43 protein-coding genes and 1 pseudogene are annotated in these 54,933 nt (G+C 63.5%); 19 read left to right on the top strand and 25 right to left on the bottom strand.

Translation table 11 applies throughout. From position 1 onward, the window contains the following. Positions 1 to 270: transposase (locus J6525_RS13775; protein WP_225645042.1), on the top strand; the 270-nt coding region annotated here is incomplete at its 5' end. A 146-nt stretch (positions 271 to 416) separates the two neighbouring features. Here J6525_RS13775 and J6525_RS13770 read toward each other — a convergent pair. After that, positions 417 to 1,643, bottom strand: a complete 1,227-nt coding sequence (locus tag J6525_RS13770; RefSeq protein WP_225645040.1) for a CaiB/BaiF CoA transferase family protein — start codon at positions 1,641 to 1,643, stop codon at positions 417 to 419. Positions 1,644 to 1,915: 272 nt separating this feature from the next. Here J6525_RS13770 and J6525_RS13765 point away from each other — a divergent pair, with 272 nt between their 5' ends. Then, on the top strand, positions 1,916 to 2,167 hold the full coding sequence (locus tag J6525_RS13765; RefSeq protein WP_225645038.1) for a hypothetical protein: 252 nt from the start codon (positions 1,916 to 1,918) through the stop codon (positions 2,165 to 2,167). Here J6525_RS13765 and J6525_RS13760 read toward each other — a convergent pair. From J6525_RS13760 to nirB, 4 genes are all read right to left on the bottom strand, one after another. Beyond that, on the bottom strand, positions 2,164 to 3,189 hold the full coding sequence (locus J6525_RS13760) for an amidohydrolase family protein (protein ID WP_225645037.1): 1,026 nt from the start codon (positions 3,187 to 3,189) through the stop codon (positions 2,164 to 2,166). The genes J6525_RS13765 and J6525_RS13760 overlap by 4 nt on opposite strands. A 138-nt stretch (positions 3,190 to 3,327) precedes the next feature. Then, the gene (locus tag J6525_RS13755; protein WP_225645035.1) at positions 3,328 to 5,991 is read right to left on the bottom strand and encodes a nitrate reductase; all 2,664 of its coding nucleotides are present in this window, start codon (positions 5,989 to 5,991) and stop codon (positions 3,328 to 3,330) included. Between the two features lie 11 nt (positions 5,992 to 6,002). Further along, positions 6,003 to 6,332, bottom strand: coding sequence for a nitrite reductase small subunit NirD (gene nirD / locus J6525_RS13750; protein WP_028335429.1), 330 nt, complete (start codon positions 6,330 to 6,332; stop codon positions 6,003 to 6,005). After that, on the bottom strand, positions 6,329 to 8,788 hold the full coding sequence (gene nirB / locus J6525_RS13745; RefSeq protein WP_076831429.1) for a nitrite reductase large subunit NirB: 2,460 nt from the start codon (positions 8,786 to 8,788) through the stop codon (positions 6,329 to 6,331). Before nirB ends, nirD begins: the two co-directional genes overlap by 4 nt. A gap of 114 nt (positions 8,789 to 8,902) precedes the next feature. On the opposite strand from nirB, the gene J6525_RS13740 reads away from it, so the two are divergent. From J6525_RS13740 to J6525_RS13730, 3 genes are all read left to right on the top strand, one after another. Continuing rightward, positions 8,903 to 9,115, top strand: a complete 213-nt coding sequence (locus J6525_RS13740; protein WP_225645033.1) for a hypothetical protein — start codon at positions 8,903 to 8,905, stop codon at positions 9,113 to 9,115. 309 nt (positions 9,116 to 9,424) lie between these two features. Continuing rightward, on the top strand, positions 9,425 to 10,684 hold the full coding sequence (locus tag J6525_RS13735; protein ID WP_225645031.1) for an MFS transporter: 1,260 nt from the start codon (positions 9,425 to 9,427) through the stop codon (positions 10,682 to 10,684). 63 nt (positions 10,685 to 10,747) lie between these two features. After that, complete coding sequence (locus J6525_RS13730; protein ID WP_225645029.1) at positions 10,748 to 12,421, top strand: bifunctional protein-serine/threonine kinase/phosphatase; 1,674 nt, start codon at positions 10,748 to 10,750, stop codon at positions 12,419 to 12,421. 162 nt (positions 12,422 to 12,583) lie between these two features. Here the strand turns inward: J6525_RS13730 and J6525_RS13725 are convergent, their stop codons facing one another. The 4 genes from J6525_RS13725 to J6525_RS13710 all read right to left on the bottom strand — a co-directional run bounded on the left by J6525_RS13725 (position 12,584) and on the right by J6525_RS13710 (position 16,201). Then, positions 12,584 to 13,210 carry a hypothetical protein gene (locus J6525_RS13725; RefSeq protein WP_225645027.1) on the bottom strand — a complete coding sequence of 209 codons (627 nt, stop codon included), beginning with the start codon at positions 13,208 to 13,210 and terminating at the stop codon, positions 12,584 to 12,586. Next, positions 13,207 to 13,701, bottom strand: a complete 495-nt coding sequence (locus J6525_RS13720; protein WP_376708504.1) for a c-type cytochrome — start codon at positions 13,699 to 13,701, stop codon at positions 13,207 to 13,209. The genes J6525_RS13725 and J6525_RS13720 overlap by 4 nt, the downstream gene beginning before the upstream one ends. Positions 13,702 to 13,822: 121 nt before the next feature. Then, positions 13,823 to 15,595: a PQQ-dependent dehydrogenase, methanol/ethanol family gene (locus J6525_RS13715; RefSeq protein ID WP_129965109.1), complete on the bottom strand. Its 1,773-nt coding sequence runs from the start codon at positions 15,593 to 15,595 to the stop codon at positions 13,823 to 13,825. Positions 15,596 to 15,730: 135 nt separating this feature from the next. Next, positions 15,731 to 16,201: a copper chaperone PCu(A)C gene (locus tag J6525_RS13710; protein WP_312009793.1), complete on the bottom strand. Its 471-nt coding sequence runs from the start codon at positions 16,199 to 16,201 to the stop codon at positions 15,731 to 15,733. 128 nt (positions 16,202 to 16,329) lie between these two features. Between J6525_RS13710 and J6525_RS13705 the strand changes: the two genes are divergently transcribed. Then, on the top strand, positions 16,330 to 17,325 hold the full coding sequence (locus tag J6525_RS13705; protein WP_225645023.1) for a phosphotransferase: 996 nt from the start codon (positions 16,330 to 16,332) through the stop codon (positions 17,323 to 17,325). A gap of 48 nt (positions 17,326 to 17,373) precedes the next feature. On the opposite strand, the gene J6525_RS13700 is transcribed toward J6525_RS13705, so the two are convergent. From J6525_RS13700 to J6525_RS13690, 3 genes and pseudogenes are all read right to left on the bottom strand, one after another. Next, positions 17,374 to 17,556, bottom strand: a complete 183-nt coding sequence (locus J6525_RS13700; protein WP_168857061.1) for a hypothetical protein — start codon at positions 17,554 to 17,556, stop codon at positions 17,374 to 17,376. 89 nt (positions 17,557 to 17,645) lie between these two features. Beyond that, a pseudogene (locus J6525_RS13695) lies at positions 17,646 to 18,100 on the bottom strand (cupin domain-containing protein). An 88-nt stretch (positions 18,101 to 18,188) separates the two neighbouring features. Next, on the bottom strand, positions 18,189 to 18,746 hold the full coding sequence (locus J6525_RS13690; protein WP_225645021.1) for a zinc metalloprotease: 558 nt from the start codon (positions 18,744 to 18,746) through the stop codon (positions 18,189 to 18,191). Between the two features lie 620 nt (positions 18,747 to 19,366). On the opposite strand from J6525_RS13690, the gene J6525_RS13685 reads away from it, so the two are divergent. Continuing rightward, a complete protein-coding gene (locus J6525_RS13685) occupies positions 19,367 to 21,205 on the top strand; it encodes a caspase family protein (protein ID WP_225645019.1) in 1,839 nt (612 codons plus the stop codon). 201 nt (positions 21,206 to 21,406) lie between these two features. On the opposite strand, the gene J6525_RS13680 is transcribed toward J6525_RS13685, so the two are convergent. The 3 genes from J6525_RS13680 to J6525_RS13670 all read right to left on the bottom strand — a co-directional run bounded on the left by J6525_RS13680 (position 21,407) and on the right by J6525_RS13670 (position 25,718). Continuing rightward, positions 21,407 to 22,054, bottom strand: a complete 648-nt coding sequence (locus J6525_RS13680; protein WP_225645017.1) for a DUF4384 domain-containing protein — start codon at positions 22,052 to 22,054, stop codon at positions 21,407 to 21,409. A 20-nt stretch (positions 22,055 to 22,074) separates the two neighbouring features. Next, entirely contained in the window at positions 22,075 to 23,853 is a 1,779-nt protein-coding gene (locus tag J6525_RS13675; protein ID WP_225645015.1) for a caspase family protein, read from the bottom strand. A 140-nt stretch (positions 23,854 to 23,993) separates the two neighbouring features. Then, positions 23,994 to 25,718 carry an NHL repeat-containing protein gene (locus tag J6525_RS13670; protein WP_225645013.1) on the bottom strand — a complete coding sequence of 575 codons (1,725 nt, stop codon included), beginning with the start codon at positions 25,716 to 25,718 and terminating at the stop codon, positions 23,994 to 23,996. Positions 25,719 to 25,889: 171 nt separating this feature from the next. Between J6525_RS13670 and J6525_RS13665 the strand changes: the two genes are divergently transcribed. After that, positions 25,890 to 26,171 (top strand): hypothetical protein, encoded by a 282-nt coding sequence (locus J6525_RS13665; RefSeq protein ID WP_225160370.1) that lies wholly within the window; start codon positions 25,890 to 25,892, stop codon positions 26,169 to 26,171. An 89-nt stretch (positions 26,172 to 26,260) separates the two neighbouring features. Beyond that, positions 26,261 to 27,241, top strand: a complete 981-nt coding sequence (locus J6525_RS13660) for a DUF4424 domain-containing protein (RefSeq protein ID WP_312009794.1) — start codon at positions 26,261 to 26,263, stop codon at positions 27,239 to 27,241. Positions 27,242 to 27,249: 8 nt separating this feature from the next. Here J6525_RS13660 and J6525_RS13655 read toward each other — a convergent pair whose 3' ends face one another. The 9 genes from J6525_RS13655 to J6525_RS13615 form a co-directional block, all read right to left on the bottom strand. Continuing rightward, on the bottom strand, positions 27,250 to 29,055 hold the full coding sequence (locus J6525_RS13655) for a serine/threonine-protein kinase (RefSeq protein ID WP_225645009.1): 1,806 nt from the start codon (positions 29,053 to 29,055) through the stop codon (positions 27,250 to 27,252). Beyond that, a complete protein-coding gene (locus J6525_RS13650) occupies positions 29,052 to 29,828 on the bottom strand; it encodes a PP2C family protein-serine/threonine phosphatase (RefSeq protein ID WP_225645007.1) in 777 nt (258 codons plus the stop codon). Before J6525_RS13650 ends, J6525_RS13655 begins: the two co-directional genes overlap by 4 nt. 6 nt (positions 29,829 to 29,834) lie before the next feature. After that, a complete protein-coding gene (tagF, locus tag J6525_RS13645) occupies positions 29,835 to 30,536 on the bottom strand; it encodes a type VI secretion system-associated protein TagF (RefSeq protein ID WP_312009792.1) in 702 nt (233 codons plus the stop codon). Next, complete coding sequence (gene tssM / locus J6525_RS13640) at positions 30,533 to 34,084, bottom strand: type VI secretion system membrane subunit TssM (protein WP_225645003.1); 3,552 nt, start codon at positions 34,082 to 34,084, stop codon at positions 30,533 to 30,535. The genes tagF and tssM overlap by 4 nt, the downstream gene beginning before the upstream one ends. 45 nt (positions 34,085 to 34,129) lie before the next feature. Next, entirely contained in the window at positions 34,130 to 35,344 is a 1,215-nt protein-coding gene (tssL, locus tag J6525_RS13635; protein ID WP_283848625.1) for a type VI secretion system protein TssL, long form, read from the bottom strand. A 308-nt stretch (positions 35,345 to 35,652) separates the two neighbouring features. Next, a complete protein-coding gene (gene tssK, locus J6525_RS13630; protein WP_028335406.1) occupies positions 35,653 to 36,990 on the bottom strand; it encodes a type VI secretion system baseplate subunit TssK in 1,338 nt (445 codons plus the stop codon). Positions 36,991 to 37,038: 48 nt separating this feature from the next. Then, positions 37,039 to 38,415 carry a type VI secretion system-associated FHA domain protein TagH gene (tagH, locus tag J6525_RS13625; protein WP_225645001.1) on the bottom strand — a complete coding sequence of 459 codons (1,377 nt, stop codon included), beginning with the start codon at positions 38,413 to 38,415 and terminating at the stop codon, positions 37,039 to 37,041. Positions 38,416 to 38,427: 12 nt separating this feature from the next. After that, the gene (locus J6525_RS13620; RefSeq protein ID WP_225160378.1) at positions 38,428 to 38,991 is read right to left on the bottom strand and encodes a DUF6931 family protein; all 564 of its coding nucleotides are present in this window, start codon (positions 38,989 to 38,991) and stop codon (positions 38,428 to 38,430) included. A gap of 5 nt (positions 38,992 to 38,996) precedes the next feature. Beyond that, on the bottom strand, positions 38,997 to 40,865 hold the full coding sequence (locus tag J6525_RS13615; RefSeq protein ID WP_225644999.1) for a type VI secretion system Vgr family protein: 1,869 nt from the start codon (positions 40,863 to 40,865) through the stop codon (positions 38,997 to 38,999). Between the two features lie 350 nt (positions 40,866 to 41,215). Between J6525_RS13615 and J6525_RS13610 the strand changes: the two genes are divergently transcribed. From J6525_RS13610 to J6525_RS13570, 9 genes are all read left to right on the top strand, one after another. Further along, complete coding sequence (locus tag J6525_RS13610; RefSeq protein ID WP_225644997.1) at positions 41,216 to 42,529, top strand: type VI secretion system protein TssA; 1,314 nt, start codon at positions 41,216 to 41,218, stop codon at positions 42,527 to 42,529. A 128-nt stretch (positions 42,530 to 42,657) separates the two neighbouring features. Then, positions 42,658 to 43,185 carry a type VI secretion system contractile sheath small subunit gene (gene tssB, locus J6525_RS13605; protein WP_092082334.1) on the top strand — a complete coding sequence of 176 codons (528 nt, stop codon included), beginning with the start codon at positions 42,658 to 42,660 and terminating at the stop codon, positions 43,183 to 43,185. Positions 43,186 to 43,202: 17 nt separating this feature from the next. Continuing rightward, positions 43,203 to 44,705: a type VI secretion system contractile sheath large subunit gene (tssC, locus tag J6525_RS13600; RefSeq protein ID WP_018272201.1), complete on the top strand. Its 1,503-nt coding sequence runs from the start codon at positions 43,203 to 43,205 to the stop codon at positions 44,703 to 44,705. Between the two features lie 52 nt (positions 44,706 to 44,757). After that, on the top strand, positions 44,758 to 45,243 hold the full coding sequence (locus J6525_RS13595; RefSeq protein ID WP_016843423.1) for an Hcp family type VI secretion system effector: 486 nt from the start codon (positions 44,758 to 44,760) through the stop codon (positions 45,241 to 45,243). 68 nt (positions 45,244 to 45,311) lie between these two features. Beyond that, positions 45,312 to 45,860 (top strand): type VI secretion system baseplate subunit TssE, encoded by a 549-nt coding sequence (gene tssE / locus J6525_RS13590; RefSeq protein ID WP_092082332.1) that lies wholly within the window; start codon positions 45,312 to 45,314, stop codon positions 45,858 to 45,860. Position 45,861: 1 nt separating this feature from the next. Continuing rightward, positions 45,862 to 47,829 carry a type VI secretion system baseplate subunit TssF gene (gene tssF / locus J6525_RS13585; RefSeq protein WP_225644995.1) on the top strand — a complete coding sequence of 656 codons (1,968 nt, stop codon included), beginning with the start codon at positions 45,862 to 45,864 and terminating at the stop codon, positions 47,827 to 47,829. Further along, positions 47,793 to 48,857, top strand: coding sequence for a type VI secretion system baseplate subunit TssG (tssG, locus tag J6525_RS13580; protein WP_225644993.1), 1,065 nt, complete (start codon positions 47,793 to 47,795; stop codon positions 48,855 to 48,857). Before tssF ends, tssG begins: the two co-directional genes overlap by 37 nt. Positions 48,858 to 48,954: 97 nt before the next feature. After that, on the top strand, positions 48,955 to 51,591 hold the full coding sequence (gene tssH / locus J6525_RS13575) for a type VI secretion system ATPase TssH (protein WP_225644991.1): 2,637 nt from the start codon (positions 48,955 to 48,957) through the stop codon (positions 51,589 to 51,591). A 5-nt stretch (positions 51,592 to 51,596) separates the two neighbouring features. Beyond that, complete coding sequence (locus J6525_RS13570; protein ID WP_225644989.1) at positions 51,597 to 53,183, top strand: class I SAM-dependent methyltransferase; 1,587 nt, start codon at positions 51,597 to 51,599, stop codon at positions 53,181 to 53,183. A gap of 56 nt (positions 53,184 to 53,239) precedes the next feature. On the opposite strand, the gene J6525_RS13565 is transcribed toward J6525_RS13570, so the two are convergent. After that, positions 53,240 to 53,869, bottom strand: coding sequence for a hypothetical protein (locus J6525_RS13565; protein ID WP_225644987.1), 630 nt, complete (start codon positions 53,867 to 53,869; stop codon positions 53,240 to 53,242). A 129-nt stretch (positions 53,870 to 53,998) separates the two neighbouring features. On the opposite strand from J6525_RS13565, the gene J6525_RS13560 reads away from it, so the two are divergent. Further along, positions 53,999 to 54,877, top strand: a complete 879-nt coding sequence (locus J6525_RS13560) for a hypothetical protein (RefSeq protein ID WP_057019602.1) — start codon at positions 53,999 to 54,001, stop codon at positions 54,875 to 54,877. Positions 54,878 to 54,933 lie beyond the last annotated feature (56 nt).

Genomic DNA, 54,933 nt, shown 5'->3' with positions numbered 1-54,933 from the left:
GACCGGGTCTACCGCGGAAATCAACTCCTCGACGCGCTCTCAGACTGCGGTCCATGGACTGTCGAGATCGTCGAGCGGCCTCAAGGCGTCAAAGGCTTCCAGCTTCTGCCGAGGCGGTGGGTGGTTGAACGCACATTCGCTTGGTTCGGCAGATGCCGCCGCCTCGCCAAGGACTTCGAGGCGACGGTGGCAACCGAAGCTGCCTGGCTGCTGATTGCACACATCAGGCTCCTGACCCGCAGACTCGCGGCTGCAGCTAAGGTTGGGTGATTTATGAGTCAGACTCTGAGGAGGCCGCGCAGCGGCCGTCTCGAAGGATCGACGGCCACCAGCCGGGCCGTTCATCCTTCGAGACGCGGCCAAGTGGCCGCTCCTCAGGATGACGGAACGGTGGCCCGCGGCCTCGAAGTCAGCGCCTACAGAATCCCCTGCGCCTTCAGTCCCTCGACCTTGACGTCGTCATAGCCGATGGTCGCCAGCACGTCCTTGGTGTCGGCCCCTAACAGCGGCGGGGCGCGGTATTCGGTGATCGGCGTGCCGGAGAAGGTCAGCGCGTTGCGGATCAGCGACAGGTTCGGCTCGAAGGGATGGTCGACCTTGACCCGCATGCCGCGCGACTGCACGTGCGGATCGCTGAACACCTGCTCGAAATTGTTGATCGGGCCGGACGGCACGCCGGCCTCCTCGAGCTTCTCCAGCCAATAGGCCACCGGCTTCTTCAGGAACAACCCGGCAAAGATCGCCATGATCTCCTTGCCGTGCACGACGCGGTCGTTGTTCTTGACGAAGCGCTTGTCGTTCGCGAGCTCGGGCTCGCCGAGCACGGCGCAGGTGCGCTGGAACTGGCCGTCATTGCCGACCACCAGCATCAGCTCGCCATCAGTGCAGCGGAACACGCCGGCCGGCATGCCGCCATTGCCCCAGGTACCGCGGCGCGGCGGGGTCTTGCCGTTGACGAGGTAGATCTGCAGCCAGTGCGACAGCGATGCGATCACGGTGTCGAACAGGCAGACGTCGATATGCTGCCCTTCCCCGTTGTTGGCGTCGCGATGGTAGAGCGCCGAGAGGATGCCGATCGAGGTGTTCATGCCGGTCATGTAGTCGACGATCGAGGGGCCGACCTTCATCGGGCCCTCGCCAGGCTCGCCGTCGATATGGCCGGTGACGCTCATCAGGCCGCCCATCGCCTGCAGGATCGCATCATAACCCGCGCGCGGCGCATAGGGTCCGGTCTGGCCGAAACCCGTCACCGAGCAATAGATGATGCCGGGGTTGAGCTGCTTGATGGTCTCGTAGTCGAGACCGTAGCGCTTGAGATCGCCGACCTTGTAGTTCTCCATCATTACATCCGCGGTCTTGGCGAGCTCGCGGATGATCGCCTGCCCTTCCGGCTTGGCGATGTTGACGGTGACCGACTTCTTGTTGCGGTTGGCGCAGAGATAGAACGAGTTGTTGTTGTTCTGCTTGCCTTCGGGATCGGTGAGATAGGGCGGGCCGAAGGCGCGGGCGTCGTCGCCGCCGCCGGGCCGCTCGATCTTGATCACCTCGGCGCCGAGATCCGCCAGCATCTGGGCCGACAGCGGGCCAGCGAGCACCCGCGTCAGGTCGAGAATCTTGATGCCCGAGAGTGGCAGAGCCGACATGAACGTTCCTCCAAAATCTTGCGATATCTTGATTGTGTCGCGCCGGGCCGCTGCCCGCGCGCGCTCAAGCCTGCCGATACACCATTTTGGTGTGACGAGCACTGCATTGTCGGCATGAAGCCATCCCCGGGCGGCCTATGTGCGGCGCACCGGCGGTATTTGGCCGGAACCCGCCGGCCCCTGCCCCGATTGCCGCCACGCGAAATTGTGAAGATGGCCGACACCGATTTGCCTCGGCGTCAGCGGTACTTTGCCGCGACGAGGAGGAAAACATGCGGACGATCACGACGGTCGGGTTGCTGCTGACGCTGCTTGCGGCCGCGATGCCGCCGGTGGACGCGCGCGGCGGCCACGGCCATGGCGGCGGGCACGCGATGCACGGCATGCACGTAGGCGGCGCCACTGGCGCCGGCAGTTTTGCCGACGACAAGCGCCACGGCAACGACCCCTACACCAAGGCGGCCTCCGACGAAGAGGACCGCCTGCTCAACAGCAAGCTGAAGAGCATCTGCCGCGGCTGCTAGGACGACGTCCAGCGAAGCCGCGCCAGGATCGCGCGGCCCATGATCCAGTCCTTGTCGCTTTCGCTGAGGAACGGAAGCTCCTCCGTGAATTGCGTCACGCGCTGCCGGTAAGTGGCCCGGGCGAATGAGTTGGTTAGATCGGTCCCCCAGTGGCAGCGCTCCGGGCCGTAGGCGTCGAACAGGCGGTGGATGTGCGGGATCACGTCACAGAATGGATATGGCTCAGTCGAAATCAGCGGGACCGACGACAACTTCACCGATACATTCGCATATTTCGCGAGCGCGGCCGTCTGGACGATAGCCTCCGGCACCATGTTGTTTTCCAATGAGCCGGGACGAGGGCGAAGTCCCGCGCCGACGCCCATGTGATCAATGATGAGCGTAAGTTGCGGGTGTCGCTCGGCGATGCGGGCGAACAACGACGTCTGCCCCTCAGTGAGAAACATCACCGGCAGGCGGGCCTTCTCCGCCGCCGGCCAGAACCAGTCCGCGGTTCCGTCTGTCAGCCACACCGCTTCGCCGGGGCCGACGTTCAACCTCACGCCCAGTACGCCGGGCTGGTCGCGCCAAGTCGCAAGCCGTGCCGCGCGGTCGGGCTTGTCGAGGGCGACACGCGCCATGATGGCGAAGCGGCCCGGGTACCGTCTGACTGCCTCCTGGGCATAATCGATGCGCTCACCTTCAAGCGACACTGGCGGAACGATGACAACGCGATCGACGCCAACCTCGTCCATCAGTGGAATGACTCGCTCGATGGTGAAGGGCTCCGGGAGCTGCGGCTTGGCACCGGGGAGCCAGGGTCTCTCCGGAGTGCTTGCCGGCCACAGGTGAACCTGCGAATCGACGATCACTCGTTTTTGCTGCGCGACTGCTGCCGTGGCGCGTTGCATTGACAGCGCGACACCGGTCGCGACGGCGCCGGTCAGAAGATGACGGCGTGAAGGCATGTAATGTCCTTCCTGTTCTATGGCTTTGGTCACGACATGATGGTGATCGGCACGGCGCGCCTCAGCAGGGGTCACCGCAAACTGGCTCGCAATATTCTCGCAATATTGAAGATCACATCAGGAAATTGCGGCCGTAGAAATAGGGCTCACGGTCAATTTGCGCCGCAACAATCTTGAACCGCGCATTTCTCGGCTGGGCCCTGGCGCGGCGACCTACGACGCGATCGCCTGCCGCGGCTGCGCGGTAGCGCCGATCAGCTTGCCGATCTCGGGCTTGCAACCGCCGCAATTGGTGCCGGCCTTCAGGCAGCGACCGATCGCATCGACGCTGTCGGCGCCCTTTTTGATCTCGGCGGTGATCTGGTGCCGTCCGACGCTGAAGCAGGAGCAGACGATCGGGCCAACATCCTCGCCCGCGCCGAACGGCCGTCCGGCCAGCAGCGACATCCGCGCATTGGCCGACAATTGCTGTTCGGCGAACAGCCCGGTCAGCCACGCCCGCGACGGCAGCGTGTGATCGGGCGCGATGAACACGCAGCCCTCGAGCCGGCCGTCGCGCACCGCCGCGTAGCGGAAGCGGCCCGCGGCCGGATCGCGATAGGCGATCCACTCGATCTCGACACCGTCGAGGCCGAGCTGCGCCCGCGCCCAGTCGCGCCAGCTCTCCGGGCGAGTGTCGAGCGCAAGTTCGAGCCGCGTGCAATCACCGGCCTTGCCGTAAACCCAATAGCCGCTTGCCGGACGCCTGATCGCGTCGCGGCTCAGGATGAAGGCGTGCCATTCCGGCGCGTAAGGATCGGCCTTGACCGGCGTGTGCTTGGACTCCGGCTGGCCGGACAGCGGATCGACCGCCGGATTGACCAGCGAGTTGACGCGGCCCTCGCCGGCGAACTCCTCGTTCCAGTGCATCGGCACGAACACGCAGCCGCGGCGCTGGTCGGCGCTGACTACGACGCGCGCGATCATCTCGCCCCAGCTGCTGGTCAGCCGCACCAGTCCCTCGTTTTGCAGCCCGGCCTGCCGCGCATCCTCGGGGTGGAACTCGGCATAGGGCTCGAACACATGCGCCATCAGCCGGCCGGTTTTGCCGGTCCGGGTCATGGTGTGCCACTGATCGCGCACGCGCCCGGTGTTGAGCACCAGCGGAAAGTCTCGGCTGGTCGCGTTGCGCGCGGCGCGTGGCGCCACCGGCACGAAGCGCGCCTTGCGGTCCGGCGTGAAGAATTGCTGGCTCTCGAACATCCGCGGCGTGCCGGCCGGATGGTCTGACGTCACCGGCCACTGCACCGGCGCCAGCGCGTCATAGGCGTCATCATCCAGCGCCGCGAGCGCCGAGATGTCGAAATCGCGCCGGCCGCTATTCTCGAAGCCCGACAGTTCGGCGTGTTCGCGGAACACCTCGGCGGCCGAGGCATAGTCGAAGCCGGAATATCCCATGCGACTTGCGACGTCGCAGATGATGCTCCAGTCGGCGCGCGCCTCGCCCGGCGCCGCGAGAAACGGCCGCTGCCGCGAGATCCGGCGCTCGGAATTGGTGACGGTGCCGTCCTTCTCGCCCCACGCCAGCGCCGGCAGCAGCACGTCGGCGTGGCGCGTGGTGTCGGTGTCGCGCATGCAATCCGTCACCACGACGAGCTCGCAGGCGTCGAGCGCGGCGCGCGCGCGATCGGCATCCGGCAGGCTCACCATCGGATTGGTCGAGATGATCCACACCGCCTTGATGCGGCCGTCGGCGATCGCGTCGAACATGTCGACCGCCTTCAGCCCGGCCTTCTCCGCGATCACAGGAGCGCGCCAGAACCGCTGCACCAGCTCGCGGTGCGCGGGATTCTCGATCTCCATATGCGCGGCGAGTTGGTTGGCGAGCCCGCCGACCTCGCGGCCGCCCATCGCGTTGGGCTGGCCGGTCAGCGAGAACGGCCCCATGCCGGGACGGCCGATGCGCCCGGTCAACAGATGGCAGTTGATGATGGCGTTGACCTTGTCGACGCCGCTCGACGACTGGTTGATGCCTTGCGAATACAGCGTGACAACGCGCTCGGTCCGCGTGAACCAGTCGAAGAACAGCCCGACGGCGCCTTCGGTCAGGCCGCAGGTCGCCGCGGTCTGCGCCACGGTCTGGCCGCCGACCTGCTTGAGGGCGTCGACGACACCCGTCGTGCAATTGCCGACAAAGCCGCGGTCGACCGCGTTGCTGCCGGCGAGGAAGGCGAACAGGCCGTTGAACAGCACGGAATCGCTGCCCGAGCGCAGCGGCAGATGCAGATCGGCGCCCTCGCAGGTCGCGGTACGGCGCGGATCGATCACCACGATCTTGCACGCCGGATTCTTCTCCTTCGCCGCCAGCATGCGCTGGTGCAGGATCGGATGGCACCAGGCGGCGTTGGAGCCCACCAGCACGAGTAAGTCCGCCTGCTCGAGATCCTCATAGCAGCCTGGCACGGTGTCGCTGCCGAACGCGCGCTTGTGCCCGGCGACGCTGGAGGCCATGCACAGCCGCGAATTGGTGTCGATATTGGCGGTGCCGACGAAACCCTTGGCGAGCTTGTTGATGACGTAATAGTCCTCGGTCAGCAGCTGGCCGGAGACATAGAACGCGACCGCGTCCGGGCCGTGCTCACGAATAATGCGATTAAAGCCGTCGGCGACACGATCGAGCGCGTCGTCCCACGCCGCCGGCGCGCCGTCCACCATCGGCTCGAGCAGACGCCCGTCGAGATCGATGGTCTCGGCGAGCGCCGAGCCTTTGCTGCAGAGCCGGCCGAAATTGGCCGGATGCTGCCTGTCGCCCTCGACGGTGACGGCACCGGCCGCGTCCTTCGACGCGATGACGCCACAGCCGACACCGCAATAGGGACACGTGGTCTTGACGGACATTGCCTGACCGCTCAGCTCACCGCCGCCGCCTGCCGCACCGACAGCCAGACAACGCCGTTCTCGACCTTGGCCGGGTGGGTATGCGTGCAGCCTTCGTCGGGCGCGACCGCCTGCCCGCTCGCCAGCTCGATGACGAAGTTATGCAGCGGACAGGTCACGCGCTTGTTGTGCACGATGCCCTGAGACAGCGGCCCGCCCTTGTGCGGGCAGCGGTCGTCGAGCGCGAACACCTCGTCGCTCTCGGTCCGGAACACCGCGATGTTGCCGCCCGGCGTGCGCACCACGCGCGAGCCGAGCCGCGGAATGTCGGTCAATGCGCCGATTTCGATCCACTGGGTCATGCGAGCTCCAATTCGGCGAGAGGCGCGAACTCGTTGCGGTCAACGCCGCGGCTGGCACGCTCGGCCCATGGATCGGTCTGCGCGAACTGCTGCGAATAGGCAAAGCGGGCGAACAGCGCCTTGCGGTTCGCAACGTCATCGACCACGCGCTTCCTGATCTGCTCGAGACCGACGCGGTCGCACCATTTGTACATGCGCTCGAGATACCAGCCCTCCTCGCGGTAGAGCTGGGTCAGCGCCACGATCACCTCGAGGCATTCGTCCTCGGTCTCGACCTTGGTCAGGAACTCAGTGCCCTTGATGTGCAGTCCGGCGGCACCGGCGAAATGGATCTCGTAACCGGAATCGACGCAGACCACGCCGACGTCCTTGCAGGTCGCTTCCGCGCAGTTGCGCGGGCAGCCGGAGACGCCGAGCTTGACCTTGGCCGGCGTCCACGAGCCCCACATGAACTTTTCGAGCTTGACGCCGAGGCCGGTGGAGTCCTGGGTGCCGAAGCGACACCATTCGGAGCCGACGCAAGTCTTCACCGTGCGCAGGCCCTTGGCGTAGGCGTGGCCCGATACCATGCCGGCGTCGTTGAGGTCGGCCCACACCGCCGGCAGGTCTTCCTTCTTGACGCCGAGCAGGTCGATGCGCTGGCCGCCGGTGACCTTCACCGTCGGGATGTTGAACTTCTCGGCGACGTCGGCGATCGCGCGCAACTCGCTCGGCGTCGTGACGCCGCCCCACATCCGCGGCACCACCGAATAGGTGCCGTCCTTCTGGATGTTGGCGTGCACGCGCTCGTTGATGAAGCGCGACTGCTGGTCGTCGCGGTATTCGCCGGGCCAGGTCGCGAGCAGATAGTAGTTCAGCGCCGGACGGCAGGAGTGGCAGCCGTTCAGGGTCTTCCACTCCATGAAGCGCATGACCGCGGGAATGGTCTTGAGCTGCTGCTCGACGATCACGCGGCGAACGTCGTCGTGGCTGTGATCGGTGCATTTGCACAGCGGCTTGACCTTCGGCGCCGCCGAATAGTCGCCGCCGAGCGTGAACGCCAGCACCTGCTCGACGAGGCCGGTGCAGGAGCCGCAGGACGACGATGCCTTGGTATGGGCGCGGACGTCGTCGAGCGTGAATAGCTTCTTCTCGCTGATCGCCTTGACGATGGCACCCTTGCAGACGCCGTTGCAGCCGCAGATCTCGGTCTCGTCGCTCATCGCGGCAACCGAGCTCTGGCCGCTGACGCCGCCATCGCCGAGATTGGCGGCGCCGAACACCAGGCGCTCGCGCATATGCGAGACGTCGGTGCCGTCGCGCAGATGCTGGAAGTACCAGGGACCGTCGATGGTGTCGCCATAGAGCACGGCGCCGACGATCTTCTTGTCCTTCAGGATGATCCGCTTGTAGACGCCGCGGTTGGCGTCCTGCAGCACGATCTCCTCCTTGTCCGGCCCCGGCGCGAAGTCGCCGGCGGAGAACAGGTCGATGCCGGTGACCTTCAGCTTGGTCGAGGTGACCGAGCCGTCATAGGTGGCAAAACCCTTCATCGCGAGGTGGTTGGCGCAGACCTTGGCCTGGTCGAACAGCGGCGCGACGAGACCGTAGGTCTGGCGGCGGTGCTGCACGCACTCGCCGACCGCGTAGATGCGACCGTCATAGGTCTGCATGGTGTCGGAGACGACGATGCCGCGCTCGCAGTACAGCCCGGCCTTCTTGGCGAGTTCGAAATTCGGGCGGATGCCGACCGCCATCACCACGAGATCGGCCGGCAGCTCGGTGCCGTCGCCGAACCGCACGCCGGTGACGCGGTCCTCGCCCAGGATGGCCTGGGTCTGCGCCGGCATCTTGAACACCATGCCGCGCTCTTCCAGCGACTTGCGCAACAGGCCGCCGGCCACCGGATCGAGCTGACGCTCCATCAGCGTGTCGAGCAGATGCACGACCGTGACGTTCATGCCGCGCTTCATCAGCCCGTTGGCGGCCTCGAGGCCGAGCAGGCCGCCGCCGATCACGACGGCGTTGCGATAGTCGGTCGAGGCCTTGATCATGCGGTCGACGTCGTAGATGTCGCGGAAGCCGATCACGCCCGGCAGTTCCTTGCCCGGCAGCGGCAGCATGATCGGGTTTGAGCCCGTCGCGATCAGCAGGCGGTCATAGGGCACCCGCTCGCCGGCCTCGGTGACGACTTCGCAGGTCCGGCGATCGATCATGGTGATCGTCTCGCCCTTGCGCAGCGTGATGTTGTTGTCCTCGTACCAGTCGACGGTGTTGAGCATGATGTCGTCGACGGTCTTCTCGCCGGCGAGCACCGGCGACAGCAGGATGCGGTTGTAATTGCCGTAGGGCTCGGAGCCGAACACCGTGATGTCGTAGAGATCGGGCGCGCGCTCCAGCAGCGCCTCGACCGTCCGGATGCCGGCCATCCCGTTGCCGATCACCACGAGCTTCTGCTTGGTCACTTTGTCGAGCATGGTCCGCCTTTCAATTCCGACGGCGCTGCGCAGCGACGCGGCGTGCGTCGTTGATGGGCACCGATAAAGGTTTGGAGTTGTAGGAAGCCCAGCCGCGGGCGCAGACCGTCTTCGATGACGACCGATGTTCCGTTATTGATTGATATTCAAAACGCGTGCCAACCCGTGGCGGGCGAATCCGGCTGCAAAATCAACACGTTTCCGGCCGATCAAAATCCGCCGGGTCGCGCGCCGCGCCGACAGCCGGCCGAAATTTTAGCCACGCCGATGATCTCTTGTGCATCACAGCATCGCGGGCCGCGATGGCGATCGCGAAATCGCATTTGATGCGCGATCGCACGGGCTTGTCGCATCGCACAAAAAAGCACCAGCGTGCACGTTTGCGCGGCGGCACTTGCCGCAAGCCACGCCACGCGCGCCGGCGGAACGCTGTTCGCGCGTGCGCGGCAACGTCTTGCGACTACACGGCAAAGCGACGCGACCAGATCGATGGCACGGTAATTGCTGACCACAACTGTTGACGGAGTGCGTCTCAACGACGAGCGCACTCATCATTCACCAACATTCCATTTGTCTGCGCCTGAGATGGCCGCGCTTTTGCGGCTGCCTCCGCCGCATCAACGCGAGATGCTTGCGATGAAGCTAGCCGAGTTCAAGAAGGCAGGTCACTGGCCGACACTGCTTGCCGCGTTCCTGTACTTCGACATCAGTTTCATGGCGTGGGTCGCGCTTGGACCGCTGATCGTCTACATCGCGAGAGACATGAATCTGGCCGTGAACGAGAAGTTCACCCTCGTTGCCATTCCCGTGCTCGCCGGCGCGCTGCTGCGTGTGCCGATGGGCATTCTCGCCGACATCATCGGCGCCAAGCGCACCGGCATCATCGCCCAGTTCGTCGTGATCGCCGCGACTGCTGCGGTGTGGCATTTCGGCCTGACCAGCAAGCTCGCGATCGAGCTGTTCGGGCTTGCGCTCGGCGTCGGCGGCGCCTCGTTTGCCGTCGCCCTGCCCCAGGCGAGCCGCTGGTACCCGCCGCAATATCAGGGCGTGGTGATGGGGATCGCCGGTGCCGGCAATATGGGCGTCGTGCTCGACACGCTGCTTGCGCCGACCATTGCCGAGCATTGGGGCTGGCAGGCCGTGTTCGGCTGCCTCTTGATTCCGATGCTGATGGTGCTCGCCTATTACGCGTTCGCAGCCAAGGACGCGCCGGGCGAGCGCAAGAGGGTCTCGCTGCAGGCCTACGGCGCACTGCTGAAGGATTCCGACAGCCGCTGGTTCATGTTCTTCTACTTCATCACCTTCGGCGGCTTCGTCGGCCTCGCCAACGCGCTGCCGCTCTATTTCACCGTGCAGTATCATGTCTCCGGCGTCGCGGCCGGCATGCTGGTCGCGCTGATCGTCGCGTTCGGCTCGGGATTCCGTCCCGTCGGCGGCATGATCGCCGACCGGATTGGCGGCATTCGTTCGCTGTCGATCCTGTTCGGTGTCGTGGTCGCCGCCTATCTCGTCATTGCCTTCATGCCGGAGGGCCCAACCGCGCCGACGCAGGCCGGCTGGGCGTTGACCGAACTGCCGCGCATCGCCTGGATCTCGGTGCTGCTGTTCTCGATCGGCGTGCTGGCGCTCGGCATGGGCAACGGCGCGGTGTTCCAGCTGATCCCGCTGCGCTTCCGTCACGAGATCGGCCTGATGACCGGGCTGGTCGGCTGCGCCGGCGGCGTCGGCGGCTTCTTCCTCGCCCAGACGCTCGGCGCCGCCAAGGGCATGACCGGCGGCTTCGGCGCCGGCTTCCTGTTCTTCGGCGGGCTGGCGTTGCTTGGCTTCATCGGACTTGCCATGGTCAAGGTCCGCTGGCGCACCACCTGGGGCGCGGTATCGGGAGCGCGCGTCTGAGGACTCCGCTCCGCAACATGACGGGGCCCGGACGTGGCGAACGGTTCGCAACGGGACTTGGGGGTGCGCGTCGGCTTTGCCAGCGAGACCGGCAAGCGCGCCGCCAATGAGGACTATGTCGCGGCCTGCTTGGGCCAGCCGGGCACGCTGCATCGCGACGTGGTTGCCGCGGTCGCCGACGGCGTCGGCGGCCACAAGGGCGGACGCGAGGCCGCGGAGGTCGCAGTCCGCAGCTTCATGGACGCCTATTATTCGCTGCCCGAGACGCTCGGCGTCCGCCGCCGCGCCGCGCGGGCGCTGGAAGCCGCCAACAGCTGGATCTACGGCCAGGGCCGCGTCGATGCCGCGCGCAGCGGCATGGCCTGCGCGTTCTCCTCGATCATCCTGTCACAGCGGCAATGCCATGTGATCCATATCGGCGACACCCGTGCCTATCGCCTGAGCGACGGCCGGCTGGAACGCCTGACGCAGGACCATATCGCCGGCCGCGGTGACCTCGCCCACATGCTGAGCCGTGCTATCGGTTTCGAGGAGTTCGCCCGCTTCGACTACACGTCCCTTGGGCTCCGGCAGCATGATCGCCTGCTGATCTGCAGCGACGGGGTTCACGGCGCGCTCGGCGATTTGCGCCTCCAGCAATTGCTGGAGGAACGCACGCCGCCCGACGAGTCCGCGCGCAGCATCGTCGACGCCGCCCTCGCGGCCGGCAGCAGCGACAACACGACCGCACTGGTGCTCGACGTCGTCGACCTGCCGCCGGCGGACCGCGACGATCTCACCCACGCGATCGCGACGCTGCCGATCCTCGATTTGCCGGTGACCGGCGATACAATCGACGATTTCAGCCTCGGCGACGTCTTGTCCGACGGGCGCTACAGCCGCCTGTTCAAGGCGATCGACAAGCGCGCCGGCCGCGAAGTGGTGCTGAAGTTTCCACATCCGCGGGTCGCGAGCGAAGGCTCCTACCGCCTCGCCTTCGTGCGCGAGGCCTGGGTCGCCGCGCGTGTGCGCAGCCTCTGGATCGGCGAAATCATCGAGGTGCCGGCGGAGCGGCAGACCAGGCTCTATTCGGCGATGCCGCTCTACGAGGGCGAAACGCTCGAGCAGCGGCTTGGCCGCGCGCCGCGGCTGTCGCTCACCGACGGCATCGCGATCGCAACCAAGCTGGTGCGCGCGGTCACCGCGCTGCACCGCGCCGGCATCATCCATCGCGACATCAAGCCGGACAACGTGATCTTGCTGAAGGACGGCGGGTTGCGCCTTGTCGACCTCGGCGTCGCGCGGGTGCCGCTGCTGGAGGATTTTCCCGCCGAGGACATTCCGGGCACCGCGAGCTATATGGCGCCCGAACTGTTCGGCGGCAAGGCCGGCGACGAGGCCTCCGACCTGTTCGCGCTCGGCGTCACGGTCTATCGCATGTTCACCGCGAACTATCCGTTCGGCGAGATCGAGCCGTTCTCGCGGCCGCGCTTCGGCAAGCCGGCGCCGCTGTCGCGCTACCGGCCGGACCTGCCGGCCTGGCTCGACGCGGTGATCGGCAAGGCGCTCAGCGTCGACCCGGCACAACGCTTCGGCGACGCCATCGAGTTCGCACACGAACTGGAAAACGGCGCGACCTGGGCCGGCCCCGCCGTCACCACCCGCAAATCGCTGCACGACCGCGATCCCGTCACCTTCTGGAAGGTGCTGTGCGCGATCCTGGCCCTGATCGTCGTCATGCTGCTGGCTCGGCATTAGACTAGCTCCGTCATGCCCGGCCTTGTGCCGGGCATCCACGTCTTCGCTGCAATCGCGTAAGAAAAGACGTGGATGGCCGGGACAAGCCCGGCCATGACGAAAAGAAAGAGAGTCATTTTAGATCGGTTAGGCAGCTGAAATTTAGCTATTTCAGTTTGCAGCTCAGGACCCGGCGCGGCGGATCGTGATCCGGGTCTCGTCGGTCATGTCCTTGAGCTCCTTGTTCGGCTCGCGATAGAGATGACGCTCGATCTCGACCGTGCGGCCGTCGATCGCCTTGGTGCATTTCTCGTCGACAAATACGCCGCCGACCTCCTGCTTGTCGGCGCCCGGCTGTGCCTTCGAACAGGTCCAGCCGTCCTCGCCATAGCGCGATCTCGCCTGCAAGCCGAGCAGGAAGGCCTTCTTGCGCAGATAGAGCCGGGCCTTCGGATCGGTCTCGATCATCAGCGCCGCGATCTTGGCGTCCTTGTCGATCATGACGGTGAGGATCGCGGGATGGCCGCCGACCATGGTGCCTTCCCGCCCGCTCTCGCGATCGTACTCGAAGCGGATGCCGCGCAGCTGGTCCGGTCCGGCCTGGCAAGCCTGCCATTGCGCCCAGTCGGCCAGTCTGTGGGTCTTCTCGCCGACGCAGGTCAAGTTGATGTAGCCCGCGTCCGGCACGCTGCTGATCGCCATTCCGACGCTGATGTCGCGCAGGTCTCCCGCGGTCGCCATCGCCGGCACCGCTGCCGTGACGGTGACAGCGAAGACCAAGCCACGGATTGCCGGTCTTTGCTTGATCATGGCTTTGCCTTCTCGCTCTGGTCGGACGGCGCGGCGGCGTGGCCGGCCTCCTTGTAGATGTTGCAGACCCGCGAGCCATCGCCGAAGAACGCGATGCATTCATCGTAGGTCGGCTCGCCCTTGCCCTTGACGCGGGCGAGCACGTAGTCGGCGACGGCCTCGATCTCGTTCGGCCGCAGGAACACATTCGCTTCGGGCGGCATGCGGTCCGCGACGTCCTGCCGGGTCATCTCGTAGCATTTCGTCGTGTCGTAGGAGCCACGCACGAAGAACGGCATGCCGGTGCCCGGCCGGCCGCACGCCACGGTCTCGATGATCTGCTCGCGGGTCAGCTCGGTCTTGCGCAGCGACAGCGCGTCGCCGCCATAGCCGCCGCCGCCATTGCCGTGCCATTTGTGGCAGCCGACGCAATTGCCGCGCTTGAACACCGCCTTGCCCGCATCGGTCGGATCGCTCGCCGACTGCGCTTGCGCGGTACCGATGAATCCCATCACCAGCGCGCAGCCGAGCCACGCGCCAACCAGCCATGTTTTCTTCATTTGTCTTGTTTCTTGTCTTTCTCGGCCAAATCGACGCGGGAGGCCTCGGTGAGAGGCCTCCCGCGCTGCGACGTCAAAGGGCGAACACGTAGAGCATCGAGCCCGGCTGCATCCGCTTCAGCTCGGGCGTGGCATCGATGAACCACTTGTCCCAGGCACCGCCGAGGCCGACCAGGATCGCGACATACTGCTTGCCGTCCACCGAGAACGTCATCGGAGGCGCATTGACGCCGCCGCCGGTGTTGAACTGCCAGAGCTGCTGCAGCGATTTCGCGTCGTAGGCGATCACCTCGCCGGACGGCTGTCCGGAGAACACGAGGTCGGGCGTCGCCAGGATGCCGCCGAGGTTCGGGAATTCGGTCTCCGCCTTCCCTGCCACCTTGCCGGTGGTAACGTCGATCGCGGTGACGCTGCCGGTGATCTTGACCGGCTGGCTCGGTCCGCCGCCCGTGAAGAACTCGCGCTTCTTCAACTTGTCCGGCGTCGTCTCCTCGACCGTGATCCGGTTGCAGCTCTCGATCACCGGGATGTACCAGAGCTTCAGGTTCGGATTATACGCGGTCGGCGGCCAGTTCTTGCCGCCCATGTTGCCGGGGCAGATGTCCGTCACCTTGTTGGTGCGGCTTGGCGTCACCGCCGCGTTGTAGCGCTGCACGCCCTGCTTCGGATCATACTCCACCGGCTTGCCGGATTCGGGGTCGAGACCCTTGGTCCAGGTCACCTTCTTGACGAACGGCAGACCCCAGATGAACTTGCCGCTGTTGCGGTCGATCGCATAGGCAAAGCCGTTGCGGTCGGCCTCGAGCGCGAGCTTCTGCGTCGTGTTGTTCGGACCGGGGACGTCGACCAGCACGTTCTCCGCCACGCTGTCATAGTCGTAGGGATCGTTCGGCGTGTGCTGGTAGTGCCACTTGATCTTGCCGGTGTCGGCATCGAGACCAAGCGAGGAGTCGGTGTAGAGATTGTCGCCGGGCCGATACTCGTTGTCCCAGTCCGGTCCGGGATTGCCGACGCCCCAGACGATGGTATTGGTCGAGGGGTCGAAGCTGCCGGTGACCCAGGTCGATCCGCCGCCGCTCGCCTTGGCGTCCTTGTCGTCCTTCCAGGTCTCGTGACCGGCCTCGTCCTTGCCCGGGATGGTGTGGGTGCGCCACACTTCCTTCTGGCTCTTCAGGTCGGTCGCGGCGATCCAGCCGCGAATGCCGTATTCGGCGCCGGCAACGCCCGTGATCGCCATGTCCTTGACGATCAGCGGTGCACCGGTGATCACCTCGCCCTTGTCGGGATCGGCGACCTGGCGCTGCCAGGCGACCTGCCCGGTCTCCTTGTTGGTCGCGATCAGGCGGCCGTCAAGCGTGTGCGAGACGACGAGGTTGCCCCACAATGCGACGCCGCGGTTGTCGACGCCGCAGCAGGCGACCGCGCCGGCCCAGTCATGGTCGGTCTTCGGATCCATCTTCCAGAGCAGCACGCCTTTGCCGCCATGGGCATCGATCTTGTAGACCGAACCCCAGCCGTCGGTGACGTACATGAAGCCGTTCTCGACGATCGGCGTCCCCTCCAGGCCGCCGTGCGACCAGATTCCGCCGCCCTCGACGCCGCCGAGATGCATGGTCCAGGCGACCTTGAGGTTCTTAACGTTGTCCTTGTTGATATCGGCCAGCGACGAGAAGCGCGTCGCCGAATAGTTCTTGTGGTGGTGCAGCCAGTTGCCTGCTTCCTTGTCAGCATTGAGCAGACGGTCCTGGCCGACATCGTCGGCGAGCGCGAAAGAGCCCGCGAAGGTCGCTGCGGATGCTACTGCCGCGGCGAGCATATGCGACTTTACCCAATTCAACCTTGTCATGAGTTCATTTCCTCCGGATCTAGCATTCTTCATTGATCGAACCGCCCGTCACACACGGGCGATCACGCGAGAAGCCTTGAGTCCCGGCGCATGGCTGTGCACCACCCGCCGTCTTCTTGAGTCACTTGTGTGAGGTCACTTCTGGACCTGTACCTCCGTCTCGATGGTGCCTGCTTTCTGAAAAACGATCGCGCATTTGAAGGTCTCGCCCGGCGTGAGCGCCTGACGCATCTGCAGCAGCATGACGTGATAACCGTCACGCTTCAGCTCGAGCATTGCCTTTGCCGGCACTGGTATATTGGATATCGAGCGCATCGCTGGTGCGCCCTCGCCGCGATCCACAGTATGACGCTCGGAAAAATTCGCAACCGGGCAGCGGACACGAAGCAGCGCATCGGCGCTGTCGGCCCCGTTCTTGATCGTCATCGTCAAGGGAAGGTCCCCGCCCGCTTTGTCGACCGCCGGCACGCGCGCGTCCACAATCTGCAAGGACTCGTTCGCGGCGGCGTTATGCATCACTCCGAACGTGCTGATCAGGCAGAATAATGGCAACGCGATCCATGATCGGCACGCAACGGCGCAATGCAACTCCCGCTCGAACGACATCAAGTTCTCTCCCAACATGATTTTTGCAGCATTGTTTCATGCTTCGTCGTGCGCTTCCAGCAATAGATCGCGAACGCTGCATCAACGCGATTTTGGGCACGCATAGCGGCCATGCTAACTTCTTGCGCATGAGTGCTCTCGATAAACTTCCGCCGGCACAGCGCGAGGCAGCACATGCCGCACTGCGTCAGGCGATCGGCACCGCAGCGATCGAGGCCGTCACATCGGTCTCGGGCGGCGCAACGTCGGCGCAATTGTTCCGGATCGATGCAGGCGGCGAGAATTATTTGCTCCGAATCGAAGGAATGCCGAGCCCGCTGCGCAATCCGTTTCAGTATGTGTCGCTCCGGATCGCCGCCGAGGCCGGCATCGCGCCGCGACTCCATTATGTCGACGAGGCCTCGCGCATCGCTGTGATGGATTTTGTGCAGCGGCAGCCGCTCGGCCGCTATCCCGGCGGCCTGCCGGCGCTGGCGAAGGCGCTCGGCGAATTGCTGGCGCGCCTGCAGGCGACGCCGACCTTTCCCGCTTTCGTGCGCTACCCCGACATCGTGGCCCGGCTCTGGGCCCATGTCAGCCGCACCGGCCTGTTCGCGCCCGGCGTGCTTGAGCGCTGCAACGCGCACCTCGCGCGCATCCGCGCGGCCTATGCCTGGGATGAGGCCAACTCGGTGTCGAGCCACAACGACTCGCTCCCCGCCAACATCCTGTTCGACGGCAACAGGCTCTGGATGATCGACTGGGAATCCGCCTATCGCACCGATCCGCTGGTCGATCTTGCGATTGTCGGCGATAGCCTGGCGCGGACGCCGGAGCTGGAAAACATCTTGCACCGTGCCTGGCTCGGCCGCCCGCTCGACGAGGCGCTGCGCGCACGGCTCGCACATGTCCGCGCGCTCACCCGGCTCTACTATGCCGGCGTGCTGCTCAGCGCATCCGCGACGGCGCCGCGCACCACACCCGACACGAGCCTTGCGGCACCGACGCTTGCCGGGCTCGCAGAGGCCACACGCGCCAGCCGGCTCAAGGCCGGCACGCCGGCGGCCAAGCACGTCCTGGGCAAGATGTTCGTCGCCGCGTTCCTGACCGAGGTCGCGACGCCCGGCTTCGATCTTTCGGTCTGACGTTCACCCCGGCGGATTGAACGTCGACGGAAAGAACTGCGGCGCAGGTCACTGCGGCACCGGGTGCAGCCTTGCGAGCTGGTCGAGCGACAATTCGGCTTCGCGATCGCTCAGGGGAAAACGCACGATCACGTCCTGACGCGCCAGCTGGCCCCAAAGCGCGTCCGACGACCATTTCTGCGGCTCGGGTCCGCGCGGACCATCGACCCAGATGAAATACCATTCCGCCATGGAGGCGACCAAAGCTCCTCGCCGGAACATTGGTCCTTCACCGGCCAATCCGCAACGCCCGATTTCGGGCGCGGCCGCGGCAGGTAGGGCTATTCGTACGGCTTGCCGTCCTTGTGCAGGAAGCGGCCGTCGGAGCTCGGGCTCATCATGTCGATGTCGGAGCAGGTGATAACGTCGGCGCGCGAGCGCGAGCCGACCTCGAGATAGGTCGCCGTCATCTGCGACCTGTTGATCAGATGATGCCCGTTGCCGGAGTTCTTCGGAAACGCCGCGCAATCGCCGGCCCGCAGCACCATCTCGCCGCCGTCTTCCACCAGTACCACTTCGCCTGCGAGCACATAGACGAACTCGTCCTCATCCGAATGCCAGTGGCGCTGGCTCGACCAGTTGCCGGGCGGCAGCCGCATCAGGTTGACGCCGAAGTCGGCGAGCCCGCCGGCATCACCGAGACGCTGTCGCACCCGCTCGGCGCACGGCGCGGCGAACTCCGCCGGATAGCCGGTCCCCTTGCGCTCGGCACGTTTGCAAGGTCGACCTTGGGCATGGCGTCTCTCCGGCGGTTGGCGGGCGAACGAGCGATCGGGCCGACTGCAATTGGTTTCATGGAAGGCGGCAGCGAGGAGGTTCCGCGGTCAGCCGCCAAATCGCTTCACCAGTTTTGAACTTTTGGCCGTACTTATCTGCTGACCGGTCAAATCGCTTCCCACGCTCAATCCCTTCGTCATCAAGTTGCTGCGCAGGGCGGCCTGCTTCTCGTCGGCGTAATCTACGTCGACGTGGTCGAGACTCATCAAATGCCCAAGTTCATGGGCCCACGCGCGTCCGTTGGCAAAGTCATTGCCATACCATTGGACAAAGCTTGCCGGCTCGGGATCGCTATGAAGATACGAGCTGCCACCGGCCGAGAGATTGACTATCGGATTGACGAGATAGATGTGGACCGCATTGTCGGGAACATGCCGGAAACTGAGAACATCCAGCACGCGCTGGTCATTGTTGCGCGCGCTCTTCGCCATATCGAGCGGCTTATCTTCCACGTAATCATTGATCACGAACGCGATCTTGGCCTTCGCCCAGATCTTATTGACTACATCCAGTGCCTTTTTGGCGGTCTCGCCACTCCATTTTTGCGGCTCGGCGACACCTTTCTCGGCAAATGGCGTAATGTAGATTTTCAGCGGAATAGACATGTGCGTCTCCAGACATTTCGACGACACCTGCGGTGGGCGTCCACACGTCGACGTCCGGATCCCGAGGACGCAGATTTCGATTCTTTCGGGACTCGCACGTCTCAGTTCGAACGGATCGGCGTTGCTTCCAGATAGACGCAGTTCGCGCTCCTATGGAAGAGGCCCGAGGCTGCGACAAACGGCCGAGACGAACGGGCTGAACCTTGTCGACGCCACCGAGACTAACAACGCGGCCGTCACACGCTGACGATCCGGCACGAGCATCGCTTGAGCATGCGAGTTCAATTCCGAGATCACTATCGAGAGATGGAACTTCGCTTGGCGAAGCCCAGCCGGATGCCGGCACTGCCAGCCATTCCGGCGCTAACGATAAAAGACAGATATTTCAATATCTTACAGGTCAATTGACATTTGTTCGGCCGTGCACCACCGGCCCTACACGCTTCGGTGTATCCTTGAACAATCTCGCTGCCCCGGACGACAACATCAGGAATGGATTGGACTCAGGTTTGTTCTCTACGGAGGTATGCCGGCGCCCGTAACGCTTGACGCAGTGGAGTTTGCGCGCGGCCACCTTCGATAAAGCTGCCGTTGTTTCGAGCCGATTTTGGACGTTCTCCATGCGCTACACGCTCCTCCGAGTTCTTGTTGTTCTTGCTGCTTCGGTTCTCCTGGCGTCTCAGCCAGCCTGGGCAACGAAGCGAGTGGCTTTGGTGGTCGGCAATTCGAACTATCAAAACGCGCCATTGCTTCCAAATCCTGCCAATGATGCCACCGCTATCGCCGCGACCTTGAAGGGCGCCGGGTTCGATTTGGTGGAGTCTCGGCTGAACCTGACCTCGAGCGACATGCGGCGGGCACTGAGGGATTTCGCCGATCAAGCTCGCGATGCAGACATCGCCATCGTCTACTATGCAGGTCACGGAATCGAGATCGACGGGACGAATTACCTGATCCCGACGGATGCCAGACTTGAACGCGACACCGATATCTATGACGAGGCCTTCTCGCTCGATCGTGTCCTGCTGGCCATCGAGCCCGCCAAGCAGCTGCGCGTCGTGATCGTTGATGCCTGCCGCAACAATCCTTTCGCCGACACCATGAAGCGAACCGTCGCTTCGCGCGCGATCAGCCGCGGGCTCGCCCGGGTAGAACCCGCCGTATCCAATACGCTGATCGCGTTTGCGGCGAAGGCCGGACTGACCGCGCTCGACGGCAACAGCACGAACAGTCCCTACGCGACAGCGCTGGTGAAATATATCGCAAAGCCTGGACTGGACCTGCGCAGGGCTTTCGGCTTCGTCCGCGATGATGTCTTGCAAGCGACCGGCAACCGACAGGAGCCTTACGTTTACGGCTCACTGGGCGGTGAGGACGTTGCCCTCGTGCCAAAGGCAGAAGAGCCGGCGCCGCCGCCGGCTAACGCCTCGTCGGAGATTCGTCGCGACTACGAATTGGCCCTGCAACTGGGTAACAAGGCCGCTATGAGCGCGTTCCTCGCCCAGCACCCCGACGGCTATTACTCAAATCTGGCCAAGCTTCAGCTCAATCAGATCGACGCGGAGGACGCACGCGTTACCGCCACCCGGAAAGCGCACGAAGCGGAGCAGCAGAAGGCTCGGCTTGCGTCCGAAGGTGCCCAGCGAGCGGAGCAGGAAAAGGCGGCCGCAGAATTCAAGGCCGCGGAGGATGCCCGTATCGCGGCAGAAAGAACAAAGCAGGCGGCGCAGGACCAAGCTGCCGAGGCTGAACGGAAGCGGACCGCATCCCAAACCTCAACGGTCGCCATGCTTTCCACGAACGGACCTGTGGTCGACAGCGCCAAGCCGGATAATATTGCAACCGCTACCCCATCGCCAAATAGCGAGGGCGCGAAGGTGGCCGCCTTGAACACGGCGCCGCCGCAGGAGGATCTTGCCAAATCGGTGCAGAGCGAGTTGAGCCGGGTTGGCTGTTTCACAGGCTCCATCGACGGTGAGTGGAACGCCGCCTCGCGTCGCTCCCTGACCCTGTTCAACCGGCACGCCGGAACCAAGTTTGACGTCAAGCTTGCAAGCCTCGATGTGCTCGATGCGATCAAGCTGAAGCCGGCCCGGGTTTGCCCGCTGATCTGCGAGCATGGCTACAAGGCCGACGGCGATCAGTGCCGCAAGATCACCTGCGCCGAGGGCTCGTTCCTGAACGAGGATAACGAATGCGAGAAGCGGCGCGGGAAAAAGCCGGTGGCGAAGCGCAACACGGATGAGCGCCCGTCGCGCGCCGATCGTCCGGTCCGCGAGAGGCCCGAGCCGCAAGCCGACACTCCCCGACGACAGGCGACGGCCAGACCCTCTGGTGGCAGCGGCCAGATCGTGTGTGATGCTTATCTATGCCGCCCGGTCCGTCGCGGATGTCATCTCGATTACCGTGGCGGCGGAGGTCCCGGCGGCGGTACCGGCAATGTTGAGGTCTGCAACTAGGGCGGCATGCACGGCGGCGCGCTCGAGATCGGGCCGCCGTCTCCTCCGCGATCGGTCATGCTGGGGGGCAACGAAGCCAAACCGCAGGGCCCTGCATGCAAGAAGCCGAACAGCAGCCTCCGCCACAAGGATATTCACCACATGATCGCGCGGGACGGTCTCCTCAACCGCCCGGGCAGCCTGAGCAACGCGATCGCTTACCTACTTGATGGAATATGATTTGATGTCGAACGACCAATTGTTCGGCAACAGTCTTCCGCCGCCGCTGTCCGGTATCCGCAGCTGACTGGTCCAATCCGACAGATAGCTCAACGTGTCGGCCGGCCCCTGAAGCTTGCGCTGAATGTCCGGCAGATCGAGCAATTGCACGCGTCGTTCGCTCAGGATCGCAACGATCACGGCGGACCCGGCCGGCGGCGCGACGACATATTCAAATCCACGCTGCTGTGCCGCCGGGGTCGGAACGATGAATTGGACGCCGGGCTTGACAAGATTCATGTCGGGTCCGACCGACTGCGCCAATAGCTCGGCAGTCGGGAAGATCTGGGACATCCGCCCTTCCGCATCCACATCCACCAGCATCAGATAGCCGGGCTTCCTGGCCGTTACGCCGAATGACACCTTGCCGCCAATGTTGACCGTTGGACCCGGCAGGATCTCAAGCGCCACGCCGGCAGCATTTGCCGGGCCGCGCGGGGCCTGTACGCGCCAGAGCAACGGAGCATTTGTCGCACCCGCCGATGGAGCGGCCGATGGCGGCGGCGTCGCCGACGCGGCCCGGCTTCCTGCCAGCAGCAGCAAGATCGCGAACCAGGACTGCTTGCGGGAAACCAGTTTCGCTGGCGACATGACCGGCTGTCACAGCTTCGTCAGGGAACGCTGAAAAAGCCGATTGACGCGATCCGCGCATCCGCCGGCAGGTAGCGCTCCAGACTCTTGATCACCTGCCCCGAGGCACGGCGCCGGTTGAGCTGCATCAGGACGGTCTCCAGATCAACCATCCGCTGCTGCGAGGTCACCGCGACGATCTGCTCGGCGCCGAACGGCTCGCCTACACGAAGAGGCAGCCGCAGATTTGCTGATCGAGCCATCGCGGCATCGGAACCCACCGGATGCAGCATTTGGATGGTTCCATCGCCGGACACGTTGAATAGCAGCACCGCCCGCGAACCGACGTCGGACAATTCGACCTCGACGGTCTGTCCGCTGCGCTGCTGTCGATCATCCGGCCAAATACGCATCAGCTGCGGCGATTGCGTCGCCATGCGCTTCAGCTCGCGAATTGCCGCGGTTCGGTTGACCACCGTCGTCAAGCCGCCAACGTCGACGCCATAGGCGACCACGTCGCCCCAGGCGATCACGTCATGGGACACGGGGTCCCAGATCAGGTCGGGATTATCAGTCGGTTGAACGGCCTGCACGCTGGCGTCCTGCGGCTTGACGCTGGTGAAATAGCTCATCTTGCCGTCAAGCGCTGCCAAGCGGATCGGCGTGGTGAGGCGGAAGGGTGGCAGTGCGGCACTGGGCGCCGCCGGGGCGGTCGCAGCGGCACTGGTTGGAGCAGTTTGCGACTTGGCCGTAACGGCCGGCGGCGCAGGGGTCTGCTTCTCGGCGGACGCGACGGTAGCGACCTGGCCGGAGGCAGCTCTCGCGGCCGTCCCCTGGATCAGCACCACGCCGCGCGTCAGTTCGAACGCGACCTCGGTTTCCGGCATCTGTGCCGGCGACGATACCGTCACGATATTCTGGCGCTGGTCGGACAGTTGATAGACCACCTGCCGAACATTGCTGAAAAGCTCTTTCAGGGTCACCTTGCCATCATGATTGATGTCCGCGTTGCCCTCCACGGCGCGCGCAACGGCATAACTCAGGGCGCCGCGCAGGCCGTCGATCCCGGGAATCCGCACTTCCGGCGCCTTGGTGTGCCGATCGACCGCGGCGATGAACGCGGTGTGGTCGAGATCGAGTTCGGACTTCGGGTCGTCGCTGCTCGATACCGGCTTCAATTCATCGACCAGCAGCGTGTAGCGCGGCACCTGCCGAAAACTCATCTCGGCCGCACGCGGATCGATATCACGCACCATTCCGCCGCCATGGCAGGTATCCGCGACGAAGATCACCCTTGCGCCGCGCAATTCGAACTGCCGGATGAAATGGTTGAATTCGCTTCCCAGAATGCGCTCGACAGATCCTGCCGGCGTGGTCGCGAATTCGGGCAGCAGGAACACGTTCTCCATTCCGTCCGGTTCGGAGCCCTTGATCCGCTCCGGCTCCTGCGTGCCGTGGCCTGCGATCGACAGGAAGACGAGATCGTTGCTCTTTGTACGCTCCACCAGTGAGCTGATCTCGTGCAGCACGCTCGCCCTGTCGGCCTGTGCATTGGTCAGCTCGACCACATCGCTGACGCCCATGGTCCTCAAGCTGGACACGATGTCGTTGGCGTCGGCGACCGCGCCCTTCAATTTGCGCACATGCTGGTAGTCGTCGATCCCGATGACGAGCGCCCGGAGCGCCGCACCGTCGGGATTGCTTATCGACAGCTCACCCGCCGCATGCGCGCGCTGGAGTGGCAGGCCGATCAACGCAGCGAGCAGGATGGCGGCACACAGCCAACCGGTCCTTCGATCAAAACCCTTGAGCGTTCGCATCGCGATCCACCTCGATATCAAGCAGGTCCGCCCTGGAACCGCACCGGCAAGGCAGAGCGGCAGGAATGCCTCCGGACCTCCGGAAACCAGCACGCAGGCGGTGATCCATGTTCATCTGTAGCCTTGGCAAGACCTCAGGTTCAGCGCCGTTTGTGCGCCGTCTTGCGACCTGTCGGCGCCTCGGTCTCCTGATAGGCGTTCGCGGAAACGGTCGTCTGATCATCTGCGAACGCCCGAAAGCGGACCGGAACGTAGCCGCGCGCGAGCAGGCTCGCGAGCGGGTAGACGTTGCGGCAGACCCGACCGTTGCAGCCACCCGTCGAGGATTCCATGACCTCGGCTTTGCGATCGGGCGTGAACCGCAGGAACAGCATCACGTGGGAACCCGGCTTGTTCAGGGCGTCGCCAGGCTTGAGGTCCCAGGGGTTGGTCACGGGCTCGGCGATCGCGGGGATGGCGGCGGTCGTGTAGTGGACGGAAAGCCCCCACGTGGCGCTGACGAATGCCGAGCAGTCGACGCCGGCCACGTCCGGCCGTGGCTCGTTACGGGTGCAGACATTGCCCGCCAGCGTCCCGCTGTCGATCCGCTGCCGGAAATTCGCGAGCGAACCGTGGCAACCCCAGCAATAGGGCACGCCCCGCACTTCCTGGTTTACCTTGCCCTGCAGGTACCACGGCCGGCGAATACGGCTGAAACCGGAGCATTGGCTGTCGGGATCGCTGCCGTAGTTCGCCGGTGTCAGCTTCCACTGGATGCCCTCAAAGGCGAACGCCGTCTCGATCGCCTGCTGGCGATTGGACGGCCGCACGGCGGCGGTCGCATTGAACTTGATATCCGGCCGCGCCGCCGCCGGCGCGGCCGCCGTGCGCGACGGCCTGACGTCAATGACGGATACCTTGCCCAGGGGGCGGAAGCCGACACCGACCACCTCCACACCATCCGGCTTGGTGCGCAGAAAATATACGTCACCATCGCCCGAAACGGTGACGAACCGCCGGGTCACGGGCGTGTTCTCCAGCGGCAGTTCGTAGATACCCTCTAGGCGTCCGTTCGCGGCATAGCGTGCGACGAAGGTGGAGGCATTCTTGCCCGACGGCGGAATGTCCTCGGCCAGCACGTAGAAGCGGTCGCTGTTGTCGATCTCGAGAAACTCCACGGTGCCGAGCTGGTTGCGGACGCGCAGGCCGAGCTGACCGATGGTCTCGTTGGAGACCATGGTCTGGATTTCGACCCGAACGCTGGCATTGCCCTTGTCGGGAATGATATCGGCGATCACCGATCCCTTGCTGCGCGAGGCGATATATTGCCGATCGGGCTGTCGCGTCGTCCTCACGATGGCTGCGCGCGTATTCTGATCCAGCAAGTCGGTCGGGCTGCTCAGCGCCTGCGAGCCCATCTGTGCGAAGGCCGAAATGGCGACCTGGTCGTCGGTTCCGCGGGATGAGACTTCCTCCAGTTGGATCTCGTCGCCGCCCAGCCCGCGTGTGGACTGTCCTGGTGCCGCCTTCAGCATCCGCACGCCGCCGTCCCAAACCATGATGTCGTCGTTATGGACGACGAGGTCGGTGGGCTGGACGTCGCCAGGCATCTTCAGGATGTCGGGAGCAGTGTTCGGTTGCTTGGGGTCGAACTGCAGAATGCGGCCATTGATTTGATCGAGCACAAACAGGTTTCCCTGTCCGTCAGCGCTGAGCGCTTGCGGGCCCGCGAGTTCGACGTCCTGGCTGGCCGCGACGATCCCCACCATGGATGCAGCCGAACCGCCGGCAAAGCTTCGCACGACCGCGTCGTCGGCCCGTGCCCCGGTGGCAGCTATGACCGCGCCGACGATAGAGAGCCAGATCCAGCTAGATCGACGAAGCATATCCGCCTCAATGTAACCGAACCGAATGCGGCGTCAGTCCGACTAATCCAAGACTGCCTAATCCAAGACTGCGCGAGTGCAGCGTCAATTAGTGGCGAGCAACCCCGATCCCGTTCAACTCTTTCACTGGACGGTGATAGTCCGAACTCCTTCAGCTTGCAGTGCAAAATCATGGCCAAAAACAGATTTGAGCAAGTCAGCGAAATCCAGCCCGACGCGATTACTCTGGTTTTGAGACGCGACAATGCCGGCGCCTCCGGATCGATCGTGTTGCCGGCCGCCGCAAGCGGGGGACGCCTGAGCAGCGACCAGGTCAGCGCCCATATGCCGGCCCAGGATGCCTTTCGCGGCGCAATCCGTCTCGCCAATGACATGAAGCTCGCGATCGTGGTTTGCGACCCCGATGGCGTCTGGAAACCGGAATGGGGCGACCTTTACCAGGCGATCGATTGACCCACCACGGACAGACGCTGCGGCGCCGCATGGAGACCGGCATGGCAAATGGAGCGTTAAGCGGGCTGTCGTTGAGGTCGCGAGCCTTGATCATCGTCCTGTTGGCCGCAACCGTCTGGCCTGCGCGGGCGAACGATTCCGCGGCCGAATTGTCCATCGGCGGGCTGCAATTCGTCCGCACCAAGGACGTGGCCATGGCGAGCGAAGAGCTTCGTATCGGGCTGGACCGGGTCAGCGTTCGCTACCAATTCGTCAACCAGACGAGCAAGCCGGTTGCGCTCACTGTCGCCTTTCCGCTGCCCGACATCGACCTGTCCGAAGCCGAGAACATTGCGCTTCCATCGAGCGATCCGGTCAACTTCGTCGCGTTCGAGACCAGGATCGACGGCAACCCGGTGCCGCTGACCATCGACCAGCGCGCCATGGTCGGCAACAAGGACGTCACGGCCCTCCTCCGTCAGTTCAAGCTGTCCCTGCTGCCGCTCGGTGATCGGGAGATCCGCGTCGCCGATCTGCCGGCGACAACCCGAACGAAGCTGATCGACGACGGCCTTCTGATGCCTGCCGGCATGAGCGACAACGGTCGCCAGCAATACACGCCCGGCTGGATAACCAAGACGTCCGCCGTTCGCGAGCAAGTGTTTCCAGCGGCGCATACCGTCACGGTCGAACATCAATATCGCCCGAGCGTCGGCTCCAGCCCTGACACGGTCCTGCGCGCGGGCCTACGTCGCAGCGCGGCGCTAGGCCCGGAGGTCGAGCGGTACCGGAGAGACTATTGCATTACGGATGCGTTCCTTGCCGAATTGGACAAGCGCACAGGTGACAGCCAGGCCAATACCGCAAAGCTGCAGGAGCGGCGCATTTCCTACGTGCTCAAGACGGGTGCGAACTGGGCGGGTCCAATCCGGTCCTTCACGTTGACGATCGATCCGGGCGGCGACGATCGCCTGGTCAGTTTTTGTCCAGGGCGACTCAAGCCGACATCTGCCGACAACGCGCGGCAGTTCACGGCAAGCGACTTCAAGCCGGATGCCGACCTGAAGATCTTGATGATCGGCAAGTTCTGAACGGCAGCTCAATTGGTGAGCATCACATAGCGTCCAGCCGCGGTGATGGTCACGTTGCCGCGTTGAGCTTCACTCGTCGCCTGCAGGAAGAATGTGTCGGCAGCCATCGGTCGCGGCTGGCGCAATGAATCCAGAACCCGCGGGGCTGCCACGGCCAACAGGAGTTGCGGACCGGTCGTACGCTCCATCGGCAGCGCAAAGGAAAGCGAGTCGACGCCTGGCTTCAAAAGATAGGACAGGCTGCGCACCTCGCCGCGATCCGAGACCATGAGCAGTTCCACCACCCGGTTGGCAAAATTCTCGACGGTCCCATTGAGGGTCTCACCGGCCTTCAGCTCCGTCGCCGACAGGTTGATGCGCGGCGCCCGTGCTTGATCGCTTCCGACCTGACTGAGGAATTTGACGGCCGGACATTGTGCCTGATTCACCTGCCTGACGCCGACCGAAGCCTCAAATCCCTGCTCCTTTCGAAACGCCTTGTCGAAGGTATCGAACGGGGCGGTGGAAGCGCCGAAGCCTTCAATGACGGCCGCGCTTGAGCTCACGGCAACAGGCAGGATGAAGAAGCAGTCGCCGCCCGCATACTGGGCAACATATTTGCGGATGCGCTCGGCCCGACCAGGACCGTCGGGGGACGGAGACGGCGTCACCGTCGGCTGAGACGGCAACTTCACCGGCTCCTGACGCGCCGGCGGTGGCGGAGCAGGCTCGCTCGGCGGCGCGGATGTCCCGGCGAGTTTCGGAGGTGGCGGCAAGGCCGCCAAGCCTGGTGCCTTCCAGACAAATTTGTAGAAGGTGTACCCACCGCCGCCCAGCAGAAGCAGCAGCCCCGCGACGCAGGCGCCGAGCCAGATGCGGCGGGAGTTCCGCGTGGTTGATGGCACCCGCTCCTGCAGCGCAGACGAACCAGCTTGCGACTTCGCCAATGGATCGAAGCCGTAGAGCGGTGCGGCGGACGGCTGCGCCGAACCCGCCGGCGTCCAGTTGGCGACCTCCGCCATGGTCGGGCGCAAGGCCGGGTCCGGCTGCAGCATCCTCTCGAGAAGCGGCCTGATGCGCATGTCCACTGCGCCGAGATCGGGCACGCGCCGACGCTTCTCGACCAGTTGAAACTGGCTCCCGCCCATATCGAGCTTCTGTCCGGTCAGGGCATGGAACAGCACGAGGCCAAAGCTGTAGACGTCGGATTTCGCGGTGACATCGTTGCCGTACAAGCCGACCTGTTCCGGCGACGCGTAATTGTCCTTGCCGGCGAAGCCGGAACCGATGATGGTCTTGTCACCCATCTGCGTCGACCGGGCGATCCCGAAGTCGATGATCTTCGCCCGCCTTACATCGTCGAGCGGCACGATGATGTTGTCAGGGGAGACATCGCGATGGATAATGCCGTGCTCGTGAGCGGCCTGCAGGCCCGATGCGACCCGCCGCATCAATTTGATCAGCGCTTCGAAGGTGAGCGGCCCATCGTCGAGCATGTTCGACAGCGAGCGTCCGTTGACAAACTCCATCGCCAGATACGGGCGCTGCAGTGCGGGCTCGACCGTGAACAGGAAGTAGCGAACGATTGCTTCGTGCGGAAGATTGTGAAGTGCCGCAGCCTCCCGGCGGAACAGCGCAAGCGCCGCCTCGTTGTCGACCATGTCGGGGAGCAGCATCTTGACCGCTACGGGCGATCCGGTCTGGATCTCGCGGCATCGGTAGACCTCCCCCATGCCGCCTGCCCCGATCATCGCCTCGATCTCGTAAATGCCGTTGAGCCGGGTGCCGGCCGGCACACCGCGGTAGGATGACCGAAACGGATCGTTCGCGGTCATGGTCGTGGCTCCTGATCGAGCGGCGTCCTCGTGGGCTCGGAGGATCGCGGCGCGAGCAATCGCACGATCACGATCGTGACGTTGTCGAGCCCGCCACGCTCAAGCGCGAGCGCGAGCATGTCGTCGCAGGCGGCCTGGGCAAGGCGAGTGGCCGCGTGCTGCTCGATCTCGTCGTCCCGCACGTGCCGGGTCAAGCCGTCACTGCAAATCACGAAGATGTCTTCCGGTTCGGCCGGACCGGTCACCACCTCGAGCTCGGGGTCGGCGACAACACCAACAGCCCGGGTAATGGCATTGCTCGGCCAGTCCTGGACCTCTTCGCGCGATAGCGCGCCATCGGCGATCAGCTCCTCCAACTCGCTATGATCGTGCGACACCTGTGTGATGCCGTGGCGGTTGATCAGATACACCCGGCTGTCACCCGCCCAGATGCAGGCATAATGGCCGTCGCGTACCAGCAGGACCGCCGTCGTGGTCCCGACAATGGCACCCTGCCTTTCATGGCTGAGTGCCAGGATCTGCTGGTTGGCGCTGAACAGACGCGCCTCGCATTGCGCCAGCAGGTCCGCCGCGGAGTCCGGCGCGCCGATGGAATCAAGCGACTCCACCACGATGCGGCTGGCAAGATCGCCCGCCTCGTGACCGCCCATACCGTCAGCGACGGCCCACAAGCCGACGTCGGTCCTTACCAGGCATGCATCCTCGTTCCGCGCCCGCACCCGTCCGGCGTGAGTGACGCTACCGACATCGAACAAGGAGGGGACGTGTGCCATCGCGCGTCATCCCGTCCCGGATACTTCGCGACCAACGTCGCCGGTCAGTAGCGTGGAATAGCGAAACGGATCCGGCAATCCGCGGCAACAGAGTGCGACCGGCGAAAACCCTTCGCCCCCGGCGGTCCACCAGAAACTAGCCGCGGCATAGACTTGAGGGTTGGCGCCACAGAGCGTGCCGAACGACTCGGCAAACCCATCGACCGTCGAAACCATTCCCAGCGTCGCGCCGCCCAGCGACACCACCTGCGGTCCATCAGTCTCCGGCGTCCGCAGACGCGGAAACGCGAGACGATCCAGTGCATCGGAGATCTGCTCGAACGTCGCAGCCCGGTCCAGGGTCGAGAGCAGGAACGTCTCCACTTGCCCATACCACTGGTCCTGCGGATCGATGTGTGGCGGCGACAGCGCGGCGTCCCCATCCGGCACCGCATGCAGCGTCAACGGATAGTATCGCCCCACGCCGTCAAGCGAGGGCATGATCGCTCCTGCGACGGTGGTGCCGCAGATCGCGGCGCCAAGCCAGAATCGCCAAATCGGCGCGGTCAGGAATGCTTCCTGCCAGGCCGCGCCGAGTTGATGGCGGCTCGCGGATATCCCTGCCTGCACCCACGGCTCCCAGACTTCGAGGAAGCTGCGCGGGGTCGCGATCGCGATGAAATCACGCTTCGCGCCGATCTTGCCGAATAAGCCGCATCGCATGGTCATATTCCGGTCGGGCAACGAAACTCGCGGAGCACTGACAGGTTTAGCGGATTGCGCAGCGATCCGGTCGAAATCTGATAGTTGAGCTCGCGTCCGGCAACAATGAACGTTGCGCTGGCGGATTCCGCCTTGGCGACCAGCGAGCCAGCCTCCAGCATTCGGAACAACGACCAGGGGCCGATTCGCTCGAGTACGGATGGCGAGCCGGTCTCGTTGCTGACCGAAATTGCCGTCCGCGGCGATGGGCCGGGCCAGAGGACCGTCGTCGGTGAATTGCTCTGCGGCGGCGGCGGCGGAGGAGCGGGTTGCGGCGCGCCAAACATGGAGGGAGTTGCGGCTGGTCCTGGTGTGGTTGGGCTCGTGATCGTCGTGCCACCGATCTCGGTCTTGACTGTGATGCCCGGTCCGGCCGCAGCCGGCGGCCGGATCGCAAAGGACACCGCTGGCACACCGCCGCCAGTTTGGAAAAACGCGTCGCGGATATAAGCGGCATTCTGGAACTGCTTTAGCGTATCGGGCGAGAACGACCGGCCGACGGGGCTCTCCTTCCGCCAGACCCATTCGGATCGCGACGTATCCGCATAAGGCGCCAGGAACTGAGTGAAGAACTTGTCCATGACACCGTTCGGGCTGAACAGCTTGGCGAAGTCGGCGAGCGGGACTTCCTGTCCGCTGCTCCGTACGAACGGGTAGCGGTTGGTCACCGTCTGCTGACAGACCGGCGTGACCTGATCCCGTAACGACTGCAGGATCTGGCCGGCCGTGGAGGCGGCGATGCTGCCTTCGAACTCCCCGGCCGCCGCCCGCAGCATATCGGAAAATGGTGGCGGCATACGCGAGGCATTGTTGCGCAGCGCCGCAACCTGGGTCTGAAGCCCCGCCGTTGCTTGCGCCGTCAGCTGCGGATTCTCGACCATCAGCGTCAGATTCTGCGCGATGTCGTTCAGGTTTGCGATCGTCGAGTCGATCGGCCGGCGGGTGCTCTCCCCTTCAAGCACTGCATGGTAGGGTTTGAACTGCGACTCGATCGCCGCACCGGGCGTACCATCCTGGGCGTTGTTGAACAGCGCCGGCGCGGTCACCGCGGGCGGCGCGGCCGGCGTGCCGCCGCTCGCCGGCTTCGGGCGTTCCTTGGTCAGCATCGTCTCATCGCGCACCGACTCCAGGATTTGCCGCATCGGCGAGGTCGGCGCCGAAAGCGCCCTCAGCACCTCGTATTTCGGCTTGTCCGCGAGCAATTTCTTCAGACGCAGACTGCCGAGTGCAGTCCGCCACGTCGTCACGAACTCATTGGAGTAGATGCTGAGCAGATCGCCAGCCAGATTGTCATACTGCTGGTCGATTGCCGACTGCTGGCCGGCGTCACCCAAGACCCAGCGCTCCCGCTTCATGCGCTCTGACAATCCGGGCAGTCGAGCGATGAACTTCTGATTGAAGCCGTTGTAGGTGAAGAACTCGGGCACCCGCACGTTGTCCAAGGGTTGCCCAGTCGTGGTTTCGAAGACAACTGCCACGTCCGGACCGCCTCGGCGGCTCGCGATCCAGTCGCCGGCGGTCGATCCACGAGCCTCCGACTTCAGGAACTCGTAGGCGCGTTGCGACACGCTGAGGCGCGCCAATGAATTCTGGGCCTGCTTGATCAGCCGGCCGTCAAGCTCGACCAGTGGCGGCTGCTCGGTTTCGAGGTCGAACATGGCGACGAGATTTTCATCGAGCAGACGCCGTCCCTCCGCGTTGGTCGCGCCAGGATACAGGTTGTCCGCCCAGTCGCGCTGCATCCAGGAACGGATCAGCTCGCGGTCCGGGGATTGCAGGCCGCCGAGCATCAGGTAGACCTTCAGCGCCTCATAGACGAAGGCAGGCTCGTTGATGCGCGCATTGAGCTGCTCTTCCAAACGGTACAGCAAGCGAGGCCTGAACATGCGCTCAAGCGCGGTGTGATAGGCCGCCTTCGCGGGCGACAACAGGCGCGCGTGCTGACTGAGCCCGTAGCGCGCCGACAGTGCGACCGGCTCATTCCGTGAGGCATAGCCGGCCGGGGCGTTCCGCAGCCGATAGAGCAGCGGCAGCACCTTGTCGAGATCGTGATCGGCGATCAGCGTTTGCTTGATGAGCGGCGCCCCGGCGGCCGCATACTCGTTGTCCGCCTGCAAGCTCTGCTCGATCAGGTCGGAATTGCGCTTGTAGCTGGTCAGCCACGCACCGATCAGTCCGATCGCCACCAAACCTATCACCGACAGCGCCGCGGTCTTGAGGATCAAGGCGCGGCGCACCGCAGCGCGGTCGGTCGAGACCCAGTCGGCCTCGCCGATGATGACCTTCGAAATCAAATCGGCGAGGAAATAGCTCTTGCCGGTTCCGGAGTACGATCCGGCACCGACTTCCTCTGCGCCGAACGTACGCGCCAACGATCCGATCAATTGATCGATCGGCGTACCCTGCTGGGTGCCCGACGTGAAATAGAACCCACGCAGATTGGCGTTCACGTGATACCGTGTCGGCTCAAAAATCTGGTTGAGGAAATCGTGGATCTGCGGCTTGAGCCGCGCCATTTGCGCCGGGAAGCCGAACAACTGCACCCGGTGCTGCGGCGTCGGCTCGTCCTGCAGACGGTCGAGCGTTTCCTCGCTCAGGCGCTCCAGCAGGCGATCGAATTCGACCGGGACCTGCCCCACCAGATTCTGGGTCTTGTCGGCGGTCTGGAACGTGGCGCCCCAGACCTGGCGCCGGCCGACCTCGCCGAGATAGGCGAAGTATTCGGTGAAACCGGCAACGAGATCGGCCTTGGTGAACAGCGCGTAGACCGGGAAGCTCACTTTCAGCCTTTGATGCAGCTCGAGGAGCCGCATCCTGATGGCATCGGCATGAAGCGCGAGTTCCTGCTTCGGCAGCGTCAGCACGTCTTCCAGACTGATTGCGACGAGAACGCCGTTGATCGGCTGGCGCGACCGATTCTTCTTCAGGATGTCCAGGAAGGACAGCCAGCTTTCCTTGTCGGCCTTGCTGTTTGAATCCTGGGTTGTGTAGCGACCGGCGGTGTCGATCAGCACCGCCTCCTCGGTAAACCACCAATCACAGTAGCGAGTGCCGCCGACCCCGGCGATCGCCGCCGGCGTCGCCCCGCGCGCGAGCGGAAACTTGAGCCCCGAATTGACCAGCGCAGTGGTCTTTCCCGCACCTGGCGGACCGATAATGACGTACCAGGGTAGATCGTAGAGATATCCGGACTTGTTGCCGCTCGCGGTCTTGAGCGTTGCGAGCGCATCCTTCATGCGCTCCTTGAGCACCGGCTCGTCGCTGACAGCCTGGTCCGCACCGCTGACGCCCTCGGCGATCTCCTTGGCATTCTTGCGTCGCTTGAAGAAATGAAGGCCAGTGACGCCTGCGGCCGCGGCGCCGAGCAGCAGGATCGCGATCTGGCGAACGATGTGATTTTCCAACGGATGCCAGTCGCCGAAAGCAACGAAGGGACCGGCAAGGTAGATCACGGCCCCGAGCGAGCTGAGCCCGACTCCATAGAGAACGATGCGTAGAATGTCCTTAGCGAGCATATTGACCGGTACCTGTCGCTTATCGCGTGAGCTTCTGGCGTCCGCCTATTCGCTACGTTCGATGAAGATTTCGACTCGACGGTTTTTGGCACGCCCCTCGGGCGTCGAATTGCTGGCAATTGGTGAATCCGATCCCTTGCCGTCGACATCAACGCGCGAACCATCGGCCAGGCCGGGTTTCAGCGCGGCGGCAACCGCCTTGGCGCGCTCGACCGACAATTCGAAATTCGAGGGGAAACGCACGGTGCGGATCGGCGAGCTGTCGGTATGGCCAACCACCCGGATTCGCCCCGGCTCCTTGTCGAGCGTCGCCGCGACGCGGGCCGCGATCGGCTTGAAACCATCCAGGATGGTTGCCTGGCCCGAGGCAAACAGTGCGAGATCGCACACCCTGATCACGATGAAGCTCGCCGTCTGATCCGCGGTCATGGCGCACGCCGTCTTCTCCTGCGCAAGCGCGTTGCGAATGCGCTGCAGCTGGGTGATGCGGTCCGGCGGTGGCGGCGGAGGCGGTGGTGGCGGCGGCGCAACGACGCGGCGCTTGAGCTCGATCGGATCGCCGGGATGCAGTGCCAGCGCTACTTGCGCCGCATTCTCCGCACGGCCAGCCAGCAACGTTCGCAGAACGAAATAGGATCCGGTTAACAGCGCGGCGACCACGGCCGCCACCAGCCAGACCGGAATGCGCAAGTGCTTCCGCCGACCGGCCAAGGCCTGTCCGCGCCAGTGCGGCGACAGATCGTTGGTCGGCTTGGGCCGAACCCGGCGTAGCGTTTCATAGAGGTTGCGCTGGATCACCTGGAGGGTCGCAAGCCCGCCCGGCGACGTTCGGTGAATGCCCTGGAATCCGAGCGCAAGGCAGGCGTGCTGAAGCTCGAGCACCGGATAGTTGACGAGTGGATCGGTCTTCAAGTGGTCGAGAATCTCGAAGAAGCGTACGCCGCCCACGCGCTCGCCGAAGAACCGGCTGAGCATCGAATATTGGGCCCAGACGTGCCGGTCGTCGGTCGGAATGTGCTGCACAATATCGTCGGCGGTCGCGCACAGGATATACTTTGCCGTATTGGCCTGGTGCTCGGAAATGCCCGCCGAGCGGATATCCTTTTCGAAGAATTTGATGGCGTCGGCGACCTGCTCCATCAGGCTCGCGAATGACGCCCGCATCAGCGCGACGCGCAGCCGGCCAAGCAACTGCAGCAAAGGGCCGCCGGCGCGCATCACCGGATTGGCGTTTGGCGCAACCAGATCGTCGACACGCAAGGGCGGTCCGGGCGGCAGGATCGGTTGCGGCGCCTGAGCCTGCGCCGGTGTCGAAATCCATTCCTCTGAGGGCTGGCTGGTCGGCGGGGCGGCGTAGCTTGGGCTCTGCGGTGTGGGAGAAAATGAGGGCGGCGGCGAAGGAGCACCAGGAGAAGTCATGGGCGATGGCGAGTACGCTGGACGGCTGGCAGGTCCCTCGCCTGCCGGAGGTTGAGGAGCCGGAGCCGGCGGCATCTTCCCGCCGGGGTTCGGACGGATGATGGTCCGTTCACCCCGACCGAAAGGATTAACCGGCTTGTCCCTGTCGGTCATGGCCGCTCTTCCAGGATGGCCCAAAGGTACAACTCAAGCTCCGGCCAGTCGCCGGAAAAATGCATCCCGATCGAGGCCGCTGTGCTGAACTCGGGCCACAGCGGCGACTTGCGATCGAGATAGAAATAGACGTGGTCTGTGATGGCTCGGATGTGCGGTGGCGGCGTCGGCAGATGCACCAAGGTCAAACCCGGCAGGTTTGCGTGGACGATCTCGGTCATTTTCGTGTTGGGCCCGACCTTGAACAGGTGCGGGAATTCATTCTGAATCTCCACGAGAGGCCGCCGCGCGGCGACCTCCAGCACCAAGGTCGCATTCCGGAACAACGCGCGATCGCGGATCGGCGATACAAAAGCATTTTGGGCGCGTTCGATGATCTCCAGACGAATCGCCCGCCTGCCCAGCCGCGCGCTCAGGAAATCCTGGATGTCGCGCACCAAGGGCGTGAAGACGTATTCGAGGTTGTCGTGATCGTATGCCGGGTAGTCCCGTGCGCGTCGTTCGGTGGTCGCGAAGGTCGCGAGCTCACCGGCAAACCTCAGCAATTCCTCGTACAACCGCTCGGGATGTACGCTGCCGGACCGCTTGAAATGAGTCAGCACCGGAATGGTCCGGTTCAGTACCTGCAGCACGAGATAATCGACGCTCTGCAAACCGCCGCCGGACGACGGATCGACCGCGTAGCGTGCAAGCTCGTCGAGCTTGGTCTCGACCCAGCCGATGATTCGATTGAGCCAGCCATCGACAACCGGATGCGCGGCGCAGACCAGCATCGGCGGCACAAACTTGTCGTCGAACAGGATATTCTTGTCGCGCACTTCGAGGATGCGAGCGATGCCGAGACCCATGTATCCCGGCTTGCTCGTCTTGCGCAGCTCGAACGACAGGCGCGGATAGACAACGTCGATCTCTTCTTCGATGCGCAGCGCCGAGGTTGAATCGATAAACGTTTCGGCGGTCCGAACGTAGCGACTTGCGCTGTCGGTGCGATCCTCATCCACCTCCCGCGTATTGGGAGCCGCGACCGGCATCATCAGCCAGACGATCTGGCCTGCGGCCGAATCCGGCACTTCGATGGCTTCCGGGATCGGACTGTCGGCAGGAATATCGAACGGCGTTCCGTCCGGCATGACGCCGGTCGCACTGCGCACGGCGAATTTGCTCTGCTGAGTAAGATCGTTATCGATCTCGAGCTGGGCAAAGCCCCAGGGATACGGTGTCGTGTAACGAACGCGTTTTTCCAGCAGATGCTCGAGATAGCGATCGTTCTGCTGCAAATGATGCGGCCGCAGGAACAGACCTTCCGACCAGAAAACTTTGCTGTACCAAGACATTCCTACATCCACTTGGCAATGATCGGCGACTGCATCGTCACCGACAGTTCACTTTGACCCCGACTTGTCTGCGCGGTCGTAATATTCGGAGAAATGCAGCATGAAGGTATCGATCGGCGCGCTTTCGTCGCGACCGAGATGCGCGTTCCAGCGCGTCAAGAATTCGTCCCAGAGCTTGCTCTTGTTCGAGCCAAACAAGGACCGTGCGCCGCGCTGAAGCTCGAGCTCGCGCGCCATCAGAGTCGGATCGATGCTGGCGATTAGTCCCCGGACGGCATGCTGCATTGCCGCATAGGTCTTCAATTGATGGGATTTGAGGTCCTTGAAGCCCTGGGCGAACGCATGCGGCGCATCGAGGTAACTGCGGGTCGGCGGCCCGAACAGGATACGCATCGCGTCTTCCGCGGTCGGCGAGAATTTCAGCGGATTGTTCTCGATGGCCTGGATGGTGGTTTGGCTGGTGCTGCGCGTCAGCTGCTTGGCCTGGGTGCGCGCCTGCAGCAGGGCCATCAAGTTTTCCACGGTCATGCGCAGGATGACGCCGAGCTGTTCCGCGAGTTCGGCCTCGGTCTTGTCGGCAAAGAAACCGTCCGGCAGCCCGGCAGCACGTGCGACCAGGCGCGCAAACTCGGGATTGCCGATCGACGCCGCCGTGGCCGGTACCGGCTCGGCCAGTTGCGGCCGCGACGCTCCCACATGCCCCGTCGGTGAAGGCGCCGGCGGTGGCGGGGCAGCCGCTTCGTCGTCGGCCCATACCGACGGTCGGCGCGGCGTCGGCATCGCGTGCAACGCGTCGACCGGCGGTTTTGGCGTGGCGACCGGACCGGCTGCCCAGCTCATGTCGTCGTGCAGCGGCGGCTCGCGTTGAGGCATCTGCGACGAATGGCGGACAGGATCCACCCCCGCCGCGGGAACGCTCGCTGCCCAGTCCAGGAATTCCGGATTGACGGGCCGCGCGGCCTCGCGCGGTTTTCGCAACTGCTGCGGGTCGATTGGCGGCGGCACGTCGCGACCGGGAGCCCACAGTTCCTGGTAATCGGCGTGCTGCTGAGCGAGCGGAGCTTGCTGCTGCGCACCATGGCTCGGAGTGTCCTCGGCAGGCTCATCCAGGTCCAGCGAAACGCCAATGACATAGTGGCCGATGACGAGCCGATCGCCGTTGCGGAGCCGATGCGCTCCCCGAATGCGCTGGTCGGCACCATTGAGAAAGGTGCCGTTGGTCGAGACGTCGTGCAGCCAGTAGCCGCCGTCGCGATAATGGACCTCGCAATGCTTCCCCGAAATCATCCGTGCCGGATCGGGCAATGTCCAATCGAGATGGCGGTCCCGGCCAATGTCGACCGAACGCCTTCCGGTGACAGTAAATGACACAGGGCCGCCGTCCGGAAGGTTCGGCTCGTTCTCGATGTTGAAGCGAAGCACCATCACATCGTCTCGTCAGCGTGGAGGGCGCGGTTCGCCGCGTGCCAATTGAATACCATCCTCCAGGCAGGCCGTCATTATCCGGTCCCTGGACTCACGGGTAAGCCGGCAGAGGCCGATCAAAAGGGCTGCGCGAACCGCTCGCGCTGTCTGGTCCGGCTTGGCTTCGACCGGTGCAAATTCCGCGGGAACCACGCTTCCGCCAGACCAACCCGCCGCCAGCGCCAGCCAGGTCGCCGGCTGCTCGGGATCGTTGGCGTTGCCGACCGCCAAAGCCTTGTTGCGCGATTGCTCGTCCGGTTGCCGGACCCAGGTCTCGGCAAAACTGAGCGACCTGCCTTCATTGCCGTCGAAATGGTCGAACATCTGCCGCAACGAGCGACAGCCCCAGGCGACGGCCACGCGCCTGGGGAGCAGATACGCACAGAAGGATACAGCCTGGTGCCAGTTGCCCGCATCGGCCGCCTCCTGCAGGAAATCCAACGACAACTTGTCCGGAGCGGCTTTGCCGACGTCGTAGCGCGCCAGCGGATAAGCTTCAAAGAGATCGTGGACTGTGCTGAACCGAACCTGATTCATGGCTGTCAGCCGACAATGGTTGGCGTGCCGTGGGCAACCAGCGGGCCGCCGGCAGCGAGCGCCATGGCGGCCTGCGCGGTCATGGTGATGGTTGGCGCGTTGATGACGATGCCGGCTGGAGACAGGATGATCTGGCTTGGACCAACCTGCAGGGTGATGTTGACGTTGGCCGTGAGGGTGATGCTCAGGCCCGCATCGACGGACTGATCCATCGCCAGCTTGACGTGCTGACCGCCCAATTGGATATCAAGCTTGTCGTTGCCGTTCTTGAGCGTGGTCTTGCGAGTATCGCCGCCGAACGCCGCCTCACCGATGGTCCTGGTCTCGGTGTCGCGGACCGTGACGTCGTAGTCCTTCTCGGCATGCAGGGTGATCTTCTCGGACCCTTTCTTGTCCTCGAAGTTCCATTCGTTGTAACCGCCGCCTCCCTTGGTCGAGTCGGACTTCAGACCCGCAATCGTCTTCTTGGACGGCAGGTCGTAAGGCAGCTTGTATTCATCGTTGTAGACGGTCCCTATCACCAAGGGCCGGTCGGGATCCCCTTCCAGGAATTCCACCACCACCTCCTGCCCGACGCGCGGGATGATCTGACCGCCCCAGCGCTTGCCGGACCAGACTTGCGCCACGCGCAACCGGCACGACCGCTTCTTCTTCCGATCCCAGAAAAAGCGAACATAGATTTCGCCCAGCGACTCGACGTCGATTTCCTCGCTGGAATTGTCGTCCTTGGTGACGACCTTGGCTGTCTGAATGCCGTTGATCCTCGGCTTCGGCGTCGTCATGGGAGATCGAAACGGCCGATCGCTCGGCAGAAATTCGTAGCTGCCGAAGTAGACGTGCTGTCCGGCGTCGCCGGGGCCGCCAGTGCGATAGGATTCGATGGAAAACGAATGCGCTGCCCGTACCACGAGATATTCGACGTTCTGCGAGTCTTTCGAGTGCTTCTCGAGCTTGGTTAGTCCGCCGGGAAACAGATTGACGGCGTCGCCATTGCCCCGGCGGCGCCGATCCATCGCCTGCTCTGCCTGGAGCTGGATCTTCGCGTATCGCTCGCCGTCGGATTTCTCCTTGAACTTGCCGGGATAGTCGTAGAACTCCATCTCGGATCGCGTGTAGTGCTCGGAGCCCTTGGCGTCGCTGATCATCTGCGCGTTGGGCTTCTGGTAGTTGTAATCGTTGAGCTCGATCTTCCCGGTGCGGAACCGGCGCTCGGAAGCCCATTCATAAATATGCTGCTCGCCGCGACGATCGGAGCCGGTGAGCGGGATGTAGGGGATCTTCGCGAGACCGTTGATTGGACTGTGCGAGGACTTGGAGTCAGCCAGCACCAGCGTGTGCTTGCCGCCCTCATGCTTGAAGAAGTAGTAGATCCCGTGCTGCTCCATCAACCGGCACACGAAATCCAGATCGGTCTCGCGATATTGAACGCAGTATTCGAGCTTTGGACATGAGCCCTCTTCGGTAAGCTTGGACTCATAATCGGTGAAGCCGCGCTCGTTGAAGACCTCCTTGATGATGTCGGGCGCCTTCTTGTCCTGAAAGATCCGGCAATCGGTGGTCCGCGACAGCAGCCACAACCAGGGCCTCAGCACGATCCGGTAACTGAAATAGTCGTTCTTCACCCCCAGCCATTGGGCTTCCGTGAGAATGCCGCTGAACTCGCGTTCCTTCTCGTGCAATTTGATGGTGAGGGTGCACTGCTTGCCGATGGCCCGATCGAAGTCGAGATCGGCTTCCTCGCTGAGACACTCGATGCGATATTCGAACAGTTCACTCAGACCTTCGGCGGCCTCGAACCGGGCAAAAACCAGAACGTCCTTGCCAAGGGGGGTCTTGAGCTCGCAGAGGCGGGTATCCTGGGTAAGCTGGCCCATGTGGGCGTTAAACTCCCTCGTTGACCGCACGAGCTGCGCAACCGGCGCATCGGGCGGTCAAGCACGAACGACCGAAATCCGAGCCGTCCATCGGTGGGATGGCCGGCAAGTCCGCTCGGTGTCACCTCTCCTGGCGCGGCAACGCACCCGCCTGGGGAAGCCACTGCGGCACTCATGTAGTCGGTTCCAAGCGCTTGCTGGTTCACGGGAAACCGCCATCATCGCGGGAATGAACCGAGGCCGGTGTTGATCTGACCTACCAGTCAATCGGATCATGATCCCCCGCGTGATCCGCCAGATGTCATGGACCTGGTCGAGGGGCCAGGGCCTCGCAGACGGATCCTCCTTGCATGCTCGACGTCGCATCCCTGACCCAGCCCATCGACCCGGACGATCCCTGCGGGCCCGACCTCGATGCGGCCGGCGACGTCCAGTACCTGAACTTCTTCGCAGCTGCGGAATCGCTGCTGCCGATGTCGTATTTCGAGGTCGTCAACGCGAATGGAGAGCGCGGACGCTTCGACCCGAAGGCCATCGATATTGCCGGCCAGTTCGCCGCTGCCCAGCCACTGTTGGCTCGCACCCGCGATCTGCGCCTGACCATGCTGCTCGCCAAGTTTTCCATCCTGAACCGCGATCTCGATGGCTTCCTCAGCTGCCTGCGGGCAACCACCCTGCTGCTCCGCGAACAATGGGAAGCGGTTCACCCCAGGGGCGAGGACGGCGACTATGCCTTTCGGGCCGTCACCATCGAGGCGATCGACGTGTTTCCGACGGTGATCAACCCGCTCCAATTCCTTCCCCTGATCGAAAATCGACGGCACGGCAGCCTCAACTACCGAGCCTATCAGATTGCCAAGGGCGAAATTCCCGCCGGCGATGCCGATGTCGACATGCCGGATCTCGGAACCATCGAGCGCATCGTCGGCGAGACCGATCTCGACACGCTCAAAGCGGTGAGCGCCCGGTGTTCGGCGGTCGCTGCCGAGATTGCCGGCATCAAATCGGTTTGGCACGAAAAGTTGAACTCGGGGCAACCCATCAGTCTCGACCGGCTGGCGGGCGTCGCGAATGGCATGGCCGGCTGGCTCGCGACTCTGGTCGCTGCACGCGATCCGGCCGCAGTTGCCTCATCCCCGGAGGAGACCGCTCAAGACGGCCCGCAGCCTCCGATCGAAATCGCCGGCGCAGTGACGTCACCCGGACAGGCATCCGCGGCGCTGGTGGCGGCTGCCGACTACTTCGCTCGGAAGGAACCGTCGAGCCCGGCGCTGTTGCTGGTGCGGCAGGCGCAGGACATGGTTGGCAAATCGTTTATCGAAGTGATGCGGATGCTGATGCCGGCCCACGTGGAGACCGCCGCCATCAATATCGGTCGCGACAAGGTCTTCGACCTGCCGATCGAACGCATGGCGGAATTCGCCACCTCGCTCCCGTCCGCGGCCGAAAACGAGGCTCAAGATGCTGTTTTTTCAGTCGAAAACAGAGCCCAGGCGTTGGACCTGCTGAGCAAGGTTGCCTCCTTCTTCCGGGCCGCAGAGCCATCCAGCCCGATCCCGTTCCTGGTCGATCGCGCACGTGAACTCGCACAGCGAGACTTCCTCAGCCTGCTGAACGAAGTGCTGCCCGAGGGCGCTCTGAAGGCGATCGATAAATCGAATTGAACCCGCCTTCCGTTCGACGGGACTAACTGAACGGAAGGAAGCTCCGCCGACGAAAGACCGAGGCACTTCCCTGCCTGCGTCGCGCAAGTCGGCTTCCGCAGAGATTTTTTTGTGAAGAGGGCAATCCAATGGCAACCGACAGCGGTCAAAAATTCATTCGCCGAAACCGCGCACCGCGCGTGCACATCACTTACGAAGATCCCTACGATGCCGAGCGGCTGATCGAGCTGCCGTTCGTCATGGGCGTCCTGTCCGATCTTTCCGGCAACAATCCCGGCATCGAGAAGACGAAGGTCGAGGAGCGCAAGTTCCTCGAGTTCGACATGGACAATTTCGACAACCGCATGGCGGCGATCCAGCCCGGTGTGACGGCGCGCGTCGCCAATCGTCTCAGCGACGGATCCGACGAGAAGATCTCCGTCAACCTGCGCTTCAACAAGATATCCGACTTCACGCCGGTGGCGGTCGCCCGCCAGGTGCCGGCGACGGCCAAGCTGCTCGAAGCGCGCGAACAGCTCGCCAACCTGCTGCGCTACATGGATGGCAAGGTGGGCGCCGAGGACCAGCTGAAGAAGCTCCTCGCCGATCCTCAACTGATGGCCGCACTGCGCGAGCGCGCGACCAGCCAGTCCACCGAATCCGACAGCAACAGCTAAGGGAAGGAATGGGGACCATGGCAAAAGAAGCAATTCACAAAGAGACCACCACCAAGGTCGGGACCGTCGAGGCTGACGAGTTTGCTGCCCTGCTGAAGCAAAGCTTCAAGCCGCGCACCGAACGTGCGGCGACCGAAGTCGAGAACGCGGTGTCCACGCTCGTTCAGGAAGCGCTGAAGGATACGAGCGTCATCAAGTCGGACGTGCTCGACACCATCGAGGAGATGATCGCGCGGATCGATCAGAAGCTGACCGCGCAGATGAACGAGATCCTGCACGCGCCCGAATTCCAGGCGATCGAAAGTGCCTGGCGCGGCCTCCACTACCTCGTCTTCAATTCCGAGACCGACGCCAATCTCAAGATCCGGGTGATGAACGTCTCCAAGAACGAGCTGTATCGGAACTTGCGGCTTTATCCCGATGCGCGTTGGGACCAGAGCCCGCTGTTCAAGCAGATCTACGAGTACGAATTTGGCCAGCTAGGCGGCGAGCCGTTCGGCTGCCTGATCGGCGACTATTATTTCAGCCACCTTCCCACCGACGTGCAGTTGCTCCGCGATCTCAGCAAGATCGCCGGCGCCGCGCACGCCCCCTTCTTCAGCGGCGCCGAGCCTACGCTGATGGGAATGGATTCGTGGACCGAACTGTCCAACCCTCGCGACATCGGCAAGGTGTTCGACACGCCGGAATATGCCGCATGGAAGGGACTGCGCGATCAGGACGACTCGCGCTATCTCGGCCTGTGCATGCCGCGCGCGCTGGGCCGCCTCCCCTACGGCGCCAAGTCGGAGCCGGTGGAAGAGTTCGCCTTCGAAGAGGAGACGGACGGGCACACCGGTGACAAATACGGCTGGATCAACGCCGCCTATGCGATGGCCGTCAACATCAACCGCGCCTTCAAGGAGTTCGGCTGGTGCACGCGCATCCGCGGCGTCCAGTCCGGCGGCGAGGTCATCAACCTGCCGACGCATACGTTCCCGACCGACGACGGTGGCGTCGACCTGAAATGCCCCACCGAGATCGCCATCAGCGATCGTCGCGAGCACGAGCTTGCAAAGGCGGGACTGATCCCGCTGATCCATCGCAAGAACACCGACAAGGCCGCCTTCATCGGCGCCCAGTCGCTCTACAAGCCGAAGAAGTATTTCGGCGACAAGGGCGTCGATGCAACCGCGTCCGACAACCTGTCGTCACGCCTGCCCTACATGTTCGCAGTATCCCGCTTTGCGCATTATCTGAAGTGCATGGTTCGCGACAAGATCGGATCCATGAAGGAAAAGGATGAGCTGACGGTCTGGCTGCAGACCTGGATCAACGAATACGTTGATGCCAATCCGGCCCTGTCGTCAGAAGCTCAGAAAGCGCGCAAGCCGCTGGCCGCTGCGAAGGTTGAGGTCATAGCAAACGAGGAGAACCCGGGATATTACAACGCGCGCTTCTTTCTCCGTCCACACTTTCAACTGGAAGCGATGGACGTCGGTCTCAGTCTCGTTTCGCGCCTGCCAGGCCCGAGCTCCTGACGCCGCGCTATTGCAACCGTCACTCATCAGAGAATTTTGAAAGGGCTATGCTATGGCTGTCGACATCTTTTTGAAACTCGATCCGATCAAGGGCGAGTCGCTCGACGACAAACACAAGGACGAAATCGACATTTTGAGCTGGTCGTTCGGCGAGAGCCAAAGCGGCACATTCCACAGCGGATCGGGCGGCGGCGCCGGCAAGGTCGCCGTTCAAGACCTCCACTTCACGCACTTCGTGGACAAGGCGACACCCGAGCTTTTCAAGGTCTGCGCGAATGGAAAGCACATCGACAGCGCCATTCTCACGGTACGCAAGGCCGGTGAACACCCGCTCGAATATCTCAAGATCGAGATGAAGCACGTTCTGGTCTCCAGCGTATCGACGGGCGGATCGCACGGCGAGGATCGCCTCACCGAAAACGTCAGCCTGAACTTCCAGAAGGTTAAAATGACCTACAAGACCCAGACGGAAAAAGGCGGCGCCGGCGCGTCTCCGGTGTTCGGATGGGACGTTGCGGCCAACAAGGAATGGGCCTGATCGCAAGCTTCCTGCCCGGCGCCGGTTGCCAATAGCGGCAATCGGCGCGGGAGGTACGGGGACCGTCAATGACCGTTACGCCAAGGAAGGACCGGCTCTCTCCGCCATTGATGCTGGCCTTTCGTGCGGCTCATGACGCGCGCGATGCCCGCAAAGCACTCGAATTGCGCGATCAGTTCGGCGAGCGAGTGATAGCGGGACGGCGCAGCGCCGGTCGTTTCCCGATCTCGGAGACGCTGCTGAGGCGCGAGGTTTCGCAGGACGTCGAAACACTCCTCAATACCATTGCCCTCGAATCGACGCTTGACCTGACGGGTCGCGGCTGCGTCCGCACCTCGATCCTGAACTATGGCTTCCCCGATATCGCGAACCGTTCGATCGACGAAGTCACCGACGAGGAGCTCAGCGATGCCCTGCGCATGTCGCTGACGACCTACGAGCCGAGGCTCGATCGCAAGTCCATCCGGGTGCGGCGCGACACCTCCGTGGGCGCCGAGCAGCTCAAGCTGCGCTTTGTCGTGCATTCCGACCTGAAATGCGAACCGCTCAACGTGCCCGTGGAATTCGTCGCAGACGTCGATCTCGACAGCGGCGATATACAGATCAACCGATTATAGCATGAACCGCGAATTCCTCGACTTCTACAATCGTGAACTGTCGCTGCTGTACGAGCACGCGGAGGGTTTTGCCGAGGAATATCCTGGTATCGCCGAGCGCCTCGGCGGCCTGGTCCGCGACCGCTCCGATCCGATGATCTCAGGCCTGCTGGAAGGCGCTGCATTTCTCGCTGCGCGTGTCCAGCTCAAGCTCAAGCACGAGTTTCCGGAATTCACGGCGAACCTGCTTGAGCAGCTGGTTCCGAACTATCTTGCGCCGACTCCGTCCGCCATGCTGGTCAAGATTCAGCCGACCTACGCGGATCCGGCATTGCGCGACGGCAAGAAAATCGCGCGAGGCGCCTATTTCGACGCGAGCTATCGCGAAAGGGAACGGAGCCTCGCCTGCCGATTCCGGCTTTGCCGCGATATCGTGCTTTGGCCTTTTGACGTCACCGGCGCCGAATATTTTGCGACCGCGGGCGCGCTGCAGGCCCTCGGGATTCCAGTCGGCGGAGAGGTCATCGCCGGACTCAGGCTCTCCTTGACGCACCGTACCGCCGCGCGACTCGACGAGGAGCCGGCGGACGCGGAGACTCGCAACAAGCCGGAGACCTGGTTCGCCGGTTGCCGCACCAGCGAACTGCCCATCTACCTGACCGGCGCCGAGTCGGATGCCATCGCACTTTACGAACAACTGACCTCGAACTGCGTCGGGCTCTATTTTCGCTATCTCGACGATTTCGGCGATCCGGTCGTCGTCCGGGCTCCGAACGACTGTGTGCAGCAGGTCGGCTTCAGCGAGAATGAATCCCTGTTTCCGAATGACAACCGGGTCTTTCGCGGCTCGGAGTTGTTACGGGAATATTTCGTGTTTCCGCGCAAGTTCCTTGGCGTCAATCTGACGCAACTTCGCGCTGTGATGCCGCGGTTGCGCAGCAAATCCATCGATATCGTCTTCGCGTTCGATGAACACAACTCGCGTCTCGCCGCCTCGGTCCGGGCGGATACGTTCAGTCTCTACACCGCCCCGGCGATCAACCTGTTCGAGAAGACCAGCGATCGCATCCCGATCAAGTCGAATACCTACGAATACCACGTGGTGCCCGACCGAAGCCGCTATCTCGAATATGAGCCGCACCAGGTGCTGGAGGTTTACGCGCACTTTCCGGCGGAAAAGGACAAGCGCCGCGTGCGTCCGCTGTACTCCGCCGCCGTCGACCGGACGGCCGGATCGGTCGAGGGACTTTATTACACGGTTCGTCGGTTGCCGCGCCGACGCACCGTCGAAGAGAAGACCTATGGCGCGGCCTCGGACTATACGGGGACGGACATGTTCCTCTCGCTGCTCGAGCCCGGCGACCCGAGCGGCGACGGATCCGCCGCCGAGCTGAGCGTCCGGGCGCTGTGCTCCAACCGGCATCTCACGGAACATCTGCCGGTCGGCCAGGGCGGAGCCGACTTTCGCCTGCTGGACGACACCTCGCTCGAGCTGATGTGCATCGCCGGCCCCACCCGACCACGCGAGCCGGTGGTGGCGCAGTTGCGCAGCCGCAGCGAAATCGCCAATAGCGGCGTCGTCAGCTGGCGCCTGATCAACATGCTGAGTTTGAACTATCTCGGCCTCGTGGAACGCAGCGGCGGCAAGAACGCCGGAGCACTGCGGGAGATGCTGTCCTTATTCGCCGACCAGTTCGACGATGCGACGGAGCGAAAGATTCGTGGCGTGCGCAGCGTCGAGAGCAGGCCCGTGGTGCGGCGGGTGCGTGAGCGTACCGGCAGCGGCGCGGCGCGCGGCCTGGAGATCACGGTCACGCTTGACGAGAAGGCATTCGAGGGCAGCGGCGCGTTCCTGCTCGGGGCTATGCTGGAACGCTTCTTCGCCGACTATTCAGGCTTCAACACCTTCACCCAGACCGTCATCTCGACTCCGGAGCGCGGCGAGATCATGCGTTGGCCAGCCCGCATGGGCACCCGGAGGCCGCTGTGACGCTGATCGACCAGATGAAGGCCGAGCCCTGGCGGTTCGATTTCTTCCAGACGCTCCGCCAGCTCGAGCGATGCAATCCGGATCGGCCGCGGATCGGCGACAGTGCAGCGCGTCGCGAGGAGTTTGTCGACCTCGGGCAAACCCCCTATCTGGAATTTCCCGCCTCCAATCTGAGCTCGGTCGACGACCGCGATGGCAGGCTCAAAATTCTGGTCAAATTCCTCGGCCTGCTCGGACCGCAGGGCGCGCTGCCGCTGGCCACCACCGATGAGAGCGTCGGCTGGCAGTTGATGCGGGACGACGCTTTCCCCCGCTTTCTCGATCTGCTGAACGGACGCTTTCTGCAGTTGTTCTTTCGAGCCTGGGCAGACGCACGGCCGATCGCCCAGCATGATCGGCCATCCGACGACCGCTTCATCGCTTATGTCGGCTCCTTCGCCGGCCTCGGCTCCGATATTTTTGCCAATCGGGATACCGTGCCTGACATGGCGAAGCTGAGCTTCGCCGGGCTGGTTTCACCCAGAGCGAAATCCGCATCACGACTGGCGCGGCTGCTGCAAGGGCTGTTCGATGTCAGGGTCGAGATCGACGAGTTCGTCGGCACGTGGCTCCCGTTCGACCCGAGCCATTGCAGCCGGCTCGGCGGGACGCACGCCAGGCTCGGTCACGACGCGCTCCTGGGCTCACGCGTGTTCAGCGTCGAAGACAAGATCAGGGTTCGCGTGTTCGTGAAGGATTTTGCTCAATACGAGCAGTTCCTGCCCACCGAAGCGCCGAACCTGTCCGAGCCCCTGGCTGACGCCGTCTACTTCTACATCGGCGACGAACTCGAGTGGGAGGTGGAACTTGCCATTCCGGCGGGAGCGGTTGTCCCGATGAAGCTCGGGCAGAGCGGACGCCTCGGATGGACCAGCTGGGTGTCGCCGAACTGGGCCTCGACCGAGGAGTATCGGCGCGATGCACGCTTTCACCTTGCCGAGCGTCTCAGAGCCCGGCGCAACGCTGCGACTGATCAGCAGCCGATTTGAACCTAAGCATCGCTCCGATTGTCCTAACATCATGGGAATTCGAGCCGATTTCCGCGACGACCCGGCATCGTCCAGGGATTGAGCAGGAGGCGCCATCGTGACCGATATCAGCCTTGAGGCCGTGACTGGCAAACTGAACCGGGCCGGCTACGATGCCTTCATACAGGCCCTGCGCCACGCCAAGAGCGTCAGCAACCGTAATGTGGAGCTTGCGCACTGGCTGTTTCACATCCTGCAACAGGAGCGGACCGACCTCAGCCTGTCGGTGGATCACTACAAGCTCGACCGCTCGCGGCTGCTGTCGGACCTCGCGGGGGTCATCAACGGTTTCCGCAAGAACGAAACCGACATGCCGGGCGTCGCCAATTCGGTCATCGATATTCTCGACCGTGGCTGGCACTACGCCACGCTGTTCTTCGGCGAGACCCAGATCCGCACCGGACATCTCCTGGTCGCCGGATTGAAGTCGAACGAGATCCGTCGTGCGCTCAACAACATCTCGCAGGAATTCGCCAAGATAAATGTCGACGCATTGGCTGCGGAGCACCGCGCCATCTGGGCAGGCTCCGAGGAGGAGACCATGCGTCCGATGGACGGCTCCGGATTGGCCGGTGCCGGTACTGACGGTACGGACCGCGCGAATCCCAAGGGGACGACACCGCTCGACCGGTTCTCCCAGGATCTGACCGCCAAGGCCAGATCGGGCCAGATGGACCCGATCCTCGGTCGAGACGACGAAATCCGCCAATTGATCGACGTGCTGATGCGCCGGCGGCAAAACAATCCGATCCTCACCGGCGAGGCCGGCGTCGGCAAGACTGCCGTGGTCGAGGGATTTGCCCAGCGCATTGCCGCCGGCGAGGTGCCGCCGCCGCTGCGCAACGTCAGGCTCTGCGCGCTGGATATCGGCCTGATGCAGGCCGGTGCCTCGATGAAGGGCGAGTTCGAGCAGCGCCTGCGCTCGGTGATCGACGAGGTACAGAACTCGCCTACCCCGATCATCCTGTTCATCGACGAAGCGCACACGCTGATCGGGGCCGGTGGCGCCGCCGGCACCGGCGACGCGGCCAATCTCCTCAAGCCTCCCCTCGCCCGCGGCACGCTGCGGACCATCGCCGCGACCACCTGGGCAGAGTATCGCCAGTACATCGAAAAGGACCCCGCACTCACACGGCGCTTTCAGCCGATCCAGGTCGATGAGCCGGATGTCGAGACCTGTTGCATCATGCTGCGCGGTCTCCTGGGCCCGATGGAGAAGCACCACGGCGTTCGCATCTCGGACGCCGCGATCGTGACCGCGGTCAACCTGTCGCATCGCTACATTCCGTCCCGACAGCTGCCGGACAAGGCGGTCAGCCTGCTGGACACAGCCTCGGCCCGGGTAGCCATCAGTCAAAGCGCGACGCCGGCCCTGATCGAGGACGCTCGCGTCGCCATAGCGGCCCGCGAGGCCGAACGATCGGCGCTGGTCAGCGACGGCGACCTCGGGGACGAGAACAGCGAGCGCATCACCGCGATCGACGGCGACATAGCGACGTTGAAGGCCAAGCTGACCGCCCTGGAGGCCGACTGGGCCAAGGAACAGGAGCTCGTCAAGGACATCCGCAGCATTCGCGAAATCCTCTCCGAGAACGGCGACGAAGATCGAGCCACCAAACGCGTCGAGTTGCGCGGCAAGTTCGAGACACTGGAGGGCATCAATCCGGAAAAGCGGATGATCTATGCCCATGTCGACCAGCAGTCGGTGGCCTCTGTCGTGTCCGACTGGACGGGTATCCCGACCGGCAGAATGATGCGCGACGAAATCGAAACCGTCCTGAAGCTGCCCGAAATTCTCAATCGACGCGTGGTCGGCCAGTCCCATGGGCTGACGATGATTGCGAAACGAATCGAGACCAGCCGCGCCAAGTTGGACAATCCGTCCAAGCCGATTGGCGTTTTCATGCTGGCCGGACCGTCCGGCGTGGGCAAGACAGAAACCGCCCTCGCGCTTGCCGAAACCCTTTATGGCGGCGAGCAGAACATGATCACGATCAACATGTCGGAGTTCCAGGAGGCTCACACGGTCTCGACCTTGAAGGGCGCACCTCCGGGTTACGTCGGCTATGGTGAGGGCGGCCGGCTCACCGAAGCGGTCCGGCGCAAGCCCTACAGCGTTATCCTGCTCGACGAGGTGGAGAAGGCCCATCCCGACGTCCATGAGATCTTCTTCCAGGTGTTCGACAAGGGAGTCATGGAAGACGGCAACGGCCGGCGAATCGATTTCAAGAACACATTGATCATTCTGACCACGAACGTCGGCACCGATCTCATCATGAGCCTGGCGCGCGATCCCAAGTATCGCAACGAGCCGGAAGAACTCGCCAGGCTGCTGCGGCCTGAATTGCTGAAGCTGTTCCCTGCCGCCTTGCTTGGGCGCATCGTCTCGATCCCCTACTTTCCGCTTTCGGACGAGATGCTTGCCGGCATCGTCAGATTGCAGCTCGACCGGATCGGACAGCGCCTCCGCGATAATCACAAGGCTGCCTTCGGTTACGACGATGCAGTCGTCGAGCACATCGTATCCCGTTGCAACGATCCGGACTCCGGTGGGCGGATGATCGATAACATCATCACCAACACGCTGCTGCCCGAACTGTCGCGCGAATTCCTGAGCAAGTCTCTCGCCAAGGAGGAGGTCAAGCAGACGCGCGTCTCGATCGTGAACGACAAGTTTGCATATTCGTGGAACTGACTGCGATGAACATCCAGACCGAGCACCGCCAGCCGACCACCGGAACCACGCCATACGATGAGGTGTATTATCCCGGGCATGTCTACGGGCTCACCCACCCGAACCATCTGGCGACGATCGCTGCGGTCTACGGCCTGCAGCCGGCTCCGGTCGAGCGCTGCCGGGTCCTGGAGCTCGGCTGCGGCGTTGGCGGCAATCTGTTGCCGATGGCTTTTCAATATCCGGACAGCGAGTTCATCGGCATCGACCTGAGCGGCGTCACGATCGAACGCGGACAGCGGAACATCGCCGCATTGGGCTTGAGCAACATCAGGCTTCTGCATTGCGACATCATGGATGTCGACGCTGCCTTCGGACAGTTCGACTACATCATCGCCCATGGCGTGTATTCATGGGTACCACCGGTCGTGCGCGAGAAGATGATGTCCATCTTCAAACGGAATTTGGCGCCACGGGGGCTCTGCTATGTCAGTTACAACGCGCACCCGTTCTCGCATCTTCGCGACATGGTCCGCGACATGATGCGCTACCACACCCGGCGCATCACCGGGATGAAGGAGAAAGTCGGACAAGCTCGCGCCATCGTGAAATTTCTCAGCGAAGGATCGAAGTCCAGCTCGGTGCACGGCACAGTCATGCGCGATCAGTGCAACCGCGTGCTCAACGCTCCAGACGAGTTGCTTTTTCACGACGATCTCGATTCTGGCGCGACAGCTTTCCTGCTGCACGAGGTCGTCGAAGACGCCGGCCGACATGGGCTGCAATATCTGAGCGACGCCGATTTCTCACGACGCTATCTTGCCGGTTACACCGAAGAGGTCCGCGCCACGCTGCAGCGCTTTCCCGAAAGCGAGTTCATGGCGCGCGATCAGTATCAGGACTTCATCGACGGCAACGGGTTTCGGCGTACGTTGCTCTGCCACGAAGGCATCTCCCTTGACCGCAAGGTCGATCTCGACTTCATCACCGCCTTCTATCTGCTGAGCACCACCAGCCCACGTCGCCCCGACGCCTGCCTGACCGACGATTCCGAGATGGAATTTGAAAATCAGGACGGCAGCCGAATCACGGTAACCAATCCGCTCCTGAAGGCCGCACATCTTTGCCTCGGCCGGGCCTGGCCGCGCGCACTCTCGTTCACTGAACTGCTCGATGGCGCCCGGACGCTGTTGGAAGGCCGGCAAACAGCCGATGACCAGCGGATATTGACGGAAGCGCTCTATATCCTGGCCTGCAGCGGCGAGATCTCCTTTCTGAAATCACGGCCCTTTCTCGTGAAGGAAGTCACGGATTGTCCGCAGGCGAGTCTGCTCGCCCGCAGACAGGCGCAGAGCGGCCCGCTGGTCACCAATCTGCTTCACCAGACCGTGCAGTTGGAGGACGACAGGACGCGCCACTTCCTGCAGCTGCTCGACGGCTCCCGGACGATCGGGCAAATCACAACCGAAATGACTGAAACCTTTGGACCGACCATCCAGGTCAAGCAATTGGATGATGCCGGGCAGCCCGCCGAGCCGTTGCTGCTGTCAACCCGACAAAGCGTTGACCGTTCGCTGGCGACGGTCGGCAAACTGGGTTTGCTGGTGGCCTGAGGACGGGCGGCAAGGAGCCGGCCCGTCATTTTGTGGAGCGGACGCCCCACGTCCCATCAGCCGTCGTGGGTGTATTGTTGGCCGAGCAGCCACCCGGTGAGAATGCCGCCGGGTCCGCTGGCATAGACCGCACTAAGGCCGACGCCGGCGCGCAGCATCTGCCATTCATGGTCGCCGACCCAGGGAATGCCGGGATCACCCTTCTGATATTGCGACAGCAGCGTTCGGGCGACCTCCGCGGCATTGGCGTAGATCGGGCCGTTCGCCCAGCGGGGGCGCGGTAGGCCCGTCATGCGGCAGTAGAGCGCGGTACAGACATAGGCGGACGCCTCCTCCGCATTGCCGTCAAGGCCGGTGCGCAGCAGATCGTAAGCCGCATGCAAGGCCTCGTGGACGATATAGGCTTCGTCCATTCGCCCCATCGCCGACACGACCTCCAGCGTATTCGCCGCGACGACCGTACCGTCCGCCCGGGTCCGCGCGACGTCGTTATATTGTGCCGCAACATTTGCCGCGAGGTCTGTCGGAACTCTGACGCTGACCTGTCCCAACCGGATCGCGCGAGCGACGTGATGGAACGTTTGCGGTGCAATCGTCACGTGGCTGCCACGGATCGGAAACCGGAAGCGAATGCGCGCGACCGCCGGGCCATTGAGTACGTCTAGCACCCTGCTCCGAAGTGACATCGGATCGTCCTTGCTGTTGACACTGCTCCACGAATGGTGGTCGGCGTTTCCGGTTGGGAGGTTCAGTTGAACCCGGCCCCGGCCGGATCAGACAAATCGGGGACTGGCTTTCACTCGGAGGGCAGCCCCGTGACGACCACCGACCCGACCACGACCGACACTTACCGTAAGATCGCAGCGCGGCTGACCATGCTCCGGCCGCAGATCGATCTGTCGAAATATTTCGCGGGGCCGAATCCCAATGTCCGCCTCTATGACGAAAAGGCCTATATCCGACGCCAATTGGAGAAGTATGGCGTCGCGGCCGCGACGAGCACGCTCGACGGCGTCACGTTCCTGCCCAAGGACTGGGAAGACCTGATCAAGACGCTGCGCATTGCCAAGACGTCGGACGGCTTCGACGCCTTCGCCGAAGGCAAAAGCCCGGAGAAGCCGTCGCATTGGGCCCTCGATCTGTCGATGGCAGCCACAATCGGCAAGGGATTCCGGGAGATCTGGCGCCCAAAGCTATCCGACCGGCCGCTCTCGACGCGAGACCTTCCGGGCCGGCACGGCTTCGGGCTCGGGCGCGGCCGAGGGCAATGGAGCGACGACTATAGCGCGCAGTTCGGCAAGGACCCGCAGCCGCAAGACATCACGTCGCTGCATTTCGCGGTAGCGCCGGACCGGGTCAATGTTCACATCGACGAGACCGGCTTCGTGTTCGAGGGCGCAGACGGCGCCCTCACGGTCGGACCGAATTTCGGACACCACGCCGTCAATGAACTGTTCTGGAAGAGCAATCCTCACCTGCCGCGCTGGGCGATCGATCACATCGACCTGATCCTGCCGAACAGCGCCAACGATTTTTCGCGATTTGGCGTTTCGGTCGACCTGTATCAACGCAAGGACCTGCGCGTCACCGTCACCGGCTCCTGTGGAATTTTCGGGGGATTCGAGTGCTCGGGAACGTTAAGCGTCAGTGGGACGCACGATCTGCTTGGCTCCAAGCCGAAAGGCGCGCGCTGACGATCGCATGTCTGCGATCGAGGGTGCGGCAGAGCCGCTTGAACCGGCGCTTCAGC

This window comes from Bradyrhizobium australafricanum (assembly GCF_020329495.1).
Taxonomy (GTDB): Bacteria; Pseudomonadota; Alphaproteobacteria; order Rhizobiales; family Xanthobacteraceae; genus Bradyrhizobium; species Bradyrhizobium australafricanum.
This window is presented reverse-complemented; position numbering and strand designations above follow the sequence as displayed.

Bases quoted from the DNA above. Each gene is read 5' to 3' on its own strand.
- J6525_RS13615 (WP_225644999.1), bottom strand. From the start codon at position 40,865: ATGGGCCAGCTTACCCAGGATACCCGCCTCTGCGAGCTCAAGACCCCC.
- tssK (WP_028335406.1), bottom strand. From the start codon at position 36,990: ATGTCTTGGTACAGCAAAGTTTTCTGGTCGGAAGGTCTGTTCCTGCGG.
- J6525_RS13655 (WP_225645009.1), bottom strand. From the start codon at position 29,055: ATGACCGCGAACGATCCGTTTCGGTCATCCTACCGCGGTGTGCCGGCC.
- J6525_RS13740 (WP_225645033.1), top strand. From the start codon at position 8,903: ATGACGACCGATGTTCCGTTATTGATTGATATTCAAAACGCGTGCCAA.
- tagH (WP_225645001.1), bottom strand. From the start codon at position 38,415: ATGGTGCTTCGCTTCAACATCGAGAACGAGCCGAACCTTCCGGACGGC.
- J6525_RS13690 (WP_225645021.1), bottom strand. From the start codon at position 18,746: ATGTCTATTCCGCTGAAAATCTACATTACGCCATTTGCCGAGAAAGGT.
- J6525_RS13770 (WP_225645040.1), bottom strand. From the start codon at position 1,643: ATGTCGGCTCTGCCACTCTCGGGCATCAAGATTCTCGACCTGACGCGG.
- J6525_RS13765 (WP_225645038.1), top strand. From the start codon at position 1,916: ATGCGGACGATCACGACGGTCGGGTTGCTGCTGACGCTGCTTGCGGCC.
- nirB (WP_076831429.1), bottom strand. From the start codon at position 8,788: ATGCTCGACAAAGTGACCAAGCAGAAGCTCGTGGTGATCGGCAACGGG.
- J6525_RS13565 (WP_225644987.1), bottom strand. From the start codon at position 53,869: ATGTCACTTCGGAGCAGGGTGCTAGACGTACTCAATGGCCCGGCGGTC.
- J6525_RS13710 (WP_312009793.1), bottom strand. From the start codon at position 16,201: ATGTCGTTCGAGCGGGAGTTGCATTGCGCCGTTGCGTGCCGATCATGG.
- J6525_RS13610 (WP_225644997.1), top strand. From the start codon at position 41,216: ATGCTCGACGTCGCATCCCTGACCCAGCCCATCGACCCGGACGATCCC.
- tssC (WP_018272201.1), top strand. From the start codon at position 43,203: ATGGCAAAAGAAGCAATTCACAAAGAGACCACCACCAAGGTCGGGACC.
- tagF (WP_312009792.1), bottom strand. From the start codon at position 30,536: ATGACCATGCGATGCGGCTTATTCGGCAAGATCGGCGCGAAGCGTGAT.
- J6525_RS13700 (WP_168857061.1), bottom strand. From the start codon at position 17,556: ATGGCGGAATGGTATTTCATCTGGGTCGATGGTCCGCGCGGACCCGAG.
- tssF (WP_225644995.1), top strand. From the start codon at position 45,862: ATGAACCGCGAATTCCTCGACTTCTACAATCGTGAACTGTCGCTGCTG.
- tssM (WP_225645003.1), bottom strand. From the start codon at position 34,084: ATGCTCGCTAAGGACATTCTACGCATCGTTCTCTATGGAGTCGGGCTC.
- nirD (WP_028335429.1), bottom strand. From the start codon at position 6,332: ATGACCCAGTGGATCGAAATCGGCGCATTGACCGACATTCCGCGGCTC.
- J6525_RS13725 (WP_225645027.1), bottom strand. From the start codon at position 13,210: ATGATCAAGCAAAGACCGGCAATCCGTGGCTTGGTCTTCGCTGTCACC.
- J6525_RS13650 (WP_225645007.1), bottom strand. From the start codon at position 29,828: ATGGCACACGTCCCCTCCTTGTTCGATGTCGGTAGCGTCACTCACGCC.
- J6525_RS13595 (WP_016843423.1), top strand. From the start codon at position 44,758: ATGGCTGTCGACATCTTTTTGAAACTCGATCCGATCAAGGGCGAGTCG.
- J6525_RS13735 (WP_225645031.1), top strand. From the start codon at position 9,425: ATGAAGCTAGCCGAGTTCAAGAAGGCAGGTCACTGGCCGACACTGCTT.
- tssE (WP_092082332.1), top strand. From the start codon at position 45,312: ATGACCGTTACGCCAAGGAAGGACCGGCTCTCTCCGCCATTGATGCTG.
- J6525_RS13670 (WP_225645013.1), bottom strand. From the start codon at position 25,718: ATGCTTCGTCGATCTAGCTGGATCTGGCTCTCTATCGTCGGCGCGGTC.
- J6525_RS13715 (WP_129965109.1), bottom strand. From the start codon at position 15,595: ATGACAAGGTTGAATTGGGTAAAGTCGCATATGCTCGCCGCGGCAGTA.
- J6525_RS13675 (WP_225645015.1), bottom strand. From the start codon at position 23,853: ATGCGAACGCTCAAGGGTTTTGATCGAAGGACCGGTTGGCTGTGTGCC.
- J6525_RS13685 (WP_225645019.1), top strand. From the start codon at position 19,367: ATGCGCTACACGCTCCTCCGAGTTCTTGTTGTTCTTGCTGCTTCGGTT.
- J6525_RS13755 (WP_225645035.1), bottom strand. From the start codon at position 5,991: ATGTCCGTCAAGACCACGTGTCCCTATTGCGGTGTCGGCTGTGGCGTC.
- tssB (WP_092082334.1), top strand. From the start codon at position 42,658: ATGGCAACCGACAGCGGTCAAAAATTCATTCGCCGAAACCGCGCACCG.
- J6525_RS13720 (WP_376708504.1), bottom strand. From the start codon at position 13,701: ATGGGATTCATCGGTACCGCGCAAGCGCAGTCGGCGAGCGATCCGACC.
- J6525_RS13705 (WP_225645023.1), top strand. From the start codon at position 16,330: ATGAGTGCTCTCGATAAACTTCCGCCGGCACAGCGCGAGGCAGCACAT.
- J6525_RS13570 (WP_225644989.1), top strand. From the start codon at position 51,597: ATGAACATCCAGACCGAGCACCGCCAGCCGACCACCGGAACCACGCCA.
- J6525_RS13680 (WP_225645017.1), bottom strand. From the start codon at position 22,054: ATGTCGCCAGCGAAACTGGTTTCCCGCAAGCAGTCCTGGTTCGCGATC.
- J6525_RS13620 (WP_225160378.1), bottom strand. From the start codon at position 38,991: ATGAATCAGGTTCGGTTCAGCACAGTCCACGATCTCTTTGAAGCTTAT.
- J6525_RS13665 (WP_225160370.1), top strand. From the start codon at position 25,890: ATGGCCAAAAACAGATTTGAGCAAGTCAGCGAAATCCAGCCCGACGCG.